Origin of the sequence: Providencia sp. PROV156 (genome assembly GCF_028480905.1) — a bacterium.
In the GTDB taxonomy this organism is placed as follows: Bacteria; Pseudomonadota; Gammaproteobacteria; order Enterobacterales; family Enterobacteriaceae; genus Providencia; species Providencia hangzhouensis.
This window is the reverse complement of record NZ_JAMPPE010000004.1, coordinates 1-57671: the sequence shown is the minus strand read 5'-3', so window position 1 is coordinate 57671 and position 57671 is coordinate 1. Positions and strand designations below refer to the sequence as shown.

The window sequence follows — 57671 nt, the reverse complement described above, 5'->3', positions numbered from 1 at the left end:
AAACTAATGTTATTTATTCATAAGTTTGCTGTATGGAGTTGATCATAGTTCGTTTAGCGGTATCTAAATGATGTCTAAGTTCATTCATCGCGACAATATCATTACGGCTAATTAACGCACTTAAAATGGTCATGTGTTCTTCAATTGCCAGTACATTTCTTTCTTTTAAATCTGATTCATCCCATTGATATTGAAAATGAAATATCACAGTGATGATTTCAAGAGATTGATTAAAAAATGGGTTGTTGGCACCCGATAAAATAAGGCTATGTAGTTCATAATCTAGTTGAGAAAAGTCGCGGTAATTGATAGTAACGGTTTCACGCAGTGTTCTATGTTTGAGTAATAGCTCTTTCGCTAAAATCCAACGATGGTCATCTGGTGGTAAATTTAAAAAATGAGTCAATGCATTGGTTTCTAGTAACTCCCTAAACTCAAAAAGTTTTTCTGCGTATTCACGTGAAAACTTCATCATATGCCAATTTCCTCGGTGGGTGTTTTTAATTAACCCATAACGGGAAAACTCCACTAAGAACTCCCGAACAACACTAGAACTTACATGACTTTTTTTTGCTAATTGTAATTCAGTAAAAGTATCTCCGGGCATCAATTCTTTGCGTTTAATCATTTGATAAAACGCTTTTTCGAATAAGACGATTTGTTGATCAGGGAGACTTGATTCAACAGGAAAGAAATCAGTTTTATTGGGATAGCGAATGACATGATATTCATTCCCTTGTTTTTCAATGATTTTCTTTTCTAATAAATATTCGAGGGTATGTCTCACGGTGGTTCGACTGATATTAAACATCTCTGCTAAAGAAGATTGTGAGGGGAAGGGGGATGTTAATAAATTTTTATGTATGGCATCTAAGAATTCATTAATTGACCCATAGCGTATATTTTTACTCCTCACCATTTAAATACTCCTTGAATCTGATTTTTATTCTTTAAAGACCGATTTAAAACCGATTTAAAAACATTTAATCACAAAATTCGGTTGTTAATTATCTAGTCTATGTTTTTTAAATTAAAAAAGACAGATAAATTGATGGAGGGAAATATGAAACAATTGATTTGCCAAGAACCTAAACAATTAGTCTATCAACAAGTTGTTGAACCTACAGTTCAAACTGGGCACGTAAAAATAAAAATTCATGCGGTTGGTATATGTGGAACTGATATTCATGCATGGGGAGGAAACCAGCCATTTTTTCAATATCCACGCGTATTAGGACATGAAATTTCTGGAACTATTTGTGAGGTTGCATCAGATATCACGCAGTGGAAAGTCGGGCAACGTGTTGCAGTGATGCCTTATGTCGCATGTTACGAATGTGGTGCGTGCAAGGAAGGAAAAACAAATTGTTGCGAAAAAATTTCAGTTATTGGCGTCCACGAAGACGGGGGTTTTTGTGAATATTTAAATGTCCCAGAGAAAAATGTATTAGCGATTGCAGATACAGTCACAGATATTGATGGCGCCTTGATCGAACCATTTTCAATCAGTGCTCATGCCGTCAGGCGTGCGCAGGTTAAAGCGCAAGATACTGTTTTAGTCGTAGGGGCTGGGCCGATAGGGCTTGGCGTTGCTGCAATTGCCAAAGCGGATGGTGCTAACGTATTAGTGGCTGATACCAGTGAGGCACGTCGCCAACATGTTGAAAAGGTCTTAGGCTTAAAAACGTGTGACCCAGCGGCTGAAAATTACTTATCAAGCATTGAAGGCCATTTTTCAGGCATGCTTGCTGAGAAAGTCATTGATGCTACGGGGAATCAACACGCAATGAACACCGCGGTGAATTTAATTCGTCATGGTGGTTTAATTGTATTTGTTGGCCTATTTAAAGGTAATTTATCGTTTCCAGACCCCGATTTCCATAAAAAAGAGACAACAATGATGGGGAGTCGTAATGCAACGCCTGAAGACTTCAATAAAGTTGCAAGATTAATGGCTGAAGGTAAGTTATCTAGTGGGATGATGCTAACACACCAATTTGACTTTGATACCATTGGTGATGTTTATGAAAGTGATGTTATTAATAATCGTGAATTAATTAAAGGTGTTATTTTGTTTTAAACAACAATTTATTTTTAAGTAACAATAAAAACCCACAATAAGAGTGGGTTTTTGTTTGGCGCTAATTTATTTCTAGTCTGAATGAATTAGCGTTTTAATGCTTCCGATAATTCATCTTTCATGACGGACAGTATGTCTCTAACAACACGTGGGCTACCAGCGACTAAGTTACCCGATGCAATATAATTATGGCCGCCAATAAAGTCAGTCATGATACCGCCGGCTTCACGCATGATTAGCTCGCCGCCTAAGAAATCCCATGGTTTTAAGCCGATTTCAAAGAATGCATCAACACGACCAGAGGCAACATAACACAGGTCTAATGCCGCAGAACCCGTACGACGGAAATCAGCGCATTTGTCGAACATTGCGGTCATGATATTCATATATACCGCAGCGTGCTGTTTTTGTTTGAAAGGAAAACCTGTCGCAACGATAGCGCCATCAAGGTCACGTTTTTCATCAATGCGAATACGATAACCGTTAAGCTGAGCGCCTTGTCCACGTACTGCGCTAAATAATTCATTACGCATTGGGTCGTAGACAACAGCAACTTCTGTACGGCCTTTAACGCGTACAGCGATAGAAACAGAAAAATGAGGGAGGCGTTTTGTGAAGTTGGTGGTGCCATCCAGTGGATCGATTACCCATTGAATATCATCATCTTTACCAATTAATTCACCGCTTTCTTCAGTGATAATAGTGTGGTCTGGATATGACTTGCGGATGATTTCAATTATCAGTTGCTCAGATTCTTGGTCAACGTTAGTAACGAAATCGTTAGTGCCTTTCTGAGTGACTTTAATATTGCTAGGCATTTCATAGTTTTTAGCTATGTGATTACCGGCCTTACGTGCTGCACGTATGGCGATGTTAAGCATCGGATGCATGGGCTTTTTCCACTGGAATGTTAAAGAACGAAAAACTTGAGTGCCGAAGTATATAGATGTTCGTCACAATAAGCAATTTTGTGTTAAGCTATTGCGATAATTTTTTTATGAAACGTATAAACCATGTTAGATAATATCCGTATTGTTCTTGTTGAGACCTCACACACTGGTAATATGGGCTCAACGGCCCGTGCAATGAAAACCATGGGGCTTTCTAATCTCTATCTTGTTAACCCTCTTGTTGAACCAGACTCACACTCTATTGCGCTTTCTGCAGGAGCAAGTGATGTTATTGGTAATGCGACAATCGTTAAAACTCTCGATGAAGCTTTAGAAGGCTGTAAACTAGTGATCGGCACTAGTGCGCGTTCTCGTACTTTATCTTGGCCGATGGTTGAGCCACGTGAATGTGGCGTTAAATCTGTTGAGCAATCCAAAGAATCGCCAGTTGCGATTGTTTTTGGTCGTGAGCGAGTAGGATTGACCAACGAAGAATTACAAAAATGTCAGTATCATTTATATATCCCAACGAATCCTGAATACGGTTCTTTGAATTTAGCGATGGCGGTTCAGTTGGTGAGTTATGAGATACGTATGGCGTATCTTTCAATGAATGAAAAAAATACGGTAATTTCCGCAGATGATGAGGTAGAATACCCGCCGTCAGAAGATGTTGAGCGTTTTTATGTCCATCTTGAAAGCGTGTTGAATGAATCCGGTTTTATCCGTAAAGCCCACCCAGGCTTAATTATGAATAAATTACGCCGTTTATTCACTCGAGCGCATATCGAAACCCAAGAGTTACATATCCTGCGGGGTATCTTAACGTCAATGGAAAAATGGGCGAAAAAGTGAGGCGAAATCCGTGGTAAAAGTAGGTGAATAATACTTGAGTAAATTAGTCAGGTAAATAGTTGACTAAATTACTCAGGAATGTCACAATCTGACCATAATTTACCACGGAGTAATATGTTATGAGACTCACTTCCAAAGGGCGTTACGCAGTAACTGCGATGTTAGATGTCGCATTACACTCTCAGTCAGGTCCAGTGCCTTTAGCTGACATTTCTGAACGTCAGGGAATTTCCCTCTCTTATCTTGAGCAACTTTTCTCTCGTTTACGCAAAAACGAGTTGGTTTCGAGTGTGCGCGGTCCAGGCGGCGGTTATTTGCTTGGTAGAGACGCAGACCAAATCTTTGTTGCTGAAGTAATCGCTGCGGTAGATGAATCTGTTGATGCCACCCGTTGCCAGGGTAATAAAGAAGGTTGCCAAAATGGCGATCGCTGCTTAACTCACGCACTATGGCGCGATTTAAGCGATAGAATTACAAGTTTCCTTAGCAGCATTAGCCTTGATGAGCTGGTTAAAAACCAAGAAGTCATGGTTGTTGCTGATAGACAAGATAACGAACAGCGTAAAACCATGCCAAATGGGATTACACCTGAATCGATTATCAATGTACGTGCTTAAAAATATTAAAAAAATTGCAGTCGGTACATCTTGGTGAGTTGTTAGACGAAGAGCTAATTTCCGCTATTTGTATCTTTAAAAATTAAAGGCAAGTTACCTTGTCCTTTGGAGTAAGTGAGCAATGAAATTACCAATTTATCTTGATTATTCAGCAACAACACCGGTTGACCCGCGTGTGGCTGAAAAAATGATGCAATGTTTAACAATGGATGGGAACTTTGGTAACCCAGCGTCCCGTTCTCATCGTTTCGGCTGGCAAGCGGAAGAAGCGGTAGATATTGCTCGCAATCAAATCGCCGAATTAGTGGGCGCTGACCCGCGTGAAATCGTGTTTACTTCAGGCGCAACTGAGTCTGATAACTTAGCGATTAAAGGCGCTGCTAATTTCTATAAAAAGAAAGGCAACCACATTATTACCTGTAAAACGGAACACAAAGCCGTTTTAGATACCTGCCGCCAATTAGAGCGTGAAGGTTTTGAAGTGACTTACCTGTCACCGCAAAGCAACGGTTTAATTGCTATGCAAGACCTACAAGACGCTATCCGTGAAGACACTATTTTAATTTCTATTATGCATGTTAATAATGAAATTGGTGTAGTGCAGGATATCGAAGCTATTGGTGAATTATGCCGTAGCAAAGGGATTATTTTCCACGTCGATGCAACTCAAAGCGTGGGCAAGTTGCCCATCGACCTGAATGCGTTAAAAGTTGATTTAATGTCGTTCTCTGCGCACAAACTCTATGGCCCAATGGGCATTGGTGCACTGTATGTCCGACGTAAACCACGTGTTCGCCTTGAAGCGCAGCAGCACGGTGGTGGTCATGAGCGCGGTATGCGTTCTGGGACATTACCTGTACACCAAATCGTTGGTATGGGCGAAGCTTACCGTATTGCCAAAGAAGAAATGGCTGCGGAATCTGAGCGTTTACGCGGTTTACGGTTACGTTTGTGGAACGGTATTAAAGATATCGAAGAAGTTTACCTCAATGGTGATTTAGAACACGGTGCGCCGCACATTCTGAACGTCAGCTTCAACTATGTTGAAGGTGAATCACTGATGATGTCATTAAAAGATTTGGCTGTATCTTCAGGTTCTGCATGTACTTCTGCAAGCCTAGAACCTTCTTATGTACTGCGCGCTTTAGGGATGAATGATGAGCTGGCACATAGCTCAATCCGTTTCTCTTTAGGTCGTTTCACGACAGAAGAAGAAATTGACTATGCAATCAAAATGATTCATGGCGCAATTGGCCACTTACGCGAGCTGTCTCCTTTATGGGAAATGTTTAAAGACGGCGTAGATCTTAACAGCATCGAATGGTCTCACCATTAATCAGACGGTTTCAGGAGTTTAAAAATGGCTTACAGTGAAAAAGTTATCGATCATTATGAAAACCCACGCAACGTTGGTTCGTTTGACAACAGCGACCCAAGCGTCGGTAGCGGTATGGTAGGCGCACCTGCCTGTGGTGACGTCATGAAATTACAGATTAAAGTAAATGATGACGGCATTATTGAAGATGCACGTTTTAAAACTTATGGTTGCGGTTCAGCAATTGCTTCAAGTTCACTCGTGACTGAGTGGATGAAAGGCAAAAGTTTGGACGAAGCAGAGTCAATCAAAAATACAGCCATTGCAGAAGAGTTAGAATTACCACCAGTGAAAATTCACTGTTCAATTCTAGCGGAAGACGCAATCAAAGCTGCTATTGCTGATTACAAAAGCAAACGCCAAAGCAAATAAGTTTTTAATCAGTCTATAGGGCAAGCCATATTAATAAATAACAACAAGTTATCGTCCTATAACTGGAACAATACTCATGCCTTCTAGGCTAAACATCGCTGAGTTTCTTAGCTTAGAAATAGGGTGGGTATAAAATAATTTGAAGGCGGATGCGACTCATGAGTAGCATCTGCCTTGTTTGTTTCTAAAGTGAGGTTTGCAATGTCTATTTCTCTTACAGAAAGTGCTGCGCAGCGTATTCAATCCTTTCTGCAAAATCGTGGAAAAGGCGAGGGCTTGCGTTTAGGTGTAAGAACTTCAGGTTGTTCAGGAATGGCTTATGTTCTTGAATTCGCTGATATAATCAATGAAGAAGACACGGTTTTTGAAGATAAAGGCGTGAAGGTCATCGTCGATGGCAAGAGCATTGTTTATCTTGATGGTACTGAGCTGGATTTCGTTAAAGAAGGCTTAAACGAAGGGTTTAAATTTAATAACCCTAACGTCAATAGTGAATGCGGATGCGGTGAAAGTTTTCACGTATAATGCGTTCAATTAAGCCTAATTTTCGGCCAATCTCACTAATATTAACTTGTTAGTGGCATTGGTAACCGGTTCGAGAAACTGAGCACTTATGGATTACTTTACTCTTTTTGGGTTGACCCCAACTTATGCCATCGATAGCGAACAACTGACGTTACGTTTTCAAGACTTACAGCGTCAATACCATCCTGACCGGTTTGCAACCTGTTCTGAACAGGAAAAAATGCAAGCACTGCAAAAAGCAGCAACCATTAATGCTGCCTATCAAGCCCTTCGTCACCCGCTAAAACGCGCGGAATATATGCTTTCATTACATGGTTTTGATATTAATAACGAACAACATACCATGCATGATACGGCATTTTTAATGGAGCAGCTTGAGCTACGTGAAGAGTTAGACAATATTGAAAACAGTGATGATGCACTTGATTTATTGGCTAAATTTATGCAAAACGTCAAACAAATGCAGCAAGCACGAAGCGCACTGATGGTGACAGAGCTAGATGCCATGCAGTGGGAAAAAGCCGCTGATACCGTACGTAAACTACGTTTTCTCGATAAGCTTCAGCAGCAAGCTGAGCAACTCGAAGAACGGTTACTAGATGAATTTTAAGAGAAAACGATTATGGCGTTACTACAAATCAGCGAACCCGGTATGACAGCAGCTCCGCATCAACGCAAATTGGCTGCTGGCATTGATTTAGGTACCACCCACTCTTTGATTGCGACAGTGCGCAGTGGTGAAGCTGCGGCTTTGCCTGACAATCAAGGGCGTTTTTTATTACCATCGATTGTTAATTATCAGCCTGAAAGCAAACTAGTGGGATGGGATGCGAAGCAACTTGCAGAGCAAGACCCAGTCAATACCATTATTTCAGTGAAACGCATGATGGGGCGTTCATTGGCCGATATTCAAAAACGCTACCCTGACTTACCTTATCAACTAAGTGCCAGTGAAAATGGTTTGCCATTTATTCAAACTGCGGCTGGCCAAGTCGACCCAATCCAAGTGTCTTCTGACATTCTAAGAACATTAGCAAAACGTGCAGAAGAAACCTTAGGTGGTGAAATGGATGGCGTAGTGATTACGGTGCCAGCTTATTTTGATGATGCACAACGCCAAGGTACAAAAGATGCGGCGCGCCTTGCAGGCTTACATGTATTACGTTTACTGAATGAACCGACTGCCGCTGCGATTGCTTACGGGTTGGACTCTGGGCAAGAAGGCGTGATTGCTGTTTATGACCTTGGTGGTGGTACTTTTGATGTTTCTATTTTGCGTTTAAGCCGCGGTGTATTCGAGGTGTTGGCAACGGGCGGCGATACTGCACTTGGGGGCGATGATTTCGACCAAGTACTGGCACAGTGGATTGCTGAGCAAGCAGGCGTTTCATTACAAGGCGATCATCATTTAAATCGTCAACTATTAAATGTGGCAACAGAAACGAAAGTTGCGCTCAGTGACGCAGATGCCGTGGCTATTCAGCTTGCCAATTGGCAAGGGGAAATTCGTCGTGAGCAGTTTGAAACGTTAATTGAAACTTACGTGAAACGTACACTGATGGCTTGTCGTCGTGCATTGAAAGATGCAGGTGTTGAGGCACAAGAGGTGCTGAACGTTGTTATGGTTGGTGGTTCGACTCGCGTACCCTTAGTACGTCAAAAAGTTGGGGAGTTTTTTGGTAAATCACCACTGACATCCATCGACCCAGATAAAGTGGTGGCAATTGGCGCCGCAATTCAAGCCGATATCTTAGTAGGGAACAAGCCCGACAGCGAAATGTTGTTATTGGACGTGATCCCGTTATCCCTTGGTCTAGAGACCATGGGGGGATTGGTTGAAAAAGTGATCCCGCGCAATACGACGATTCCAGTTGCTCGAGCGCAAGAATTTACCACATTTAAAGACGGCCAAACGGCAATGAGTGTGCATGTGGTGCAAGGTGAACGTGAAATGGTGGCAGATTGCCGCTCGTTAGCGCGCTTTACCTTACGTGATATTCCAGCAATGGCAGCCGGTGGGGCTCATATTCGCGTCACTTTCCAAGTCGATGCTGATGGGCTGTTGAGTGTCAGTGCTATGGAAAAATCCACTGGTGTAGAAGCCTCGATTCAAGTTAAGCCATCGTATGGGTTAACGGATAACGAAATTTCAAACATGATTAAAGATTCAATGACTAACGCGCAAGATGACTTAAATGCGCGCCGCTTAGCGGAGCAAAAAGTTGAAGCTGCAAGAGTGCTTGAAAGTTTAACGAGCGCATTAGCCCAAGATGGCAATTTACTGACGCCAGAAGAAGAGTCAGAAATTGATAATGCGGTCAATGAGTTAATTAAAGCGGTTGAGGGTACAGACCCAATCGTAATTGAAAATGCCATTAAACAACTGGATAAGCAATCGCAGGAGTTTGCAGCGCGTCGTATGGATACGTCCATTCGCCAAGCGTTGTCAGGCCATTCTGTGGATGAGATATAATTATGCCTAAAATAGTTTTTTTACCTCATAGTGATTTATGTCCAGACGGTGCTGTCGTTGAAGCACAAGAAGGCGAGTCTATTTTAAATGTTGCATTACGCAGCGGTATTGAGCTTGAGCACGCCTGTGAAAAATCCTGTGCTTGTACAACCTGTCATTGCATCGTTCGCGAAGGTTTTGATTCACTAGAAGAAAGTAGTGAACTCGAAGATGACATGTTAGACAAAGCATGGGGGTTAGAACCAGAAAGTCGTTTAAGTTGCCAGGCATTGGTGGCGGATGAGGATTTAGTGGTGGAGATACCACGTTATACTATCAATCACGCCCGCGAACACTAATGCTCGTTATATTTCGCGTTGTAGGGGTGTTGGCTTCTTTCGAGTACTTGGGTCACATACTTTTGTATGCTCCCCAAGATACTCTCAATTGCCGCCTACCTACAACACGAACTATTTAGAGCATTGAATAGTTTGTTATATTTCGCGTTGTAGGGGTGTTGGCTTCTTTCGCTAACCCTAGTCACATACTTTTGTATGCTTTCCAAGCTACTCTCAATCGCTGCCTAGCTACAACGTGAATTATTTAAAAAATCAAAATACATGTTATGCTTCACGCTGTAGCGTTGTTGGCTTCTTTCGCTAACCCTAGTCACATACTTTTGTATGCTCTCCAAAATACTCTCATTTGCCGTCTAGCTACAATGTGAATTATTTAAAAAATAACAGTAAATCGTCCTTAATATTTATTCATATATGTAATAAGAGTGATTTTTTGTATTTTAATATTTTCCTTATTATTTTCTTTTGTTTTTTTTTTTTGAAAGTGAAATGCAACTCTTAATATTTTATTTAATTTTAATAAATTAATTATTTATATATTATGAAATTTTTTTGTTTTATTTACTTGCTGATTTAAAGTTAGTAATTAAATTATCACTTTGTGCGCTTTATTTTTTATGTTATAGATAATATCGATATTGAGTAGTTACCTTTGGATTAAAATACAATGATTCAATGTTTATATAAATGCTAATTAAATAAAGTTGGAGATAAAAAGGAATTTTATCATGAAATGGAAATATCGATTTGGCGCAGTGGCTGGTAATACACTTGAATATTATGATATTGCTGTTTTTGCGGCAATATCGAGTTATCTCAGCGCAGAATTAGAGCGGCTAGGCTATAACCAAGCGACAGAGATGGTATGGGGTATATTTGCATTGCGTTTTATTATTCGGCCTGTTGGCGCTTATATTATAGGGAGGTATGCCGACAGTGTTGGTAAAAAGTCCGCATTGGTTTTAACAAGTTTTATAACAGGGACAGCTACACTATGCATGGCATTATTACCTATTAATTTATTAGGGAATTACACTCCTATTGCCATTTTAATTTTGCAAATGGCACTATCATTTAGTTTTGCAGGAGAATATCCATCATTAATTACTTACCTTTTTAATAATTCTAAGAATAATGAAAGCTCAAGGTTATCAGCCATAATCAATGGCAGTACAGCATTCGGTATTATTATTTCACTTACAGTTGTATTTGCTTTGGAATTTTTTTTAGAACCAGAGATGATGCAAAGTATTGGATGGCGAGTTCCCCTGTTTTTAGGAGTGCTTAATATTGCTATTAGCTTTTGGTTTAGAATGAAATTGCCTAATAATTCAAGTGAAAAAATAAAATCAGTACCTATTAGTTATATGGATATGTTTTTTGTTTTTTTATTAACCATACCTGGAAATGTGCTCTTCTTTGTGCAGCATGTTTCAACAGCTATGTTTCTTGAAAAAATGCAAATGATAGAAGATAGGACTGTATGGGCACTGTTATTGTCAATTTTACTTCTATCTTTTATGTTAATTTGTGGCTGGCTTACCGACAAATATAATATTTTGGAAAAGGTATATAACCTCGGTGTGATAGGAATGGTGTTTTTATCAATTCCTATATTTTTATTAATTAGCAGTCAATCTATAATATTAACTATTATTTCTCAATTAATTATCAATATATATGCAGCAATGATTCTAGCAACGACCCCCTTTATGTTGTTTAAAGCGGCAAAAGGAAAGGTTGTTACACTTGCGTTAGGTTTTAACTTTACAGCAATGCTTTTTGGTGGTGTCTCACCTTTGATTACAACTTATCTTGTTAATATTAATATAGCCTATGTGGGCTTATTTCTAACATTGTGTGGTGTACTTCGATTTTTAATTTATAAAAAACCATCTAAAGATTTTGAAATAGAGACAAAAACGGGAAGTTAAACTTTATTAAGGAATTGATATGAATGCTGAAAGCCAAGTTTTTGAAGATGTATGTAGTAATTTTAAAAATGAATTTATAAATATTTTTGATTGGCATGATGTTGATGTTACCTATTTCTGTGTTGATTTAAAAAATAAAACAATGCATATAGCATCTAATAATTATGAATGGCAATTAATAAGTCTAAACAGTGGGTTGGATCTTTTGGTGGAAGAAAGATTAAAATCGAGCATCCAATATTGGAATAATTACCCAGAAGTTTTCATGAAGATTCTAGCTAAATCGAAAAAAAGTAAATTTAAAGTTGATTTTTGTAATAGATATGGGAGTACATTTGAAATTACTACTGTAAATTCAAATAAGCAGCTCACATTATCTGAAATGTTATCTATTTATAAGCATCGTCCCATGATTTCTGAGTATGCCCACCAGCTTTGGAAAAAAAATCCTGATGTTACTTTACCGATGAGAGCGAATATTCCTATAAAGACGCAATTATTAGGGCAAACAAAGAATGTTGCACCGGAACTATTAAATCCTCAAAAATATATGCGTTTTGGCCATATTCGTTTTACACGAAAAGAGATGATAACCATACGCCTACTGCTTTCGCACTGTAAGGTAAAAGAAATCAGTTATATTCAAGGTTGTTCAGAAGCCAGTGAAAATAGACGAATTCAAAATATCAAAGAAAAGTTGGGTTTCCCTTATGCTTCATCAAGCGGTTTGTTTACAGCATTAAAAGAGCAAGGTATTACATTGGCTTGTTTGGAAACACTTATCGATTTACCTCTCACAAACAGTATAATGAAGAATAACTGAAAAAGATCCGTTGGTATGATTCAAAGGGCTATAATTCGAAAAATAGTTGTTCATATAATGAGAGAAAATGATGAGTTTAAAATGGTCAAATAGCCGTGAAATCGGTGAAGCACTGTATGACGCATTTCCAGATGTTGATCCAAAAACGGTGCGCTTTACCGATATGCACCAGTGGATTTGCGATTTAGAAGAATTTGATGATGATCCGCAAAAATCGAACGAGAAAATCCTAGAAGCGATTTTGTTAGTTTGGCTGGATGAATTCGAATAAGTAGGGTTTTCCCCTAAAAACCGAGTGACTGTCAGAAATAGTGCTCGGTTTTTTATTTTATATCAGCACTATAATGATATCCCTATTGGTATTTATCAGTTAAGGTAATGCCATCTGCCGACAGAATAAATGGGCTTTTACTGTCTGCAAAAATAGACAAAGTGAGAAAAACGATGATAAAACAAATTATGCCAGTAATGATTTCTTGTGAGCCTGCTGCACCTTGTTGGGGCGAAGGCGCATTGTTAAGCTCTAGCGATAAAGGGATGACAATCCACCTGAAACATGCAGGTAAATTATGTGCAGTACAAAGCGCTGGCCGTAAATTAGATGGCCAAGGGATCCGTAATGTTGCTTTGGCTGGCGAAGGCTGGGATTTAGAAAAAAGCTGGGCATTTTGGCAAGGTTTTCGTGCGCCAAAAGGGGCTAGAACGATTGAATGGCCAGTGTTGCCAGAAGCGGATCGTAAAGAGTTAGAAAACCGCATTCGTACCATTGATTGGGTACGTGATGTGATTAACGCACCGGCAGAAGAGTTAGGCCCAGAACAACTCGCACAACGCGCCATTGATTTACTCTGCACTGTCGGCGCACAAGACATTAGCTACCGTATTATTAAAGGTGATGATTTATTAGAACAAGGTTATACCGGTATTCATACGGTTGGTCGTGGTTCAAGTCGTCCACCTGTATTTTTGGCGTTGGATTACAACCCAGGAGCCAACCCAAATGCCCCTGTATTTGCTGCGTTAGTGGGTAAAGGAATTACCTTCGATTCAGGCGGTTATAGTATCAAACCATCATCCTCAATGAATTCAATGAAAGCCGATATGGGCGGTGCAGCAACATTAGCAGGTTCATTGGCATTGGCGATTTCACGTGGCTTACAAAAACGTGTGAAAATGTTCCTGTGCATTGCTGACAATATGGTTAGCGGCAATGCATTCAAATTGGGTGATATTATTCGTTACCGCAATGGTAAATCCGTTGAAATAATGAATACAGATGCTGAGGGTCGTTTAGTCCTAGCCGATGGCCTGATTGATGCGAGCAAAGAAAAACCAACGTTAATTATTGATGCAGCAACCTTGACGGGCGCAGCGAAAACTGCCGTGGGTAATGACTACCATTCTGTATTGAGTTTCGATGACAAGTTAGTTGCTGATTTAATGAGCGCTTCAGACGCTGAATTTGAACTGTTCTGGCGTTTACCACTGGCAGAGTTCCATCGCCAACAATTACCGTCTGGTTTTGCGGATTTGAACAATATTGCGGCACCATCGCACACAGCAGGCGCAAGCACCGCTGCGGCATTTTTATCGCATTTTGTCGAAAATTATCGTCAAAATTGGGTGCATATTGACTGCTCAGCGACTTACCGTAAATCTGCAGTTAGCTTATGGGCAGAAGGCGCAACGGGTACAGGTGTAAGAACATTAGCTAACTTATTAATCAGTAAATCAAAGTAGCGAATGTTTGATTGATAACAGGCACGGGAAGGTGACTTTTCGTGCCTATTTTTTTACCTTGACGTATTTGCGAGTATAATAAGCGATTATTTTTAATAGCAGGGGATTGGCAATGTCGCAGCAATCGAATAATAACAGTTCCAACCAAGAAACTGAGATCCAATTTACTGAATTAACAGTGCCGAAAGGCTCATCACTTAAATTAAGTGTGTTAGAAGATCAGCCACAAGCCATTGTTGACGCGCTTACTGAATTTTTTAAACAACACAAAGTGGTCAGACGCGGTTTCATGGTCTCCGCAACAGAGAGCGATTCTGCTAAAGAAGCGCCTATCTTAATGATAGCGTTGGAGTTTACCACAGGAGCAGAAAATATTGATTCAATTATCCATGGGGCTGGGACGCTTGCTTGTGAGTTTTTAGCTGATGACGAGTCTATTGATTTTTGTGTGGTGAATGAAAATGAACAAGGTGTTAGCCATTTTATTACTCAACACGTTCAGCCTTTTTACCAGCGTCGTCTTGGTAGCTTCTTGCGGGACACAATCCCAGTAAAAAACACCTAATAATTCCATGTATAGAGTGAGGGAAATATTTTTTCTCACTCATAAAATGCATATTGCTCATTTATTAAATATATATTCTGCTTACTATTTAAAAAATATTATTTCATTTCTCTGTTTTTCTCTCCCATCATTTTTTCCGTTTTGTCTGATAGGTGTTCTAATCACATTCTGTTAAATTGTTTCGATAATTGAAATAATATCAGCAGTATTTATCTGTGTGTGTTTTTAAACATTTCTAAGTATGTAGAGGGTTTTAATCTCCTGTTAAAACCTTAAAAAACAGAATCAATTTTAACTAATTAAAGGGCGGGCGGTAATGAAACAACAATCAAGTTGGGCTTCATTGGCGGGTCTCAAAACCAAAAAGCGTTATTTAGCACTTGCGTTGGCATCGGTAGTGGCATTGGCTGGTTGTGATAATACAGATGAAACAACCAAAAATGAGCCAAATGTTTCAACCACAGCGCCAGAAAATCAAACCAAAACAGCGCCAGTTGCAGAACAGAAAAAAGCAGCACCGAAACTTTCCACTGAAGAAATGATAAAAAAATATGCAGGGAAAGATTTAACTATTCTGGATGCGTCTGAATTACAGCTTGATGGTGCGAGTGCCATGGTGGTGACATTCTCGGTTCCACTACAAGCAAACCAAGACTTTGGCCAGTACATTAACCTCATTGATGTTAAAGCGGGTAAGTTAGATGGCGCTTGGGAACTGTCTGATAACCAAATGGAACTCCGTTTTCGCCATCTTCCGCCATCTAAAGAGTTAAACTTAACCATTAACCCGGGTATTAAAGCGGTTAATGAGCGTACGACGACCGAAAATTTTGAGAAAAAATTGACCACTGCACAAATCATCCCAACCGTTGGTTTTGCAAGTAAAGGCTCTTTATTACCTAGCAAGGTTGCTCAAGGCTTACCTGTGATTGCCTTGAACGTTGATAAGGTCGACGTCAATTTCTTCCGTGTGGATGAAAAGCAATTACCACAATTTTTAGCACAGTGGCAGTATCGTAGTAATTATGAGTATTGGTATTCCGAAGAGTTTCTCGACAAAGTGGAGTTGGCTTATACCGGCCGCTTTGACTTAAATCCAGATAAAAATACCCGCCAAACCATTTTACTGCCGTTGAAAGATGTCAAAGAGTTACAGCAAGATGGCGTGTATTTGGCCATCATGCAAAAAGCAGGCAGCTATAGTTATCAATTCCCTGCAACTGTCTTCACATTGAGTGATATTGGTGTATCACTACACAGTTACCAAGACCGTGTCGATGTTTTCACTCAATCCTTAGCGAAAGGCTCTGCAATTAAAGGCGTTGAGCTGCGTATTTTGGATGAAAAAGGCCAGTTAGTAACAAAAGGTACGACAGATGGCGATGGTCATGCTCAGCTAGATAAATTAGCGGGTGGAAAATTATTGCTGGCAACCCATGAAGGGCAAACCAGTATGATTGACCTCACTCAGCCAGCGCTTGATTTATCCGAATTCGATATTTCAGGGCCAGAAGGCTACGCAAAACAATTTTTCACCTTCGGTCCTCGCGATTTGTATCGCCCAGGTGAATTATTGCTAGTAAATGGTCTATTGCGTGATGGCGATGGTAACCCAGTCAAAACTCAGCCAGTTAAAGTTGATGTATTAAAAACTGATGGGCAAGTGGTTCGTAGTTTTGTTTGGCAACCAGAAGAAAACCAAAATGGCTTATATCAATATCAATTTGAAATTCCTAAAAATGCAGAAACAGGCGGTTGGTCGCTTCGCTTTGATTTAGGTGATGGTTCACCACTGCGTTACTACAAATTTAATGTTGAAGATTTTATGCCAGAACGTATGGCTCTGGAAATTGAGGGCAGCGATGTCCCTCGTTTAACAAGTCAATCTGTCGATTTTGATATTCAAGGTCGTTATTTATACGGTGCGCCAGCGGCTGATAACCAGCTACAAGGGCAAATTGTCTTAAAAGCAGCTCGGGAAGCGGTCGCAAAATTACCTGGTTTTGAATTTGGTGCTGTCAATGAAGAAGGTTTACCACGTAAGTTGGACGAGTTTGACTTGACGCTGGACAGTAACGGTGAAACCGTGATTTCAATTCCAAATAGCAATTGGAGTTCAACACGTTCACCTATTTCGGCTGTTTTACAAGCAAGTTTGCTTGAGGCTGGCGGACGTCCTGTGACGCGCCGTGCCGAGCAAGCCATTTGGCCTGCGGAAAAACTGGTCGGTATTCGCCCATTATTTGCGAAAAAAGAAATTTATGATTACCGCACTGACCGTTATGTAAAACGTCACAATGTGGATGAAAATTCACTCGCAGAATTTGAATTAGTCATGGCTGATGCCGCAGGTAATAAACTGGCAGCAGAAAACTTAACCGTGCGTTTAGTGTATGAGCGTCGTGATTATTACTGGAGTTGGTCTGAAAGTGGTGGTTGGTCTTCAAATTATGACCAAAAAGACCTCGTTATGGCGAATGAAAATATTGCTATTGCTAAAGACGGAACGGCGAAAGTGTCTTTCCCTGTGGATTGGGGGGCATTCCGCCTAGAAGTTGTTAACCCAGAAAATCAGCTAGTGTCGAGCGTCCAGTTTTGGGCAGGGTATTCATGGCAAGATAACACAGGGGGAAGTGGCTCAGTTCGTCCTGACCAAGTGAAACTCAGCTTGAATAAGCCTGCGTACTTGCCGGGTGAAAAAGCTAAAGTTCGCATTGAATCTCCTAAAGCCGGTAAAGGGTATATATTGCTCGAATCGAGCAACGGTCCATTGTGGTGGGAAGAAATTGATGTGCCAGAAAAAGGCTTAGACGTTGAAATCCCAGTCAATAAAGAGTGGGCTCGTCATGACTTGTACGTCTCAGCAGTTGTGGTGCGCCCAGGAGACGATTCTAAAGAAGCAACGGTAAAACGTGCGGTGGGTGTGTTGCATTTACCAATCGCAGATGAAAACCGTAAGATTGCTTTAGCACTCTCCGCGCCAGATAAAATGCGTCCAAACCAAGACTTAACGGTAAAAATTAAAGCGACAGCACAAGATGGCAAACCGTTACCTGAAAAAGTGAATGTGTTGTTATCTGCGGTTGACACTGGTGTATTGAATATCACGGATTTCAAAACCCCAGACCCGTATGATGCCTTTTTTGGCCGTAAGCGTTATAGCGTTGACCAATATGACGTTTATGGTCATTTAATTGAAGGACAAGGTAAGGTTGCTAACTTGCGCTTTGGTGGTGACAGCGAGGATGCAGCATTAGAGCGTGGTGGTATGAAGCCACTCACTGAAGTGCAAATTATTGCGGAGCAAGCCAAACCTGTCACATTAAATAAAGACGGCGAGGGTGAAATTAGCCTCGCTATCCCTGATTTTAACGGGGAATTACGTGTGATGGCCCAAGCATGGAATGAAAAAGAGTTCGGCCATGCGGATAGCAAAGTGATTGTCGCGGCACCATTAGTGACACAAATGTCGATGCCACGTTTTATGGCTGGTGGTGATAAGTCTTACTTTGCGCTTGATTTGACCAATATGACGGATAATACACAAAATGTGACCGTCAATTTCAAGGCATCAGGAATGGTGAAACTTGATGGTGTCAGCAGCCGTGAGTTGGAGTTACCAAAAGGCAAACGTACCACGATTAATCTACCTGTCAGAGCAGACTACGGCTTCGGTGAAGGTGAAGTGTCAATGACCATTAATGGTGTGAAAATTCAAGGCGAAGCCAATAAAGATTACAGTAATAGTTGGAAAGTCGGGGTTCGTCCGGCACAACCAGCAGAAACTGTTTCTTTTGCAACTGCTATTGAGCCAGGCACCTCATGGGCGTTGCCGACTAACCAAATTGCCGGGTTACAACCCGATACCCTAGAAGGGCAAGTGCTATTAACTAGCCGTCCACCGTTAGATATTTCTCGTTATATTAGAGAGCTATTTGCTTACCCATATGGTTGCTTGGAGCAAACTATCAGCGGGTTATATCCATCATTATTCTCAACTCAAGCTGAGCTGAATAAGATAGGGATTAAAACGCAAACAGATGCGGATCGTCATAAAGCGATTGAAATTGGTATTCCGCATTTGTTAAGTATGCAACGTAATGATGGCGGTTTCTCGTTATGGGATAGAAACGGCCGCGAAGAGTATTGGTTAACTGCATATGCGGCGGATTTCTTGAATAAAGCGAATCAGCGTGGGTTTACGGTTCCGCAAGACGCTATCAGTAACGCAAACACGCGCTTATTGAGCTATTTACAAGATGGTAGCCAAATCAATTATCCTTATACGGAAAATCAGGCAGGTGCGCGTTTCGCAACTCAAGCTTATGCAGGCTTAGTGTTGGCGTCACAGCAAAAAGCACCTTTAGGCGCATTACGTCAACTTTATAACCAAAGAGATCATGCAGCGAGTGGTTTACCGCTCGTTCAGCTTGGTGTTGCGTTGAACTTGATGGGGGATAAATCACGTGGTGAGAGCGCGGTGATTGACGGACTGAAAAAACAACGTAACCGCTACAGCTATGTAGGGGATTACGGTTCGGTGATCCGTGATGACGCGATGATTGTTGCGCTATTAAATGAATATAATTTAATGCCAAAATCCCGTGACCAAAAACTGCAAACTTTATCTAATAACTTGACTTCTCAACGTTATTTCTCAACACAAGAGAGCAATGCGTTGTATTTAGCGGGTCGTTTCTACTTAAATGAAAGTGAAGCGCCGTGGAAAGCAACGATCAATGGCCAAGAACCTCCGATGGTTTCAGATAAACCCGTGAGTGAGTTCTTGAGTAAAGCACAATTAGAAACAGGTTATAGCATCGAAAACACGGGAACCAATACGCTATACACACGCCTAAACGTGGTGGGTTATCCACAACATTCGCCGAAGCCAAGTTCGAATGTGCTGGGTATCACTCGTAGTTACTATGATATGAAAGGTAACCGCATTTCGTTAGATAGGCTAAGAAGCGGTGAAATGGTGGTGGTTAAATTGGAAGTTCAAGCATCCCAAAGCGTACCAGATGCGCTAGTGGTTGACTTACTACCAGCGGGCTTAGAACTGGAAAACCAAAATTTAGCGAACAGTAGCGCTAATTTGAGTGAGTCTGCGCCGAACCTGCAAGAACTGATTGATGACATGCAGCAATCACAAATTCGCCATATGGAATACCGTGATGACCGTTTTGTGGCTGCCGTTGAAGTTCAGCAGTATCGCCCAACTACCTTAGTCTACTTAGCACGTGCAGTGACACCGGGTGTGTATAGCATTCCAGTACCACAAGTTGAATCAATGTATGTCCCTGATTGGCGCGCGACGGGCTATTCTGATGGCCAATTAGAAATCGTTCGTTAATCACCGCTAAACTGAGCCCTTATATATTGATATATAAAGTATAAGGGCTCTTTTAATTTATTTTCGGTACTCCCATCAATGAAAAAATGGTTACGCCGCACAGGCATTGCACTGGTTCTGTTGGTCATTATTTTGCCACTGGCTTTTCTAGCGGCTGATAAAATATGGCCGTTGCCGATTAAGCAAATTGAAATGGCCCGAACTGTGGTTGCGGCGGATGGCACACCATTGTGGCGCTTTGCAGACAAAGAAGGTATTTGGCGCTTTCCGGTTACACTCGATGAGGTTTCTCCTGATTTTATTGAAGCGTTATTAACGTATGAAGACCGCCATTTTTATCGCCATCCGGGGGTAAACCCGTTTTCGCTAGTTAGGGCCGCGGGGCAGTTTGTGAGTTCAGGGCGTATTGTGTCGGGCGGTAGTACCATTTCGATGCAAGTTGCACGGTTAATTGATCCCCATGAAAGAACATTGGGCGGTAAGCTGAAACAGCTTTGGCGTACGGCTCAGCTTGAGTATCACTACTCAAAAGATGAAATTTTAGAAATGTATTTAAACCGCGCTCCGTATGGTGGAACCATTGAAGGTATAGGAGCCGCTAGCTGGGTATATTTGAATAAGTCACCAGCAAAATTGACGGCGAGTGAAGCAGCTCTCTTTGCTGTTCTACCTCAAGCTCCTAGCCGTTTAAGGCCAGACCGTTATCCACAAAGGGCACAAGCCGCTCGTGATAAGGTGTTAGACAGGTTAGAGGAATACCAAGTTTGGAGCCCTGAAAAAGTTGCCGATATTAAACAAGAACAAATTTGGCTAGCACCGCGGAAGAATCCGCATTCTGCTCCTTTGCTTGCAAGGCGTGTGACTAAAAATACGCAAGACCCCATCATTGAAACCACTATCGACGCCAGTTTGCAAAGGCAACTGGAAGACATGGCAATGAATTGGAAAAACCAACTACCAAAACAAACTTCACTGGGGATTTTGGTGGTTGATCATACGGATATGGCAGTAAAAGCTTATATTGGCTCAATTGATTTCCAAGATGATAGCCGTTTTGGTCATGTGGACATGATTAGCGCTTGGCGCTCTCCAGGCTCAACGTTAAAACCTTTTTTATATGCATTAGCGATGGATGACGGGCTCATCCATGCGGAGTCGTTATTACAAGATGTACCGAGGCGCTTTAATGATTACCGTCCGGGGAACTTTGACAGTGGTTTTAATGGGCCAGTGAGTGTTAGTGATGCACTCGTTCGTTCATTAAATTTACCCGTAGTTCAGTTATTAGATGTGTATGGTAGTAAACGATTTACGGCTCAACTGCGTAATGTTGGGACTGAGCTGCGCTTTCCGTTAGGGAGTGAACCAAACTTGTCGCTGATTTTAGGCGGCACAGCCACACGGATGGAAGATTTGGTTTCCGCTTACAGCGCATTTGCGAGAAAAGGTTATGTGTCGCCGCTACGTTTTAAACCAACCGATAAAATTCGCGATAGAGCGCTGATGTCACCGGGAGCCGCGTGGATAGTGCGCCGTATTATGGGCGGGGAAGCACGCCCTGTTCCTGAGGCTAATTTATCAGGGCAACTTAATTTAGCATGGAAAACGGGAACCAGTTATGGTTATCGAGATGCGTGGGCGATTGGTGTTAATCCGCGTTATACCATCGGTGTTTGGGTCGGACGACCGGATGCAACGCCTGTTGCAGGGCAGCTAGGCTTTGCCACTGCTATCCCGATTATGAATCAAATCAATGGAATGTTACTGAGCAAAATTTACCTATCTCATGAACCGTTACCGAAAGATGTGAAGCCTGCCAGTGTTAGCCAAGCAGTGATTTGCTGGCCGGGAGGAACGGCATTACTGAAAGATGATAATAATTGCCGCCAAAGGCGCCTAAGTTGGATCTTGGATAATACGATCCCACCCACTTTAATGGCACGAGACCAAGAGTCACTCTTAGGGTTAAGACAAAAAATCTGGGTAAATAACAAAGGGCTACAAGTGGCGGCAGATTGCCCGAATGCACAGGAAAAAGAGGTACATTTATGGCCGATTACGGTGGAGTCATGGTTACCGAGTAGTGAAAAACGGGAAAACCAGTTACCTAAAGCAGATTTAGCTTGTCCTCCATTGAAGTTAGAAACGCCGCCATTATTGATTTCCGGTATACGTGATGGTGAAGTATTACAGCGCTTGCCAGGAAAAACCAGTTTAGATTTGCGTTTAGTCACACAGGGTGGGCAGGGGCAGAAATGGTGGTTCTTAAATGGAGAACAGGTGAACACAACAGAGCAAAATGGTTCTATTTTGCTGACACTCGATAAAAGTGGAAACTACCAAATTTCAGTATTGGATTTAAGCGGCCAAGTGACGGCAATGAGTTTTAGAGTGAAGTAATAGATGAAAAACGTGACTTACCCGAAAAAATAGTGTTTTTTGCTATAAAAAGTTTAACAAAATGTTGTTGTGACTGTAGGAAATTGTAATCAGAGCCCCTATAATCATCGCCTTATTTTTCTTTTTCCTAGACATGGTTGCTTTTGAAGTTTAAAAGCCTAACAATAGAATTAGAAATAATATAAAAAACTACAACATGCCTATTTTAAGTTCTTGCATCCTAAGTTACAGGGAAGAATAAAGAATAAAGGCCTAATGAATCGCTAAGAGGTTATTTATGACTGTTCAACGTACATTTTCTATTATTAAACCAAACGCTGTGAAGAAAAACGTTATTGGTGCAATTTACAACCGTTTTGAAAGCGCGGGTTTCACAATCATCGCTGCTAAAATGATGCATTTAACTCGTGAGCAAGCTGAAGGCTTCTACGCTGAACACAAAGGCCGTCCTTTCTTTGAAGGTCTGGTTGAATTCATGACTTCAGGCCCTATCATGCTGCAAGTGTTAGAAGGTGAAAATGCAATCCAACGTCATCGTGACCTGATGGGCGCAACTAACCCAGATAACGCGTTAGCAGGTACTTTACGTGCAGACTACGCAGACAGCTTCACTGAAAACGCAACTCACGGTTCAGACTCTGAAGAATCTGCTGCTCGTGAAATCGCGTATTTCTTCACTGCTGATGAAATCTGCCCACGCTAAGACTTCTTTAACTAATGCATTAGCATTATTGTTATAAAGTTTGTACAATGCGACGCCCTGCTATGATTAGCGGGGCGATTATATTTTTAAGACTGCAAAAATTACGTCGTGCTATACTCATTACTAGCACTGCCGAAAGTGTAACAACGAGGCAATACACCATGTCTGATATGACGACAGATGCACAATGTGCAACTTCTTCTGCTATTTCTGTCACGCCAGAAAAAACGAATCAAAAAACCAATTTACTTGATTTAAACCGCAAGCAAATGCGTGAGTTCTTTGCCCAAATGGGTGAAAAACCGTTCCGCGCGGATCAGGTCATGAAATGGATCTATCATTATTGCTATGATGATTTTGACCAAATGACCGATATTAATAAAGTTCTTAGAGCAAAACTAAAAGAAGTCGCGGAAATCCGTGCACCGGAAGTCGCTGACGAACAGCGCTCATCAGATGGTACCATTAAGTGGGCTATCAAAGTGGGTGACCAACTGGTTGAAACTGTATATATCCCAGAAGCAGATCGTGCAACATTGTGTGTCTCTTCACAGGTTGGTTGTGCGCTGGAGTGTAAATTCTGTTCCACGGCGCAACAAGGCTTCAACCGTAACTTACGTGTTTCGGAAATCATTGGTCAGGTTTGGCGAGCTGCAAAAATTATTGGTTCACTGAAATCCAGTGGACGCCGTCCAATTACCAACGTTGTAATGATGGGAATGGGCGAACCATTACTGAATTTGAATAATGTCGTCCCTGCGATGGAAATTATGTTAGATGACTTCGGTTTTGGTTTATCTAAGCGCCGTGTCACGATTTCCACTTCCGGTGTTGTACCTGCACTGGACAAATTAGGGGATATGATTGATGTCGCGTTAGCGATTTCATTGCATGCGCCAACAGATGATATCCGCGATGATATCGTTCCAATTAATAAAAAATACAATATTGAAACCTTCCTCAACAGTGTGAATCGTTATTTAACGAAATCGAATGCCAATGCAGGACGAGTAACCGTTGAGTATGTGATGTTAGATCACGTGAACGATAGTGTTGAACAAGCTCATCAATTAGCGGAATGTTTAAAAAACACACCGAGCAAAATCAACTTAATTCCATGGAACCCGTTCCCTGGAGCGCCATACGGTAGAAGTTCGAATAGTCGTATTGACCGCTTTTGTAAAGTATTGATGGGATATGGTTTTACTACGATAGTACGCAAAACACGCGGTGATGATATAGATGCAGCTTGTGGGCAACTTGCTGGCGATGTGATCGACAGAACAAAACGAACGTTGAAAAAACGCTTAGCAGGGGAACCTATCAAGGTAAAAACAGTCTGATTTATAAATATGTTTGAATCAGTGAATTAAGTTATGGTTTAGGGCGTTTTAGAGTTAGGCAAAACGCCTTTGTTCACCTACAATAGTAGAAGCAATAAGAAAAATTTAATTGTTGTTTCAACATGATGATAAATTATTGACGAGTAAAGCTGCTCAATGCTTGCTTTATATATTTTTAACTTGGAAATAGTGTTGCCAGCAAATGACTATCGAAAATAATACCGAACAGACTACGACGACAGTAGGACAATTATTGACGCAAGCACGTGAGCGCATGGGGCTAACCCAAGATGTTGTTGCAGAACGATTATGCCTTAAAATCAGTACGGTAAAAGAGATAGAACAAGATATTGCTCCCGCTGGTGTAGAACCGACGTTTTTACGTGGTTATATTCGCCTTTATGCACGCATGGTAGGTATACCAGAAAGCGAATTAAAAACGTATATGAAAACGGAAGAGCCCGTCACATTAGCCAAAGTTTCTCCTATGCAAAGCTATTCTTTAGGGAAAAAGCGTAAAAAGCGCGAAGGTTGGTTAATGAAACTGACTTGGTTGATTGTGATCGTCCTCATTGCAATGGTTGGTGTATGGTGGTGGCAAGATCATAACGCACAAAAAGATGAATTAGTTTCAATGGCAAATCAAAATGATTTGATTTTGTCTCAGCAAGATAACAGCACAACCCCCGTTGAATTGCCGGCTTCAACAGAGATAGTCTCAACGGATACAGCGCCTGTTACACAGGAAAATACACTTGAATTACAAGGCCAAGAGCCTGTATTAACGGCTGACTCTGTTACAGAGCCAGTTAGAACGATTCCATTACCGAATGCACCACAATCTTCAGTTGCATTAGATAGAACACAAAATACAGAAACGACTGAACCTGTTGCAGTGAGTAGCCAAGCTCTGGTCTTTAATTTTACTGGGCAGTGTTGGTTAGAAATTCGTGATGCGAATAATAAAATTTTATTCAGTGGTACCAAAAATAATGGGGATAAGCTGGAACTTGATGGTCCGCAACCTTATCGTCTGAACATTGGTGCGCCGGCGAATGTGACGGTACAGTTCCAAGGTAACGCTGTTGATTTAAGCCGTTTTATTAAAGCGAAACGTCCAGCAAAATTGAAGTTACCTGAAGCCTAAAAACAAATAGGCAAAAAGAAGCAAACTATATCCGAAAACATCTTTTTTGATAGGCTATGGTTTGCTTTCTTGTGTATAGTTGAGCGTATAAAAATAATCGTTAAAACTATACCACGGTAACAAAGAGTACTATAGGCACAAAAAGTACCACGGTAACAAAGAGCACATGGACGTTCGGAGAATTAAACCAAAATGCATAATGAATCACCGATAAAAAGACGTAAATCCACCCGTATTAATGTAGGTAGCGTACCCGTAGGCGATGGTGCTCCTATCGCTGTCCAGTCAATGACCAATACTCGTACAACTGATGTCGAAGCCACAGTTCGCCAAATAAAATCCCTTGAGCGCGTGGGTGTTGATATCGTGCGTGTTTCTGTTCCTACCATGGATGCTGCTGAAGCATTTAAATTGATTAAACAGCAAGTTAGCGTTCCACTGGTGGCTGATATCCATTTTGACTATCGTATTGCATTAAAAGTCGCAGAGTACGGTGTTGATTGCTTGCGTATTAACCCAGGTAATATTGGTAGTGAAGAAAGAATTCGCCAAGTTGTTGATTGCGCACGCCATTACAATATTCCTATTCGTATTGGGGTCAATGGCGGTTCCCTTGAAAAAGACATTCAAGAGAAGTACGGAGAACCAACACCTGAAGCCTTAGTTGAGTCGGCAATGCGCCATGTGGACATCTTAGATAGGCTGAATTTCGACCAATTCAAAGTCAGTGTAAAAGCTTCTGATGTATTTTTAGCTGTCGGCTCTTACCGTTTATTAGCGAATAAAATTGATCAACCTCTGCATTTAGGTATTACAGAGGCGGGTGGCGCACGTGCAGGCTCCGTAAAATCGGCGATTGGCTTAGGAATGTTACTGTCTGAAGGTATCGGTGATACTCTGCGTATTTCTTTGGCTGCAGACCCTGTTGAAGAAGTTAAAGTCGGTTTTGATATTTTAAAATCACTGCGTATTCGTTCGCGTGGCATTAATTTTATTGCTTGTCCAACCTGCTCACGGCAAGAATTTGATGTGATAGGCACGGTGAATGAGTTAGAACAGCGCTTAGAAGATATCATTACGCCAATGGATGTGTCGATTATTGGTTGTGTGGTCAATGGCCCCGGTGAAGCGGAAGTTTCGACGCTAGGTGTTGCAGGCGCAAAAACCAAGAGTGGTTTCTATGAAGACGGTAAACGTCAAAAAGAGCGCTTTGATAATGACAACATCATCGACCAATTAGAGGCTAAAATTCGAGCAAAAGCAGCGATGATGGATGAAAGCAAGCGGATTGAGGTCAACTTAAAAGATTAATTTTGTGTATTCTAATGCCAAGCGACTCATAGAGTCGTTTGGCGTATTTAGAACAAACGCTATATCAATTATCCGCATTTTTTTCTAAAATCGGTCGCTCACCGTACAAATTAACAGATAAATCCCGATTAGTATCAGTAATTGGTGTTTGTTGATTGAACCAGATGATATTTCGCTCTTATAATCAAACTAATGTAATTCTGAAAATAGAGAAATAAAGTGGGAAAAAATATCCAAGCCATTCGCGGCATGAATGATTACTTGCCAGCTGACACGCGTGTATGGCAGAAAATCGAGGCAACATTAAAAAATATTTTACAGGGTTATGGTTTTAGTGAAATTCGTACCCCGATTGTAGAGCAGACCCCGCTATTTCGCAGAGCGATAGGTGAAGTGACGGATGTCGTTGAAAAAGAAATGTACACTTTCAATGACCGTAATGATGAAAGTCTGACATTACGCCCTGAAAATACCGCAGGTTGTGTACGTGCAGGTATTGAGCATGGTTTGCTGTACAATCAGGAACAGCGTTTGTGGTATTTAGGCCCAATGTTCCGTTATGAGCGCCCACAAAAAGGTCGTTATCGTCAATTTCACCAGTTAGGGGCTGAAGTTTTTGGTCTTGCAGGCCCTGATATCGATGCTGAAGTTATTTTAATGACAGCGCGCTGGTGGAAAGCGTTAGGAATTAGTGAGCATGTAACATTAGAGCTGAACTCGATTGGTTCATTAGAAGCGCGTGCTAATTACCGTGAGGCTTTAGTTGCTTTCTTAGAACAGCATAAAGATAAGCTGGATGAAGACTGCAAACGCCGGATGTACACAAATCCTTTACGTGTTTTGGACTCCAAAAATCAAGAGATTCAAGCTTTATTGAATGATGCACCTGAACTGTTTGATTACCTTGATGTCGAATCACGTGAGCACTTTGATGGCTTATGCAAATTGTTAGAAGCTGCTGGGGTTCAATACCGCGTAAATCAACGTTTAGTTCGTGGTCTTGACTACTATAACCGCACTGTTTTTGAGTGGGTAACCACGGCGCTGGGTTCACAAGGCACTGTTTGTGCGGGTGGCCGTTATGATGGCCTAGTTGAACAATTAGGCGGTCGTGCAACACCTGCGGTTGGTTTTGCCATGGGTATGGAACGCATGGTGTTATTAGTCCAAGAAGTGAACCCTGAATTTACAGCGGATGCTTCAGTCGCTGACGTTTATCTCGCTTCTTTTGGCGAAAATAGCCAACAAGCAGCGATATTAGTGGCTGAAAAAGTCCGTGATGCACTACCAACACTACGGTTAATGACTAACCACGGTGGTGGTAACTTCAAGAAACAGTTAGCAAGAGCGGACAAACAAGGCGCTAAAATTGCACTGATCTTGGGGGAAGATGAAATTAAAAATAACCAAGTCACCGTGAAAGACTTACGTACTGGCGTACAAGAAACTATTTCGCAGCAACTTATGGCGTCACGCATCGCCGAATTATTAGGTTAAGGAGAGACAAGTGGAAGTCTATACAAACGAAAATGATCAAGTCGATGCGATTAAACGCTTTTTTGCGAATAATGGCGTGGCATTAGTTATTGGTCTCGTCATTGGCGTTGGTGGTGTATTTGGTTGGAACTACTGGCAGTCCCATAAAACCAATGTACTGCAAGAAAGTGCACAAAAATTTGAAACAGTAAACGCCCAATTACGTTCGGGTTCAGATCAGGCTATTGCTGCGGCGCAAAAATTCGCGGCTGAAACTGACGACGTATACAGTGCGATGATGGGTTTAGAGCTTGCGCAAATTGCAGTGGATAAAGGTGATTTAGCTAACGCACAAACTGCATTGACCAATGCATTAGCCAAAGCAAAAACTGTGGATATGCAAGATTTAATTAACTTGCGTTTAGCACGAGTACAATTGGCTCAAGGTAATGCTGATGGCGCGATAGCGTCAGTGGCAAATATTAAAAGTAAGTCATGGCAAGCAACGGCACAGGATGTCCGTGGCGATGCCTTACTCCACAAGGGTGATAAAGTAGGCGCAAAAGCCGCTTACACTCAGGGGTTAGAAAGTGAAGGCTCTCAATCTATTAGAGGTATTTTGACTCTGAAGTTGAACAACGTATCTAATTCATAAGAAGAAAGGAAACGACAAACATGCAGTTGCGCAAAACACTTTTAGTTGGCCTAGTCGCTTCAGCTTTACTTGCCGGTTGTTCCAGCGAAACTGATTCTATTATTATGGCGCCACTTCCACAGGTTGAAAATCAATTCACCCCATCAATTGTTTGGGATAAATCTGTTGGAAATGGTGTTGAACAATTTTATTCTGAATTATCACCGGTTTGGGATGGCTCAGCCGTTTATGCAGCAGACCGCAAAGGTTTAGTTAAAGCCTTTGAACTCGACAGTGGTAAAGAACTATGGTCGGTAGATTTATCTAAACGAACGGGTTTTCTTTCTGCTAATTTATCTGCATTATTATCCGGTGGTTTAACCGTTGATGGCGACAAAATCTTTGTGGGTACTGAGCGTGGAACAGTTATCGCTCTTAACAAAGAAGATGGTCAAGTCGCTTGGGATGTCGAAGTTGCAGGTGAAGCCCTTTCTAAACCTGTAGTGAGTAATGACCTTGTTGTTATTCATACCAGTAATGGTCAACTGCAAGCTTTAGACGTCAATAGCGGGGAAATCAAGTGGACTGTTAACATGGATACCCCATCGTTGTCATTACGTGGTGAATCTGCTCCAGCAGTTGCCTTTGGTGCTGCGATTGTGGGTGGGGATAACGGTCGTGTCAGTGCAGTGCTATTGTCTCAAGGCCAATTAATTTGGCAGCAACGCATTTCGCAAGTGACAAGTTCGACAGAAATCGGCCGCTTAAACGATGTCGATATGACACCAATTATTGATGACGGCAAAGTGTATGCGATTGCTTATAATGGCACATTGGCAGCACTGGATATGCGTTCAGGTCAAATCCTATGGAAACGTGAACTGGGCTCAATCAATGATATGGTAATGTCAGGTGAAAACCTGTACCTCGTTGACCAAAGTGACCGCGTATTGTCTGTTCGTAAAAGCGATGGTGTGACGCTGTGGACACAGGAAGACTTACTAAACCGCGGGTTATCTGCACCAGAAATGTATAATGGCTATCTTGTTGTCGGTGACAAAGAAGGTTATCTGCATTGGTTAGACATGAGTACGGGTGGGTTTGTTGCACAAAATAAATTAAACAGCTCTGGTATTCACAGTCGCCCAGTGGTTGCAAGTGATAAGCTAATGGTTCAGACAAAAAACGGAACAGTTTACCTGTTAACACGTTAATTTTCTGACAAACCGCCAATTTATCGATAAAATCAACGGTTCCTGAACACAGGAGCCGTTTCGTTTTTTGTTTTCTGAGTTAAAGCCTCAGAATTCCTTTAGTTAATAAAAGTTGTGAGGCATCTAAGAATGATACCCGTCGTAGCGCTGGTAGGGCGTCCAAACGTAGGAAAATCCACGTTATTTAACCGTTTAACCCGTACCCGTGACGCATTAGTAGCGGACTTTCCCGGTCTGACTCGTGATCGCAAATATGGTCGTGCAGAAGTTGAAGGTCACGAATTCATTATTATCGACACGGGTGGTATCGATGGGACTGAGGAAGGTGTAGAAACGCACATGGCCGCACAGTCCTTGCAAGCAATTGAAGAGGCAGATATTGTTCTGTTTATGGTCGATGCAAGAGCAGGGCTAATGCCTGCGGATGAAGGCATTGCCAAACATCTTCGTAGCCGCAAGAAAAAAACTTATTTAGTGGCAAACAAAACAGATGGTATTGAGGTCACAACAGCAATCGGGGATTTTTACTCTCTTGGTTTAGGGGAAATTCATCCTATCGCTGCATCACATGGCCGCGGTGTCACTCAGTTAATAGAACAATCGTTAAAACCTTTTGTTGCTGAAGATGAAGAAGAAGTCGAGCTGACCGAAGAAGAAGAAAATGCGGCATATTGGGCAGAGTTAGAAGCTCAAGGTGAGCTTGATGAAGACGAAGAAGATGACTTCGATCCAACAACATTACCGATTAAATTAGCCATCGTTGGTCGTCCGAATGTCGGTAAATCGACATTAACCAACCGTATATTGGGTGAAGAAAGGGTTGTTGTGTTTGATATGCCAGGCACAACCCGTGACAGCATTTATATTCCAATGGAACGCGATGAGCGTGAATATATTCTAATTGACACGGCTGGTGTGCGTAAACGCGGTAAAGTTACTGAAACAGTCGAAAAATTCTCTGTAATTAAAACATTACAAGCGATTGAAGATGCGAACGTCGTATTATTAGTTATCGATGCACGCGAAGGTATCTCAGACCAAGATTTATCTTTACTTGGTTTTATCCTCAATGCAGGTCGTTCATTAGTTATTGCGGTTAATAAATGGGATGGTATGAAGCCCGAGGACCGCGAGCATGTGAAGGATATGCTTGAACTGCGTCTTGGTTTTGTTGATTTCGCACGAATTCACTTTATTTCTGCATTGCATGGCAGTGGCGTGGGTAACCTATTTGAATCAGTGCAAGAAGCTTATGAATCTGCAACTCGTCGAGTGGGAACGGCATTATTAACGCGCATCATGAAGATGGCAGAAGATGAGCACCAACCGCCGCTTATTCGTGGTCGTCGTGTTAAAATGAAATATGCCCATGCTGGGGGGCATAACCCACCGATTGTTGTGATCCATGGTAACCAAGTCTCTGATTTACCAGACAGCTACAAACGTTATTTGATGAATTACTTCCGTCGTTCATTACAAGTGATGGGAACGCCAATTCGAATTCTGTTTAAAGAGGGTGAAAACCCATATGCAGATAAGAAAAATAAGCTAACGCCAACTCAGTTACGTAAGCGTAAGCGTTTAATGCAGCATTTGAAAAAACGTTAGTTAATAAGGCACTAATGTAGGTTTAGTTGACCGTATTAAATGCATAAAGCCGTAACAAAACCATTATGTTACGGCTTTTTAATATTATTTAGATTGATACTTTAAGAATAAATATCGCCCTTACGTTATCAAAATATATCATGACGGACAGGGGGAAGAATTAAAGATTGAGGGAAATTATGGACACTCGTTCTTCTACACGTTTAAACAAATATATTAGTGAAAGTGGTATTTGCTCAAGACGTGAAGCTGACCGTTATATTGAGCAGGGTAATGTATTTATTAATGGTAAGCGTGCAGGAATAGGCGACCAAGTTTTTTCTGGTGATGTGGTAAAAGTTAATGGGCAATTAATTGAGCCGCGTAATGAAGAAGATTTAGTGTTAATCGCTCTGAATAAGCCAGTCGGTATTGTCAGTACGACAGAGAGTGGTGAAAAAGATAATATTGTTGATTATGTTAATCACAGTACCCGAATTTTCCCAATTGGCCGTTTAGATAAAGACTCTCAAGGGTTGATTTTCCTCACAAACCATGGGGATTTGGTGAATAAAATTTTACGGGCAGGGAATTCCCATGAAAAAGAATATTTAGTTACTGTCAATAAACCCGTTACAGATGAATTTATCCGTGGAATGGGTGCTGGAGTACCGATTCTTGGCACAATGACTAAAAAATGTAAGGTTAAGAAAGAAGCTCCATTTGTTTTTAGAATTACTCTTGTGCAAGGGTTAAACCGTCAAATTCGTCGCATGTGTGAACACTTTGGTTTTGAAGTCACTAAACTTGAACGCGTTCGCATCATGAATGTTAGGCTGACGGGTATTCCTGTCGGGGAGTGGCGAGACTTAACAGATGACGAATTGATTGAGTTATTTGATATGATGGAAAAATCTGAGTCAGATATTAAACCGAAAAAAGCACAGAAATCGGTTTCTGCTAATAAAGGTAATACAAAGCAAGCATCGCCAAGTAAACCCAAAGTAAAAACAGAAAACCCGACACGTAAAAAGTTTACACAACCAGGTAGAAAAAAGAAAAAACGTTAACGTGCAGGTTTAATGAATAAGGCTGAATAAAAGAGTTGATTAATGCTCTTTAGTATCGGCCTTTGTATTTTACAGAAAAATTAATTTCAAATGGTTTAATGCTATCTAGCGATATATTTTATTACAGGTTTACTATCAACCCAACACCTAACCAACTCTGTTGTGTTTTTTGCGCAATATTATCATCAAACAGTTTCTTAGCCGCACGGATCGTAGCATCAGCAAATTCGATAAATGTCGCTTTCTTTGTCACTCTATTGTCAGACACTGCTTCCAGCCAAATTTTACCGGCGATATCCCACGTATAGCCACCAAGGCTCTTAGCTAATAAGTAAAAGGCTCTATTTGGAATGCCTGAATTAATATGTACGCCGCCATTATCAACAAAAATAGGTAAATCTTGATATTGAGACATATGGCCAACTTGTGGATCTCTGACCTCATCAGAAAGATAATAAGCGTCGCCTGGATTTATCATCGAACGTAGGGCAGGTGCATTTATTTGGTCAATAAATAAATTTTCTCCAAGTAGCCAATTAGAGGTATTGGCTGTTTCATTATTTAAATATTGTTTGACCATAATCCCAAGTACATCTGCGACAGACTCATTAAGAGCACCAGACTGGAAAGAATATCTAAAATTAGCTTTTGAACTAATAAAACCATGAGCAAGTTCGTGAGCAATTATATCAATGTCGTTATAGAATGGGCCAAAAACGATTCCATCCCCGTCACCAAAGAAAATAGCTTGAGAATTCCAAAATGCGTTAGCGTAGTTTGTTCCATAATGAATAACCGCATTAATATCAGCAGAACAGCCAAAAATTTGGTCAATATTTAATTTTTCCTTGAAAAAGGTACGAATAACACCAATTGAATTAAATACTTGCCCAGCGGGTTTTGATGGTGCTTGAGTGTCTTCTTCGCACATAATTACCGCATAGTCATCATGTGGCATATGACTATCTGGAGAAAGCCCTGAACGCTCACAAATTGGCAGGTCAGAATGCCAGTGATGTTTATGTGGAATAGGGCGCTGAGCATCACGAATAAAACGGTTATAGCGCTTTCCTGTCGTATCTATAGGGCAAGATGAAAGATTATTGCGATGAAATAATGCATCTTCATGTGAATAGGTTCGGCTCATAATATCATTGATATGAGTGAGCGTTGATTTTAAGTCAGTATGACCTGCTTTAGTCACTAAATTGGCTAATAAGCAAGGTGAGAGTAAAGAACGGCCTAAAATTTGATTCATATTATAACTCCATTCAGTTGGGTGAAATGGAATCATAATCTGTTGTGATAATTTTGTAACTAGTTGATATATAAGCTTTAAAATCAATTGCTGTTATTTTATATTAGAAAGGTAGAACGGTTATCTTTCTACCTTAATTTATAAACTAATGTTATTAATTATGGCGAAACCCACTCTTTATTTAGGATTAAAAATTCAGTATAGAGAGCAGCTTCTTGGCTATTAGGTTCAGGATGATAGTCGTATTCCCAGCGGACAAGTGGTGGCATTGACATTAAAATTGATTCTGTTCGGCCTCCACTTTGTAAGCCAAATAATGTACCTCTGTCCCATACCAAATTGAATTCGACATAACGACCACGACGATATAATTGGAATTGACGCTCTCGTTCACCCCATGAATGATCTTTGCGTTTTTCAACAATCGGCACATAGGCATCTAAAAAGCCATTACCAACGGCTTGAGTGAAGTTAAAACAGGATTCAAAACCCCCTTGGTTAAGGTCATCATAAAATAGCCCACCGACACCACGAGGTTCATTTCTATGCTTCAGGAAAAAGTATTCATCACACCAATTTTTATATTTAGGATAAACATCAGTACCATAAGGGCGGCATAAATCACGAGCAACAGTGTGCCAGTGGATGACATCTTCATGAAAGCCATAAAAAGGGGTTAAATCAAAACCGCCACCAAACCACCAAACAGGCTCGCAACCTTCTTTTTCAGCAATAAAGAAACGGACATTAGCATGGGTTGTCGGAATGTAAGGATTCAGAGGGTGAATGACGAGAGAGACGCCCATTGCTTGGTAGCTGCGACCTGCAAGTTCAGGGCGATGGGCTGAAGCAGATGCAGGTAATTTTTCTCCTTTAATATGAGAGAAATTAACCCCAGCTTGTTCAAATAATGCCCCTTTGGTTAATACTCGGCTACGACCCCCACCACCTTCAGAGCGTTCCCATGTTTGTTCTAGAAAAGTTTCCTTACCATCTAGCTCAGTGATTTTTTGACAAATAGCCTCTTGCAAGCTTTGCAAATAGGTTTTTACACGTTCAATATCTGGGTAATTCATTGTTTTATAATAGAACCATAGGTAAAAAATAATGGTTAAAGTATACCCTTTTGCTCGAAGAAAGGCATATTGAATATTGATTGTGTGGCAAAAGCAGAGATAATGGCAGAAAGATTAGTTTAAGCAGGCAAATGAGATGGAAATACGAGTCTTTCGACAAAGTGATTATGAAGACGTCCTGACATTATGGGAGCGTTGTTCTCTTAATGAATTTTCAGGGGATCCTGAACTCGATATTGAACGCAAATTACAGTGTGGAGCAGACTTATTTCTAGTGGCTGAAGTTGCCGGGGAAGTCGTTGGTACTATTATGGGGGGGTATGATGGTATTCGTGGTACTGCTGTTTACCTTGCCGTTCACCCTGAATACCGTGGCCGTGGTATTGCGAATGCATTAGTAAGTAGACTAGAAAAAAAACTGATCGCCAGAGGTTGCGGAAGAATCGAGCTGTTAGTGAGTGAAGAATCTGATGCTGCTATCTGTATGTTTGAAAAAATGTTGTATGAAGAAGAACAACCTGAACGTTTAATTTATTCGAAAAAATTAACGCACGAAACGGATTTTTAAGTTAATTGACTATTTATTTAACTATTCATGGGAATGTTTTGATAAATAGATTGTCACAATATGCATTATGCGACTCATAAAAGAGGATGATATGTCCCAACATGCAAAGTTGAATAGAAATAATGGATTATCGCCGTTGTTGAAGGCTTCTCTACTCTGTGGAACAGTTCTGTTATCAGGGTGTGCGGGTGTGAAATTCTTTTCGCCATCGACTTGGTTTAGCGGCCCACTGGTGGTTTCTAGCTCAGGACTTGGTCAAGTGACTAGTTTTACACCAATGCAAGCGGATATCATTAAGAAACAACTTGATGACCGCTATACATTACGCAGCGGTATGCAAATGGAAAATGGGGATGTGGTCACAATTTTCCAAGGAATGGATGATAATGAAGTAAAATTAGAAATAGTTGGCCCAGAGCACGGCTATGTATCACGAATTATAGTGAGTGACCCCGATATTGCAACTGAATGGGGGCCGACAGTGGGTACTGAATTTAGTGAAATTTATCAAAAAGCATTCGGTATTTGCGGTCTAGGCGAGCGAGTCAATGACGTTCCAACCATTGAATGTAATTCACCGCAATCAAGTAAAGTGGTTTACCGTTTTACAGGTAAGTGGCAAGGGCCAGAAGATTTAATGCCTTCAGATGATGACCTGAAAACATGGAAAATCTCGCAAATTATTTGGCATAAATAATCTCATTTCGTTAATAATATCGCCAGAACTATCTATACTGGCGATATCTTTCCATTAGTATTTCTTTTTCCTTGTTTTCAAAGAAATTTACCCTTTCTTAAATTTTCTTTCTTATAATAGACCGGAAACCTATATTCCCTTGCGTTAAAACAAGGTGAACATCATAGCGATAAGATAAGATAAGATATTAAAATCGCTTATATAAAAAATAGGTTATATAACATATTCATTTTACGAGGTTTACCGTATGTCTCATTCTCAAAGTGGTATTTTGAAAGAACATAGCCGTTTTGGTATTTTTATTGAAGCGCAAGTGCAAGAGGGATCTCTGGATGAAGTTAAGTCTGGATGTAAAAGCTTTGTCGAGGCTTTAACCAAATTACAAGCGCAATATCCAGATGATCGCCTTGGTGCAGTTATCGCGTTTGGCTCTGATATCTGGAAACAGCTCGGTAAGGCAAATACTGCTCCTGAATTGAAACCATTTCGCACTCTGGGTAAAGGGCTTGCTCCCGCCACTCAACGGGATATGTTTATTCATATTCAATCACTGCGCCACGATATTAATTTTTCTTTAGCACAAGCTGCTTTAAAAGCATTTGGTAAATCTATCTCTGTGGTTGAAGAAATTCATGGCTTCCGTTGGGTAGATGACAGAGATTTAAGTGGTTTTATTGATGGAACAGAGAACCCGCAGGGGGAAGAAATTTCAGAGGTTACATTAATTGAAGACGGTGAAGATAAAGGCGGAAGCTATGTTTTAGTCCAACGCTATGAACACGATTTACGAAAATGGGATCGTTTTTCGGAACATGAACAAGAAAAAATGATTGGCCGTACGAAAAAAGATAGCGTTGAATTAGATGAAGATGCGCGCAATGTCACCTCTCATGTCTCACGCGTGGTGATAGAAGAAGAGGGTGAAGAGCTTTCAGTTATGCGTCACAGCTTGCCATATGGTACAGCAAGCGGCAAACATGGCTTATTCTTTATCGCTTATTGTGCAAGGTTACACAATATTGAACAGCAGTTACTCAGCATGTTTGGTGAAAAAGATGGCAAATACGATGATTTGCTGCGTATGACGAAAGCCGTTTCGGGGAGTTATTACTATGCTCCGTCGATTGAGATATTGACGTCTCTTTGAACAATAAGTTGCCGCAGGGATGCGGCGATTGATAATTATTTATGTAATCTATTATTTTCAATGTATTAATCGGTTTTTTTTAATTCTTTACGAGCTGCAGCAGCAATAAAACCACTACGGCTACCATATTCAGGATTAACCTTCACTAAAGCATCAATACGATGTAATAAACGATGCGGCAAGGTGATATTAATACGCTCAGTACGGCCATCGTATTTATCCATATCGACATCCACAAATAACCATATCCCATGCGCATATTCAGGTTGTATTGGGTTCAATAGCGTTTGCTGAGATTTCGATAATGGGATCTCAAAGCCTTTTTCACTCAATAATTCAAAATGAGCATCAATTGCTGATTTTGCTTCTGCGTAAGCCTCTTCTATATTGCTGCCCGCGAATGTACATCCTTCAATATCAGGAAACCAGCCACTTGCGCTGCCATCATTATCAATTTCAATAAAGGCGGTATAAAGCATTAGGTTATCTCCATTAAAGATAGCGCTCATGCGTGAACGCTTTTCTTATTTAATGTGTTAGTTTCGCAGCCTTCAAAATGTGATTTAGTGTGCCTATCTTTAAATCTTTTTGTGGATGCGGAACAGTAATTACAATTGAAAAATGTGGGTGGGAAAACTGATGGTGACTTCCTTTTATTCTTTCAAGTTTCCAACCGTTTTTTTGCAGTATGTTTATCAGTTCCGAACTTTGCACGATCCCTCCATTTCGTTAACTGATATACACATAATACACACTCTGAAGAGTGCTTACAATATTTAAAGTGTGTGTTATGTGTATAAAAAAGAGAGAGGGGGAAAATGTTTAAGGTGTCTTTGCTTCGCTAAACTTAAAAATGAAACGCATTCATATCACTAACTAATTAAAAAATCAGTTAATTTTCCTGCTTATGACGTTCATTTCTTTGTTATTCTAATTTGATATATAAAAAGGTGATTGATAGCTACACAGTTATAACCAAAACATATACAGTGGTTCCAATGTCAGTCATTTGGGTTTAGTTACGAATAGGTGTGGAATGAAAAAATCATTTTTGAAAAAAACAGCACTAGCGAGTTTGGCAACGGTATCATTACTCGGAAGCTCACCATTAGTTGCAGCTGAACTGCTTAATAGCTCTTATGATATTGCCCGTGAATTATTTGTGGCGTTGAACCCTTCATTTGAAAAACAATGGAATGAAGCCCACCCTGACGACAAACTCACAATTAAACAATCACACGCCGGCTCATCAAAGCAAGCTCTGGCTATTTTACAAGGGCTGAAAGCGGATGTGGTGACCTATAACCAAGTCACGGACGTGCAAATTTTGCATGACAAAGGGAATTTGATCCCTGCAGACTGGCAAGCTCGCTTACCAAATAATAGCTCGCCTTATTATTCAACAATGGCGTTTTTAGTTCGTAAAGGAAACCCTAAAGGGATTAAAACGTGGGATGATTTAGTCCGTGAAGATGTTAAATTAATCTTCCCGAACCCAAAAACTTCAGGAAATGGCCGTTATACCTACCTTGCGGCATGGGGCGCTTTTAATCAAGAAAATAAAGATGATAAAGCAAAAACCCGTGAGCAAATGAAACAGTTTCTGAAAAATGTAGAAGTATTTGATACCGGTGGGCGTGGCGCGACGACGTCATTTATTGAACGGGGGCTCGGTGACGTCCTTATTAGTTTTGAATCAGAAGTGAATAATATTCGCTCTCAGTATGGTGAATCAGACTACGAAGTTATTGTACCGCCGGTGGATATCTTAGCGGAGTTTCCCGTCGCTTGGGTCGATAAAAATGTACAAAAAAATGGTACTGAAGATGTCGCTAAAGCTTACTTAAATTATCTCTATAGCCCACAGGCCCAAGAAATCATCACTCAGTACAATTACCGAGTGAATGACAAAGCGGTGATGAGTGCGAATAAGGATAAATTCCCAGAAACTCAGTTGTTTACTGTTGAATCACAATTTGAGAGCTGGCCAAAAGTAATGGACGTTCATTTTGCCACCGGTGGGGAATTTGACCAATTAATGGCTGAAGGGCGCCGTTAATGAATCGTTCAGGAAAGCGTTTTTTGCCAGGCTTTGGGCTAACGCTAGGTAGCAGCCTTTTTTATACCTGCTTGATTTTGCTATTACCCATGAGCGCTTTGGTGATCCAATTATCGGAAATGACATGGCAGCAATATTGGGCTGTCATTAGTTACCCGCAAGTGGTTGCCGCGTACAAAGTGACGTTACTGTCTGCATTAGTCGCAAGTTTGTTTAATGCGGTGTTTGGCATGTTATTAGCGTGGATTTTAACGCGTTATCGCTTTCCTGGGCGTTTGTTTTTAGATGGTTTAGTAGATTTACCCTTTGCATTACCTACTGCGGTAGCGGGGCTGACATTGGCAACCCTGTTTGCAACCTCGGGCTGGTATGGGCAATATCTGCACCAGTTTGACATTAAAGTTGTTAATACTTGGCTGGGAATTGCGGTTGCGATGGCTTTTACCAGTATTCCGTTTGTTGTGCGTACGGTTCAACCTGTGTTGGAAGAGCTAGGCCCTGAATACGAAGAAGCTGCTCAAACCCTAGGTGCGAGCCGTTGGCAAACTTTTCGTCGAGTGATACTGCCAGAGCTTTCACCGGCCTTATTAGCCGGAACGGTTTTGTCCTTTACACGGAGTTTAGGCGAGTTTGGTGCCATTATATTTATTGCGGGTAATATTGCGTGGCAAACCGAAGTTGTCTCATTAATGATTTTTAGTCAGCTACAGCAATTTGATTACCCGGCAGCCAGTGCTGTGGCCTCAGTTATTTTAGCGGTTTCATTGTTACTTCTATTTAGTGTTAATTTAGTACAAAGCCGCTTTGGTAAACGGTTGGGGGGCAAGTAATGGCGCAAATTACACCAATTCACACTACTAGCCGTACCCAAATTAACTGGGGGAAATGGCTACTAATTGCGATAGGTTTATTGTTTTCGTTTTTACTATTAGTGATTCCAATTGTTTGGATATTTATTACTGCATTTCAAAAAGGGTTAGATGCCGTTTTACTGAATTTGGCAGACCCAGATATGCTACACGCTATTGGTTTAACAGTATTAATTGCTTTAATTACCGTTCCTGTAAATTTAGTTTTTGGCACTATGATGGCGTGGTTAGTGACACGATTTCAATTTCCTGGTCGCCAATTATTACTCACCTTGGTAGATATCCCGTTTGCGGTTTCACCTGTTGTTGCGGGTTTGCTGTACTTACTTTTTTATGGCTCGAACAGCTGGTTTGGTGGGTGGCTTGAAGGTTTTGATATCCAGCTAATGTTTTCATGGCCAGGTATGGCATTAGTGACCATTTTTGTAACGTGTCCATTTGTCGTACGTGAGTTAGTGCCCTTGATGTTAAGCCAAGGTAGCCAAGAAGATGAAGCCGCGGTGTTGCTGGGAGCGTCAGGATGGAAGATGTTTTGGCGTGTGACATTGCCCAATATCCGCTGGGCATTATTGTATGGCGTGGTTTTAACTAACGCCCGTGCAATCGGTGAATTTGGTGCGGTTTCGGTGGTTTCAGGAGCTATTCGTGGTGAAACATACACCTTACCGTTGCAAGTTGAATTATTGCATCAGGATTATAATACAGTAGGGGCGTTTACGGCCGCAGGGATCTTAGCACTGCTGGCAATTATCACCTTAATACTTAAAAGCGCATTGCAGTGGCATTTAAGTCGCCAGCAATCTGAATCAGGAGTCCATTAATCATGAGTATTGAAATTGAAAAAATCGGTAAGTTATTTGGTAAAACCCAAGTACTCAGCGATATTTCACTGGATATTGCATCGGGTGAAATGGTTGCCTTATTAGGGCCTTCCGGTTCAGGAAAAACAACCTTATTGCGGATTATTGCTGGGCTTGAACAACAAAGTCAGGGGTTATTGCGCTTTCATGGTCACGATGTTAGTAAAATCCATGCGAAAGATAGGCATGTTGGCTTTGTATTTCAACACTATGCACTATTTCGCCACATGACAGTGTTTGATAATGTGGCATTTGGTTTAACGGTTTTACCCAGAAAGCAGCGCCCATCAGCTCAGGCTATTAAAGATAAAGTAACAAAATTGCTGGAAATGGTTCAACTCGCCCATCTGGCTTCACGTTACCCCGCGCAACTTTCAGGGGGGCAAAAACAGCGTGTGGCACTGGCAAGGGCTTTAGCCGTTGATCCACAAATTTTATTATTAGATGAACCTTTTGGTGCGCTTGACGCACAAGTGCGTATTGAATTACGCCGTTGGTTACGTCAATTACATGATGAATTAAAATTTACCAGTGTTTTTGTGACTCACGACCAAGAAGAAGCCATGGAAGTTGCAGACAGAGTGGTGGTGATGAGCCAAGGTCATATTGAGCAAGTTGGCACACCGAGCGATATTTGGCAGCGCCCAGAAACCCGTTTTGTGCTTGAATTTATGGGGGAAGTGAACCAAATTTCTGCCCACATCAAAGGTTCAACATTAAATATAGATGGCTATGAATTCCCCCTTAACCATACCAGTGTTCAACAAGGTGAAGTCGACGTATTTTTACGTCCTTGGGATATCTCATTACAAGCTGAAGTGGATGAACAGCACCGTTTACCTGTTAGAATTACGGAATCGGGGCCAAGAGGGCATTTTTGGCAATTAACCGTTCAACCATTAGGTTGGGGGAAAGAGCCTTTGTCAGTGATTTGGCAGTCCGAAAAAACGATACCAACGCGAGGTGAACGTTACTTTTTAGGTAGCCAGCAGGCAAAGATCTATCAAGGAGATCAGGCGTTAATTTTCCCACAACTTGCTGAAAGTGCATGAATATAAAACTCAATAACTTATAACACTAATAAATATATTATTGGTGTTATCTTTTCTATTACTTTCTAGGTATATGACCGATGATTAGACTTTATATTAAAAATATTTAGTCTATTTCCCCTTATGATTAAATCCACCATAACCGATTGATATAAAAGATTTATTTATCATATTTTTATATGAAATATAACTGGTAATTCTATAAACTTATTGTAATATAATATATCAATTAGCTATATCAGAAATAGTAATTAAGATAATCTATTTTTCTAATATTAATGTGAAGAGATTTCAATTTTCACATATCAATATTGGGGTAATATCTTATCTCTATTATTTCTTATTTATATATAAAAATTATAAGGATGGTAAAGTGTCGGCTCTGGAACAATTTATCGGTAATACCCCATTAGTAAAGCTTCAGCGTTTAACACAAGGGATTGAAGCTGAAATTTGGGTGAAGCTTGAAGGTAATAACCCCGCAGGTTCAGTGAAAGATCGCGCGGCATTTTCAATGATTAATGAAGCGCAATTACGGGGTGAAATTAAGCCAGGTGATACGCTAATTGAAGCAACTAGTGGAAATACAGGTATCGCGCTCGCGATGATAGCCGCAGTAAAAGGCTACAAACTGAAATTACTCATGCCAGATAACATGAGCAAAGAGCGGCAAGCTTCAATGCAAGCCTATGGTGCAGAACTCATTTTAGTGAGTACGGCTGTTGGTATGGAAGGTGCCCGCGATTTGGCTAAGGAAATGGAACAAAGAGGTGAGGGGAAAGTTTTAGACCAATTTAACAACCCTGATAACCCATTAGCTCATTTTAAAACAACAGGCCCTGAAATATGGCAGCAAACCAATGGCCGCATTACCCATTTTGTATCGAGTATGGGAACCACGGGGACCATTACCGGGGTAAGCCGCTATTTAAAATCCCAGTCAGATGATGTCCATATTGTTGGGTTACAACCTGCGGAAAAAAGCCAAATTCCGGGTATTAGGCGTTGGTCACCAGGTTACTTACCCGGTATTTTTGATGGCTCATTAGTTGATAGTGTACTGGATATAAACCAGCAAGAAGCTGAAGAGACTATGAGAGCTTTAGCTAAAGTTGAAGGTATCTTTTGTGGAGTGAGCTCGGGTGGGGCGGTTGCTGGTGCGTTAAAAGTGGCGAAAGCTAACCCGGGAGCGGTCATTGTGGCAGTAATTTGTGACCGAGGAGACCGTTATTTATCAACAGGTGTATTTAATGAGTGAGATAATTTAATGACAAATCTGTGCTCAATAAAAAATCCCTACAAATGAAAAACCATCAGGCAAGGCCTGATGGTTTTAACTAAATATTGGCAGTTAAGTTATTTCTTAATACGCATGATGACAGTTTCACCGACTGTCACTGAGCCTGTCAGTTTGTTTAGTTCTTTGATTTCGTCCATATTAGAAATGACAACTGGCGTTAGAACAGATTTTGCTTTCTCTTCTAACAGCGCTAAATCAAACTCGATGATTAAGTCGCCTTTCTTCACAGTTTGGCCTTCTTCAGCGATGCGTTTAAAGCCTTCACCTTTAAGTTCAACGGTATCAATACCGAAGTGAACAAATAGTTCTATACCATCATCTGATTCAATAGAAAACGCATGGTTAGTTTCAAATATTTTACCAATTGTACCGTCTACAGGGGCAACGATTTTGTTACCTGCGGGTTTAATCGCAATACCATCACCAACAATTTTTTCTGCGAACACAACGTCTGGAACATCTTCAATATTGACAATCTCACCCGATAAAGGTGCGATAATTTCAATACTGCCACTGCTACTTTTGTCTTCCGAAACGAGTGATTTCAGTTTGTCAAACAGACCCATGGACCTTCTCCTAATCGTTTTATATGGGACCGAACTAATGTGCTGTTCTTAGCATAACGTTTTTTCTTGGATAAAGGTATCTACAAGTTTCATCAATTCATCCGCTGTGGGTTGAGCAAGTGCTTGTTCAGCCAAAGCTTGGGTATCAGTAAAGCTCGCATTGCGAATTAACTTTTTGATACGCGGAATTGAAATCGCGCTCATACTAAATTCATCCAGCCCCATGCCAAGTAGCAATAAGGTTGCACGCTCATCTCCAGCTAACTCCCCACACATCCCAGTCCATTTACCTTCAGCGTGTGATGCATCGATCACTTGCTTAATTAAGTTTAGGACAGCAGGTGACATCGGGTTGTAAAGATGAGAAATCAGTTCATTACCACGGTCGACCGCTAAAGTGTATTGAGTGAGATCGTTCGTCCCAATACTAAAGAAATCAACTTCTTTTGCCAAGTGGCGAGCAATAACAGCTGCGGCTGGTGTTTCAACCATCACACCGACTTCAATTGACTCGTCAAAAGCTTTACCTTCTTCACGTAACTGAGCTTTAAGCATTTCTAGCTCTGCTTTTAGTTCACGAACTTCTTCAACGGAAATAACCATTGGGAACATAATACGCAGTTTACCAAATTTAGAGGCTCTTAAAATAGCTCTTAATTGTGAGTGTAAGATTTCTTTGCGATCAAGACAAATACGAATTGCACGCCAGCCGAGAAATGGGTTCTCTTCTTTTGGTAAATTCATATATGGCAGGTCTTTATCACCGCCGATATCCATTGTACGGACAATAACGGCTTGGCTGCCCATTGCTTCTGCAACGGCTTTATAAGCTTGAAACTGTTCTTCTTCGGTAGGAAGAGAGTCTCTATCCATGAATAAAAACTCAGTACGATAGAGCCCAACGCCTTCTGCGCCATTGCGCTCTGCACCAGCGACATCACGTACAGTACCGATATTCGCACAAACTTCAACTTGATGACCATCAAGGGTGATGGCAGGCAAATCTTTTAATTTTGCGAGCTCTTCTTTTTCTTGTAGATATTCATCACGGAAAGCTTTCAGTTTGTCGATTTCGGCTTCAGATGGGTTCAAGTGGATGGTGTTGTTGACACCATCTAATACAATGAAATCGCCATTTTTAATTTTGCTGGTGGCATCACTAGTTCCAACAATGGCAGGTAACTCAAGAGAACGCGCCATAATTGAGGTATGTGATGTACGGCCACCTAAATCAGTAATAAACCCTAATACTTTATCTAAATTTAGCTGTGCGGTTTCTGAAGGGGTTAAATCCGCAGCCACTAAAATAACTTCTTCGCTGATTGCACTTAAATCAACGATAGGAATATTTAAGATGTTTTTTAATAGACGTTTGCCAATATCACGCACGTCAGCGGCGCGTTCTTTAAGATATTCATCATCAAGGGATTCAAGCGCTTGAGCTTGATCTTCAATAACGGAATACGCAGCGGCATCTGCCGTTTTTTTATCGCCTTTGATTAAAGAGACAATTTCTTGTTCCAGCTCTTCATCTTCTAGCAGCATGATATGACCTTCAAAAATCTCAGCTTTTTCGGCTCCAAGATTTTTTTCGGCTTTCTCTTTAATCAAATTGAGTTGTTCGGCTGATTTGTTACGACCCTCAATAAAGCGAGCAATTTCTTTATCAACCTGATCGTCAGCAATTTTTTTTGTGCTAACAACGATAGGATCTTCTTTGAGGATTAAAGCCTGACCAAAAGCAAAACCCGGGGATACTAAAATTCCTGAAATCATAATATTACCTTACTGCTGCTAGTGCTGGGAGTTCTGATGTTGCAGAGACGACAATGAATATAGCCGATTATACAAATGTCCCCGAATGACATCACTCAGGGACATTGAATGAAATCAGTAAATGCTATTTTCGTGCGAAATTATTCTAATTCGCCCATCAGTTTAACTAAATGTTCAACGGCTTCTTTTTCGTCTTCGCCTTCAGCAGAAATTGTCACAACTGTGCCTTGCGTTAGGCCTAAGGTTTGTAATTTAAACAAACTTTTTGCGCTAGCGGATTTGCCGCCAGAAATTAAAGAAATGTCGGAAGAGAATGCTTTTGCTTCTTTTACGAATTGAGCTGCAGGACGAGTATGTAGACCATTTGGTGCCGTAATAGTAACTTCTTGCTGAAACATAGTATTTCCTCAATAACTTTCGTTTTTTTAATTACCCAGCCAATTGTAGATGAAATAGACTAGGTTTGCGTATAAGTTAGATTATTAACTTGAAAAAAGGTTTCCTACTTTGTGCGGTATCAACCCTTTTTCTGTTTTTCTTGCGAACTCGATACTTTTTTCTCATTGGCAAATTATTTTACTTGCCCTAGAGGTTGGCTAAAAAGTGATTAATTTCGAGGTGCAAAATAATTACTATGTTTAATACTAAACCCCGAATTATAAATCATCTCCATCCGTGCTAAAGTTTGATCTATGCCACAAAAAAAGCACCATTTAGGTGCTTTTTTAACGATATTGTAACGAAGTTATGCTACTCAGCCGAGATGTCAGCAAACAGGGCTGTAGACAAATAACGCTCACCTGAAGAAGGTAAAATAACGACGATATTTTTACCTTTATAGGCAGGGTCTGCGGCAATTTTAGTGGCAGCAGCAATAGCAGCGCCTGATGAGATACCCGCAAGGATACCTTCTTTTTCCATCAGCTCACGAGCCGTTTTGATGGCTTCGTCATCGCTGATTTGAATGACCTTATCGAGTAATTTTAAATCTAAGTTACCCGGAATAAAACCAGCGCCGATCCCTTGTATTTTGTGAGGGCCCGGTTTAATTTCTTCGCCCGCTAAAGCTTGGGTAATAACAGGGGATGTTTCTGGTTCAACAGCCACGATAGTCACATCTTTGCCTTTGGTGTTTTTCAGGTATTTTGCAATCCCTGTAATCGTCCCGCCCGTACCAACACCTGCGACTACAACATCGACATTGCCGTCAGTATCTTCCCAAATTTCAGGCCCAGTGGTTTTTTCATGGATTTCAGGGTTTGCTGGGTTATTAAACTGTTGAAGTAATAAGTATTTTTTAGGGTTGCTATTCACTATTTCTTCAGCTTTAGCTATTGCACCTTTCATGCCTTTTGCCCCCTCAGTTAAAACGAGGTTGGCACCTAATGCTTTGAGTAGTTTACGGCGCTCAATACTCATGGTTTCAGGCATGGTTAACGTCAATTTATAACCTCTCGCCGCAGCGACATAGGCTAAAGCGATACCCGTATTTCCACTAGTTGGTTCAACTAATTCTTTGTCTTTGTTTAGGATACCTTTTTTCTCTGCATCCCAAATCATGTTAGCACCAATACGGCACTTAACACTGAAGCTTGGGTTGCGAGATTCCACTTTTGCTAAAATATTGCCATTACCAAAATGTTTTAGGCGAACAAGTGGGGTGTGGCCAATAGTCAACGAGTTATCATCATAAATTTTGCTCATGGGATATCCTTAAAAATCGGTTAGCCAGTAATGTAATCGGTATTAATTAAAAATAATGAGATGGATTCAACATACGTTAAGAACAAATTAATGCAAATATGATTTGAGCATAAGCTTATAACGAAATGTTATTTTAGATCTAATAGTTCTAAGGAATAATTATAGTGTAACAATAATAAGTAAATAAAAGAGCGCAGGCGATAAACCTGCGCAATGATTTAATAGATTAGTAGCGTGCGTAACGCTCACGATACCTGTCAACCCACATCAATGTTGCACCACAAACTGCAACAGGCATGATCACTAAGTTGACAAAAGGCACCATCATTAACAAGCTAATGACGCCACCAAATTGAACGTTTCTCATCCGCTCTTTGGCAAGCGCCTGCTTCATTTCGTTAAAGCCAACACGGTGGTTATCAAACGGGTAATCGCAATATTGGATTGACATCATCCAAGCACCAAATAAAAACCACAGTACGGGGGCGACTGTTTGGCCAATACCGGGTATGAAAAATAGGATTAATAACCCAATAGCGCGAGGTAAGTAGTAACCGATTCGGACAAACTCGCGCTTTATCATACGAGGAACATCTTTTAATAACTCAGCAACACCAGTATCCGGTGATGGTTTACCCGTTAACTCGGCTTCGAGTTTTTCTGATAACCAACCGTTAAAAGGTGCAGCGATAATATTAGCAACCGTACTAAAAAAATAGGTAAACACGAGCAAAATAGAGATAACAGCGATTGGCCAAATAACATAATCGAGCCATTGTAGCCAGTCAGGAACGTAACTCATCACTTGGGCTATCCAGCCGCCAAGCTTTGTATATAACCACCAAAATGCGCCGCCTAAGAATAAAATATTGGCTAATAGGGGCAAAATAACAAAACGTTTAATACCGGGCCGAGTGATTAATCTCCAGCCTTGTGTAAAATAATAAAAACCAGAATGGTCTTTTTGTGTCGAAAATGTCGATTGGGTCATACTTCTTGTTCTCTCCTTTTCGGTTGACCATGTATCATATAGATATGAAATTAGGCTGACTAGCCATTATTCGCTTAAAAAAGCAGCAAATGAAAGCGGAATATTCTCTTTCTTGTAAGAAAATCGTTCTGGGGGTTGCACTTAGAGCAATTGAGAAATAATCTTAAGGAAGTTTCCGCCGTGTTGGCATTATCATTCATCAACTAGAGATAGCAGCGATGCAGGATTTGCGTCTGATATTAGTGGTCGTAGGTGCGATAGCGATTGTCGCTTTATTACTGCATGGTTTATGGACCAGCCGTAAAGAGCGCTCAAAGTTATTTCGCGACAGACCCGTAAAACGTAGAAAAAACGATATGCAGGAGAATTCATCAGAATATGATGATTCTGCATTATTTACTGAAAATCAACCGACTCAGCAGGCGCCTGTTCATCCCGCTGCGACTGAGCCTGTATATCCGGTAAAAAATGAGTCTCCAGTTGAGCCTAATATACAGCCAAAAGCATCGGTTGAACCTGACATTATTATGAACAAGGAGCCTGAGGCTAAATCGCCGGTTCATAATGAGCCTACGATGCATCAACGTACTGAACCCGTTCATGTACCCGAACAACTCACCATTAATATGAGTGAGGAAGTGATTGTTGAGCCAGCCATTGAAACTGTCGCTGAACCACATATTGATTCAACCAAATTGAGAGAAGAGCCTCAGCCGAGCACCTATGAACAAGAGACGCAGCATATTGAGAAGAAAGCTGAGCCGCAGGAAGATTCTGCTACAACAAGTAGCAAGGAGACAGTCCTGGTACTTCACGTAGCCGCTTTGCAAGGGCAGGAACTTCAAGGTGAATTATTACTGCAAAGTATTTTACAAGCCGGTTTCCAATTCGGGGAAATGAAAATATTCCATCGCCATGTGAACCCGTCTGGTACGGGGCCTGTTTTGTTTAGCTTAGCCAACATGGTGAAGCCTGGCTCATTCGACCCAGAGACAATGGCTGATTTTACCACCCCAGGGGTTTCCATGTTTATGATGGTCCCGTCTTACGGTGATGCAGGGCAAAACTTCAAATTGATGTTGCAAGCTGCTCAACGTATCGCATCAGATGCGGGAGGGGTTGTTCTTGATGACGAACGCAAAATGCTGACACCTCAAAAAATAGAGGTGTATCATGCTCGAATTAGAAACACATTAAGTTAAATAAACGTTGAACAAAACCCCCATTAATTGGGGGTTTTTTATCTGTATGAGTGAATCATGACTACCAAACAAGAAATAGACGAATTAAAAAAACAGTTACGTCATCATGAATATCAATACCATGTATTAGATGCCCCCGAAATTCCAGACGTAGAATATGACAAGTTAATGCAACGTCTAAAAGAGATAGAGGCACAGCATCCTGAACTTGTCACAAGTGATTCACCGACTCAACGTGTTGGTGCCGCACCATTGGCTGCGTTTGATACCGTACGCCATGAAATACCTATGTTATCCCTAGATAATGTTTTTGATGAAGAAAGTTACCTTGCGTTTGATAAGCGGGTAAGAGATCGTTTGAAAAATCATCAAGAACTGACTTTTTGTTGTGAGCTCAAGCTCGATGGGTTAGCGGTAAGTTTGTTGTATGAAAATGGTGAATTAGTACAAGCGGCGACTCGTGGTGATGGGACCGTAGGTGAGAATATTACCGCGAATGTACGAACCATACGCGCTATCCCATTGCGTTTAAGGGGAAGCAATATTCCTGATCGCGTTGAGATCCGTGGCGAAGTCTTCATGCCCCAAAAAGGTTTTGAAGCACTCAATGAGCAGGCACGTAAAACGGATGGCAAAGTCTTTGCAAACCCGCGTAATGCGGCTGCGGGTTCGTTACGTCAATTAGACCCACGTATTACCGCCAAAAGGCCACTCACTTTTTATTGTTATGGTGTTGGGCTTGTGGAAGGTGGCTCGTTACCGGACACACATTATGACCGTTTGATGCAATTTAAAGCATGGGGTTTACCGGTTAGTGATTATGTTCAATTACGTGTTGGTCATCAGGCCGTATTAGATTTTTACCATGAAATTGAGCAAGTTCGACCTGATCTTGGCTTTGATATCGATGGGGTAGTCATTAAAGTTAACTCAATCGCGATTCAAGAAGAATTAGGTTTTGTTTCTCGAGCACCTCGCTGGGCGACAGCGTTTAAATTCCCAGCTCAAGAACAAGTCACATTATTAAAAGATGTTGAATTTCAAGTTGGGCGTACAGGTGCTATCACGCCTGTGGCGCGTTTAGAACCCGTGCAAGTCGCAGGTGTGGTGGTCAGTAATGCGACGTTACACAATGCAGATGAAATTGAACGCCTTGGCGTGCATATCGGTGATACGGTCATTATTCGTCGAGCAGGGGATGTTATTCCACAAATCGTCAGTGTTGTGGTTGACAAGCGACCAACAGATAGCCGTGAAATTGTCTTCCCGACCCATTGCCCTGTATGCGGTTCTGATATCGAACGAGTTGAAGGTGAAGCGGTGGCACGCTGTACTGGTGGGCTTATTTGTGGGGCACAACGCAAAGAAGCACTGAAACATTTTGTCTCACGCCGAGCAATGGATGTGGATGGCATGGGCGATAAAATTATCGACCAGTTAGTCGAAAAAGAGTATGTCAAAACGCCGGCAGATTTATATCAATTAAGTGCGGGTATCTTAACAGGCTTGGATAGAATGGGGCCGAAGTCGGCACAGAATCTGGTTGATGCACTCAATAAGTCTAAGCAAACAACATTGGCTCGCTTTATTTATGCCCTTGGAATTCGTGAGGTTGGCGAAGCAACGGCGGCAAACTTAGCAGCGCATTACACCACACTTGAGGCTGTGATGGCGGCGGATGAAGAGTCACTAAAAACCGTTCAAGATATTGGTCATGTAGTTGCGAAACATGTGGTCAATTTTTTCCGTGAACCTCATAACCAAGCGGTGATTGAAGATTTACTGACGAAGGCAAATATTCATTGGCCTGAAGTAAAAGTCGTTAATAGTGCAGAAATCGATAGCCCATTTGCAGGTAAAACAGTGGTGCTAACAGGGTCAATGAGTGTATTGACGCGTGATGAAGCCAAAGACAAGTTAGTGGCTTTAGGTGCAAAAGTCTCAGGAAGCGTCTCGAAGAAAACAGATTTGGTCATTGCAGGTGAGGCCGCTGGTTCTAAATTAGCCAAAGCAAATGAACTTGGCATACGCGTTATTGATGAAAATGAATTGGTTCGTTTGCTGAATATTTAATAGTGAACTATATTCAATTTAACTTAGTTGCCTACGATCTCTGTAGGCAACAATTTTATACGCAGGTTGTTGTAAGTCTTAACTTAAATTCTCAGTAAAATTTCTGTGCAAAAAAAGCGAATGCTAGGAATTGTTATAGTTGAAACGTGATCCCCTTCTTCTTTTTGCAAAATACACCTAGTAAGCTTTCATATTAATGTGACCTCTGTCTCATTTAAATGTTGTCTATTACATAGAATATGCACATAGACTGATTCTTAAATTTGTTGGAGTCGCATATGACCTCGATCCTGCATTTCGTTTTATCTTTAGTAGTAATTGCCGCTCTTGCCATTTTAGCCAGTAGTAACCGTAGAGGGATCCGTCCTCGCTATGTTGTTCAACTACTGGTTATTCAAATTGCATTAGCTTATTTGTTCTTAAAATCGAATATTGGCGAATCTTTTGTTCTTGGTGTGGCAGGGGTATTTACTCACTTGCTAGGCTATGCAGCAGAAGGGACTAAATTTATTTTTGGTGGCATGATTGAAGGGAACTTAGCATTCTTCTTCTTACAAGTGTTATGCCCAATCATCTTTATTTCTGCGTTGATCGGGATCTTACAGCACGTCAAAATTCTCCCTATCGTGATCCGTATCATCGGTACCGTGTTATCGAAAGTGAATGGTATGGGTAAGTTAGAGTCTTTTAACGCAGTCAGTTCATTGTTATTGGGTCAGTCAGAAAACTTTATTGCGTATAAAGACCAATTGAACCGGATGTCAGACCGCAGAATGTACACCATGGCGGCAACTGCCATGTCAACGGTATCTATGTCTATCGTTGGGGCATACATGACCATGTTAGAGCCGCGTTTTGTGGTCGCTGCATTGGTTCTAAATATGTTTGGTACTTTCGTCGTACTATCACTGATTAACCCGTATCCACCTGAAGGTGAAGAAGATATTCAAATGAGCAACCTGCACGAAGGGCAAAGCTTCTTTGAAATGTTAGGTGAATATATTCTTGCAGGGTTTAAAGTAGCGATTATCGTTTCAGCGATGTTGATTGGTTTTATTGCCCTCATTGCGATGATTAACGGTATTTTCTCAGCTGTATTCGGTATCGACTTCCAAACCATGTTAGGTTACGTATTCTATCCATTTGCATGGATGCTCGGCATTCCTGCCGATGAAGCCTTACAGGTTGGCGGAATTATGGCAGTGAAAATGGTAACGAATGAATTCGTTGCGATGGATGGCTTACAAGCGATTGCTGGTGGGTTATCTGAGCGTTCTGTTGGTATCTTATCCGTATTCTTAGTTTCTTTCGCTAACTTCTCATCCATCGGTATTATTGCAGGTGCGATTAAAGGCTTAGATGAGAAACAAGGTAATACCGTGGCTCGTTTCGGTTTAAAATTACTGTATGGTTCAACCTTAGTTAGCTTCTTATCCGCAGCGGTTGTTGGGTTAGTTTTGTAATCCACTAAAACATGTTAGATTAAGAAACGGCGTTCAAATGAGCGCCGTTTTTTATGCTTTGATACGAAAGAGAAATAACAATGGAAAAACAAGATCTCATTGATATGGCCAATACGTATATGCCATTTGGTAAATATAAAGGCTGTATATTAATTGATTTACCTGAAGAATATTTATTATGGTTCTATAAGAAAGGAGAGTTCCCTGCTGGACGTTTAGGGCAGTTAATGGAGATGACCCTAGGAATAAAAATAGAAGGCTTAGAAGGGCTGGTAAAGCCTTTAAAACGGGGTTAATCGTGGCCTAGTGCGTGAGTAATTTTCTGACTTAAAGTAATAAATAGTTTTTGTTCTTGGGGCGTTAATGCTGCTTTGACCTTAGCTGCATTTTCAGCACGTCCTGTGGCTGCACGCTGCAAAAAATGATGCCCTTTGTCGGTTAAACGGGTGATCAGTTCCCGTCTATCTTCTTCAGATTGATATTGCTCGACAAATTCATAAGATTTCAGAACTCGAAGAAATTTCGATAAATTTTGGCGAGAGAGGCCAAGTGATTGGCTTAACTGGCTTGGTGTTAAATCCCCTTTTAATCTCAATATCTCTAGCACATCATATTGACCCCAAGTTATTTGCTCTGGGGTAAAGCTAACTCTGCGCGCAACTAGCGTACATTGCAGCAGGGAAAGCGCATCTTCAAGAGAATTTGGCATCATGAAAACTCCGTAACATTCAATCTATTGAGTATATATTGATTTTAATAATAAGACGACCAGTTGATTAACTTTGGTTAATTAATTATAGTTAACTAAAGTTAATCATAATTGAGGTGAGCTATGGGGAAGTTTAATCAGCGAGTGGCATTGGTTACAGGGGCATCGACAGGTGTCGGTTTTACTATTGCACAAAAGCTGTATTCACTTGGCGCGATAACGGTAATTACGGGGCGCAATGAGGTCGCTTTACAACAAGCCGCTAGAGAGATAGACCCAACAGGACAACGTGTCTATGCTATAAAAATGAATGTCGCAAATGCACAAGACTTTAAAACAACAGTCGAAAAAATTGAGCAACAATACGGTGTTTTGCACTATTTGGTGAATAATGCGGGGATCACTGGACCTCATGGCGTCAATATTGAGGATTATCCTTTAGAGGCTTGGCATGAGGTGATTGAAACCGATATAACAGGGACATTTCACGGTATGAAGTATAGTATTCCTGCGATTTTGCGTAGTGGTGGGGGAGCTATCGTAAATTTATCAGCTTGCAATGGGGTAACAGGAATAGCGGGTATAGCACCTTACACTGCAGCAAAGCATGCGGTACTGGGATTAACACGTTCCGCTGCCTTAGAGAACGCTCAAAAAGGTATCCGTATCAATGCTGTTGGCCCTGGCTATATAGAAACACCGAATATTAGTGCATTACCACAGGAAACGCAGCAATGGATGGCTTCTACTCACCCAATGGGCAGAATGGCTACTCGGCTAGAAATTGCTAATGTGGTGGCCTTTTTGTTATCAGAAGAAAGTAGCTTTATAACCGGTGCATTTATTCCTATTGATGGTGGTTATACCGCTCAGTAATTCATAATCTAAAAGATATTATTGATTTAAAATGGAAGAGGTGAATAGTGACTTTTAGTATTTAAGTGATTGGTGGAGCTAAGCGGGATCGAACCGCTGACCTCTTGCATGCCATGCAAGCGCTCTCCCAGCTGAGCTATAGCCCCAAACAAAATCTTTTGGACGGGATGCATCATATTCAAGCTAAGTTAGAGTGTCAATAAAATAATAGGGTTTTAGGTTTAATTGCTGAAATATAGAACATTTTGCAATCAGTTGAGTGGAGAAGGGAGGATGAATCAGAGAATTGGCCCCCAATAAATTGAGGGCCAATAATATTAAATTATTGAGCAGAAGCTTCACGTTCAGCGATAAACGCTAAGGCTTTCTCAATACGAGTGATAGAGCGAGCTTGACCGATAGCGTGAACGGTCACATCAAGGCCTGGAGACTGGCCAGCGCCTGTCACAGCAACACGTAAAGGCATACCCACTTTACCCATACCCACTTCTAATTCAGCGGCAGTTGCTTCGATGGCTTGGTGAACATTTTCAGCCGTCCAATCAGTTATCGCAGCTAATTTATCTTTTACGACTTCTAAAGGCTGACGAGCAACAGGTCGCAAGTGTTTTTTCGCCGCATCAGCGTCAAATTCTTCGAAATCTTGGTAGAAATAGTGGCAAGATTCCGCCATTTCTTTTAATGTTTTACAACGTTCACCAAGTAATTTGATTAGATCAACTAATTGAGGTCCTGTGCTGGTATCAATATTCTGTTGTTCAATATGCCATGCAAGATAGGTTGCAACTTCTTCTGCTGGTAATGAATTAATATAGTGGTGGTTTAACCATTGCAGTTTTTCAGTATTAAACGCGCTTGCTGACTTGCTGATAGCGTCAAGGCTGAAATATTCTTTCATTTCGTCAACAGTGAAAATCTCTTGGTCGCCATGAGACCAACCTAAACGCACAAGGTAGTTAAGAAGTGCTTGCGGCAAATAACCGTCATCACGATATTGCATAACACTAACCGCACCATGACGTTTTGATAGTTTTTTACCGTCATCACCTAGGATCATCGAAACGTGAGCATACACAGGCACTGGTGCCCCTAATGCTTTTAGAATGTTGATTTGGCGAGGCGTGTTGTTGATATGGTCTTCACCACGGATAACGTGGGTAATTTCCATATCCCAGTCATCGATAACCACACAGAAGTTGTAAGTTGGTGAACCATCAGTACGACGAATAATTAAATCGTCCAGCTCTTGGTTACTAAATTCAATTGGCCCACGAATTTTGTCGTCAAAAATAACGGAACCTTCTTGTGGGTTACGGAAACGAACAACGTGCGGCTCATCAGGTGTATGGTTGTGTGCATGGTCACGGCAGCAGCCATCATAACGAGGCTTTTCATTATTTGCCATTTGCTCTTCACGTAACGCCTCTAAGCGCTCTTTCGAACAATAACAACGATAAGCGGTACCCGCATCTAACATTTGGTCAATGACATCATTATAACGGTCAAAGCGTTTAGTTTGATAGTAAGGACCTTCATCCCAATTTAAATTCAACCAGTTCATACCGTCCATAATGGCGTCGATAGCTTCCTGAGTTGAGCGTTCTAAGTCAGTATCTTCAATACGCAGGACAAATTCGCCCTGATTGTGGCGACTAAATAACCAGGAATACAGAGCGGTACGTGCACCACCAACGTGTAAATAGCCAGTTGGGCTTGGTGCAAAACGGGTTTTGATTTTACTCATCGAGATTGCCTTAATTGCAAAACATGTTTTTGAAGCGCTTATCTGTTTACTGTTTAGAAGACTAAAAACAGGCACAATTAACTTGATGGCGAGTTTGATGTTCTAAGCAGTGAAATGTCTAAGCATTGCTAAAATGTATATCTATTCTATCATCCTACAATGATTCCTCAATCAAGTTATCAGGATAGAAGACAAGAAATTAGTTTGTTTCGCCAAATTTGACATAAATAAATGCGCTTTAAAAATAGTTTCTGTTTTTTTCTTAAAAGAATAAAGAGAAAATGATAGGTAATTGATTAAAAAGGCAGCTTTTCTGGTGAATATTGAAACATCTTGATTATTTTTGCAACGAACGAAAAAAATCTATTGAAAAAGCGTTGACTCAGAACTCAGTATCCCTATAATGCACCTCCATCGACGACGGGGCGATTAGCTCAGTTGGTAGAGCACCTCCCTTACAAGGAGGGGGTCAGTGGTTCGAGCCCGCTATCGCCCACCACCGTTGACGATGAAAAATAAATAATTGGGCGATTAGCTCAGTTGGTAGAGCACCTCCCTTACAAGGAGGGGGTCAGTGGTTCGAGCCCGCTATCGCCCACCAATTATTTATTATAATGTAGTATAAGTCATGAAGTGGGCGATTAGCTCAGTTGGTAGAGCACCTCCCTTACAAGGAGGGGGTCAGTGGTTCGAGCCCGCTATCGCCCACCACTTCATCAGTTACTTGCATTGAAACACAATTTAGATGGGTCGTTAGCTCAGTCGGTAGAGCAGTTGACTTTTAATCAATTGGTCGCAGGTTCGAATCCTGCACGACCCACCATCTAAGCAGTAAAAAATCAGATCTTCCAAG

51 protein-coding genes and 5 tRNA genes are annotated in these 57671 nt (G+C 41.1%); 42 read left to right on the top strand and 14 right to left on the bottom strand.

Going from position 1 to position 57671, the window contains the following annotated elements; all coding sequences use genetic code 11:
• Positions 1-13: 13 nt before the first annotated feature.
• Positions 14-919, bottom strand: a complete 906-nt coding sequence (locus PSF31_RS03860; RefSeq protein WP_004264921.1) for a GntR family transcriptional regulator — start codon at positions 917-919, stop codon at positions 14-16.
• Between the two features lie 144 nt (positions 920-1063).
• Here PSF31_RS03860 and PSF31_RS03855 point away from each other — a divergent pair, with 144 nt between their 5' ends.
• On the top strand, positions 1064-2080 hold the full coding sequence (locus tag PSF31_RS03855) for a zinc-binding alcohol dehydrogenase family protein (protein WP_164561149.1): 1017 nt from the start codon (positions 1064-1066) through the stop codon (positions 2078-2080).
• Positions 2081-2166: 86 nt separating this feature from the next.
• On the opposite strand, the gene suhB is transcribed toward PSF31_RS03855, so the two are convergent.
• Positions 2167-2970 (bottom strand): inositol-1-monophosphatase, encoded by an 804-nt coding sequence (suhB, locus tag PSF31_RS03850; RefSeq protein WP_004264919.1) that lies wholly within the window; start codon positions 2968-2970, stop codon positions 2167-2169.
• A gap of 123 nt (positions 2971-3093) precedes the next feature.
• Here suhB and trmJ point away from each other — a divergent pair, with 123 nt between their 5' ends.
• The 24 genes from trmJ to rluF all read left to right on the top strand — a co-directional run bounded on the left by trmJ (position 3094) and on the right by rluF (position 32828).
• Entirely contained in the window at positions 3094-3825 is a 732-nt protein-coding gene (trmJ, locus tag PSF31_RS03845; RefSeq protein ID WP_004264918.1) for a tRNA (cytosine(32)/uridine(32)-2'-O)-methyltransferase TrmJ, read from the top strand.
• A gap of 119 nt (positions 3826-3944) precedes the next feature.
• Positions 3945-4442 carry a Fe-S cluster assembly transcriptional regulator IscR gene (iscR, locus tag PSF31_RS03840; protein ID WP_004264917.1) on the top strand — a complete coding sequence of 166 codons (498 nt, stop codon included), beginning with the start codon at positions 3945-3947 and terminating at the stop codon, positions 4440-4442.
• A 121-nt stretch (positions 4443-4563) separates the two neighbouring features.
• On the top strand, positions 4564-5778 hold the full coding sequence (locus PSF31_RS03835; protein ID WP_004264915.1) for an IscS subfamily cysteine desulfurase: 1215 nt from the start codon (positions 4564-4566) through the stop codon (positions 5776-5778).
• A gap of 24 nt (positions 5779-5802) precedes the next feature.
• Positions 5803-6189: a Fe-S cluster assembly scaffold IscU gene (gene iscU, locus PSF31_RS03830; RefSeq protein ID WP_004264914.1), complete on the top strand. Its 387-nt coding sequence runs from the start codon at positions 5803-5805 to the stop codon at positions 6187-6189.
• A 201-nt stretch (positions 6190-6390) separates the two neighbouring features.
• On the top strand, positions 6391-6714 hold the full coding sequence (gene iscA, locus PSF31_RS03825; RefSeq protein WP_004264913.1) for an iron-sulfur cluster assembly protein IscA: 324 nt from the start codon (positions 6391-6393) through the stop codon (positions 6712-6714).
• An 88-nt stretch (positions 6715-6802) separates the two neighbouring features.
• Positions 6803-7324 carry a co-chaperone HscB gene (gene hscB, locus PSF31_RS03820; protein ID WP_094961711.1) on the top strand — a complete coding sequence of 174 codons (522 nt, stop codon included), beginning with the start codon at positions 6803-6805 and terminating at the stop codon, positions 7322-7324.
• A gap of 12 nt (positions 7325-7336) precedes the next feature.
• On the top strand, positions 7337-9187 hold the full coding sequence (hscA, locus tag PSF31_RS03815) for a Fe-S protein assembly chaperone HscA (protein WP_096863446.1): 1851 nt from the start codon (positions 7337-7339) through the stop codon (positions 9185-9187).
• Between the two features lie 2 nt (positions 9188-9189).
• A complete protein-coding gene (gene fdx, locus PSF31_RS03810; protein ID WP_004264910.1) occupies positions 9190-9525 on the top strand; it encodes an ISC system 2Fe-2S type ferredoxin in 336 nt (111 codons plus the stop codon).
• Positions 9526-10253: 728 nt separating this feature from the next.
• Positions 10254-11459: an MFS transporter gene (locus PSF31_RS03805; RefSeq protein ID WP_164561148.1), complete on the top strand. Its 1206-nt coding sequence runs from the start codon at positions 10254-10256 to the stop codon at positions 11457-11459.
• 19 nt (positions 11460-11478) lie between these two features.
• Positions 11479-12282 carry a hypothetical protein gene (locus PSF31_RS03800; RefSeq protein WP_164561147.1) on the top strand — a complete coding sequence of 268 codons (804 nt, stop codon included), beginning with the start codon at positions 11479-11481 and terminating at the stop codon, positions 12280-12282.
• Between the two features lie 70 nt (positions 12283-12352).
• Positions 12353-12553: a Fe-S cluster assembly protein IscX gene (iscX, locus tag PSF31_RS03795; RefSeq protein ID WP_004912658.1), complete on the top strand. Its 201-nt coding sequence runs from the start codon at positions 12353-12355 to the stop codon at positions 12551-12553.
• 173 nt (positions 12554-12726) lie between these two features.
• On the top strand, positions 12727-14022 hold the full coding sequence (gene pepB, locus PSF31_RS03790; RefSeq protein ID WP_096863471.1) for an aminopeptidase PepB: 1296 nt from the start codon (positions 12727-12729) through the stop codon (positions 14020-14022).
• A gap of 112 nt (positions 14023-14134) precedes the next feature.
• Entirely contained in the window at positions 14135-14587 is a 453-nt protein-coding gene (locus PSF31_RS03785) for an enhanced serine sensitivity protein SseB C-terminal domain-containing protein (RefSeq protein WP_004264902.1), read from the top strand.
• A 316-nt stretch (positions 14588-14903) separates the two neighbouring features.
• Entirely contained in the window at positions 14904-19943 is a 5040-nt protein-coding gene (locus PSF31_RS03780) for an alpha-2-macroglobulin family protein (protein ID WP_096863447.1), read from the top strand.
• A gap of 78 nt (positions 19944-20021) precedes the next feature.
• Positions 20022-22343 carry a peptidoglycan glycosyltransferase PbpC gene (gene pbpC / locus PSF31_RS03775; RefSeq protein ID WP_096863448.1) on the top strand — a complete coding sequence of 774 codons (2322 nt, stop codon included), beginning with the start codon at positions 20022-20024 and terminating at the stop codon, positions 22341-22343.
• 277 nt (positions 22344-22620) lie between these two features.
• A complete protein-coding gene (ndk, locus tag PSF31_RS03770; protein WP_004264899.1) occupies positions 22621-23046 on the top strand; it encodes a nucleoside-diphosphate kinase in 426 nt (141 codons plus the stop codon).
• 161 nt (positions 23047-23207) lie between these two features.
• Complete coding sequence (locus PSF31_RS03765) at positions 23208-24389, top strand: bifunctional tRNA (adenosine(37)-C2)-methyltransferase TrmG/ribosomal RNA large subunit methyltransferase RlmN (RefSeq protein WP_004912645.1); 1182 nt, start codon at positions 23208-23210, stop codon at positions 24387-24389.
• Positions 24390-24591: 202 nt separating this feature from the next.
• Positions 24592-25536: a cytoskeleton protein RodZ gene (gene rodZ, locus PSF31_RS03760; RefSeq protein WP_096863449.1), complete on the top strand. Its 945-nt coding sequence runs from the start codon at positions 24592-24594 to the stop codon at positions 25534-25536.
• Positions 25537-25728: 192 nt separating this feature from the next.
• Positions 25729-26847, top strand: a complete 1119-nt coding sequence (gene ispG, locus PSF31_RS03755) for a flavodoxin-dependent (E)-4-hydroxy-3-methylbut-2-enyl-diphosphate synthase (RefSeq protein WP_004264895.1) — start codon at positions 25729-25731, stop codon at positions 26845-26847.
• Positions 26848-27066: 219 nt separating this feature from the next.
• Entirely contained in the window at positions 27067-28344 is a 1278-nt protein-coding gene (gene hisS, locus PSF31_RS03750; protein WP_004264894.1) for a histidine--tRNA ligase, read from the top strand.
• A gap of 10 nt (positions 28345-28354) precedes the next feature.
• Positions 28355-28978, top strand: a complete 624-nt coding sequence (locus PSF31_RS03745) for a YfgM family protein (RefSeq protein WP_096863450.1) — start codon at positions 28355-28357, stop codon at positions 28976-28978.
• Positions 28979-28998: 20 nt separating this feature from the next.
• The gene (bamB, locus tag PSF31_RS03740; protein WP_094961718.1) at positions 28999-30171 is read left to right on the top strand and encodes an outer membrane protein assembly factor BamB; all 1173 of its coding nucleotides are present in this window, start codon (positions 28999-29001) and stop codon (positions 30169-30171) included.
• A gap of 129 nt (positions 30172-30300) precedes the next feature.
• The gene (gene der, locus PSF31_RS03735; RefSeq protein WP_096863451.1) at positions 30301-31779 is read left to right on the top strand and encodes a ribosome biogenesis GTPase Der; all 1479 of its coding nucleotides are present in this window, start codon (positions 30301-30303) and stop codon (positions 31777-31779) included.
• A 179-nt stretch (positions 31780-31958) separates the two neighbouring features.
• Positions 31959-32828 carry a 23S rRNA pseudouridine(2604) synthase RluF gene (gene rluF, locus PSF31_RS03730; RefSeq protein ID WP_004264890.1) on the top strand — a complete coding sequence of 290 codons (870 nt, stop codon included), beginning with the start codon at positions 31959-31961 and terminating at the stop codon, positions 32826-32828.
• Between the two features lie 121 nt (positions 32829-32949).
• On the opposite strand, the gene PSF31_RS03725 is transcribed toward rluF, so the two are convergent.
• Both PSF31_RS03725 and hemF read right to left on the bottom strand, forming a co-directional pair.
• Positions 32950-34086 (bottom strand): M4 family metallopeptidase, encoded by a 1137-nt coding sequence (locus tag PSF31_RS03725; RefSeq protein ID WP_036958991.1) that lies wholly within the window; start codon positions 34084-34086, stop codon positions 32950-32952.
• 158 nt (positions 34087-34244) lie between these two features.
• The gene (hemF, locus tag PSF31_RS03720) at positions 34245-35162 is read right to left on the bottom strand and encodes an oxygen-dependent coproporphyrinogen oxidase (protein ID WP_004264888.1); all 918 of its coding nucleotides are present in this window, start codon (positions 35160-35162) and stop codon (positions 34245-34247) included.
• A gap of 136 nt (positions 35163-35298) precedes the next feature.
• On the opposite strand from hemF, the gene PSF31_RS03715 reads away from it, so the two are divergent.
• The 3 genes from PSF31_RS03715 to PSF31_RS03705 all read left to right on the top strand — a co-directional run bounded on the left by PSF31_RS03715 (position 35299) and on the right by PSF31_RS03705 (position 37574).
• Positions 35299-35730 (top strand): GNAT family acetyltransferase, encoded by a 432-nt coding sequence (locus tag PSF31_RS03715; RefSeq protein ID WP_004264887.1) that lies wholly within the window; start codon positions 35299-35301, stop codon positions 35728-35730.
• 91 nt (positions 35731-35821) lie between these two features.
• On the top strand, positions 35822-36427 hold the full coding sequence (locus PSF31_RS03710) for an RpoE-regulated lipoprotein (RefSeq protein WP_050763802.1): 606 nt from the start codon (positions 35822-35824) through the stop codon (positions 36425-36427).
• 247 nt (positions 36428-36674) lie between these two features.
• Entirely contained in the window at positions 36675-37574 is a 900-nt protein-coding gene (locus tag PSF31_RS03705; RefSeq protein WP_096863452.1) for a Dyp-type peroxidase, read from the top strand.
• 65 nt (positions 37575-37639) lie between these two features.
• Here the strand turns inward: PSF31_RS03705 and PSF31_RS03700 are convergent, their stop codons facing one another.
• Positions 37640-38053: a type II toxin-antitoxin system HicB family antitoxin gene (locus tag PSF31_RS03700; protein WP_094961723.1), complete on the bottom strand. Its 414-nt coding sequence runs from the start codon at positions 38051-38053 to the stop codon at positions 37640-37642.
• Between the two features lie 49 nt (positions 38054-38102).
• Positions 38103-38288, bottom strand: a complete 186-nt coding sequence (locus PSF31_RS03695; protein WP_096863453.1) for a type II toxin-antitoxin system HicA family toxin — start codon at positions 38286-38288, stop codon at positions 38103-38105.
• Positions 38289-38610: 322 nt separating this feature from the next.
• Here PSF31_RS03695 and PSF31_RS03690 point away from each other — a divergent pair, with 322 nt between their 5' ends.
• The 5 genes from PSF31_RS03690 to cysM all read left to right on the top strand — a co-directional run bounded on the left by PSF31_RS03690 (position 38611) and on the right by cysM (position 43672).
• The gene (locus tag PSF31_RS03690) at positions 38611-39633 is read left to right on the top strand and encodes a sulfate ABC transporter substrate-binding protein (RefSeq protein WP_094961725.1); all 1023 of its coding nucleotides are present in this window, start codon (positions 38611-38613) and stop codon (positions 39631-39633) included.
• A complete protein-coding gene (gene cysT / locus PSF31_RS03685; protein ID WP_004264883.1) occupies positions 39633-40463 on the top strand; it encodes a sulfate/thiosulfate ABC transporter permease CysT in 831 nt (276 codons plus the stop codon). The genes PSF31_RS03690 and cysT overlap by 1 nt, the downstream gene beginning before the upstream one ends.
• Positions 40463-41323 (top strand): sulfate/thiosulfate ABC transporter permease CysW, encoded by an 861-nt coding sequence (cysW, locus tag PSF31_RS03680; RefSeq protein WP_004264881.1) that lies wholly within the window; start codon positions 40463-40465, stop codon positions 41321-41323. Before cysT ends, cysW begins: the two co-directional genes overlap by 1 nt.
• 2 nt (positions 41324-41325) lie before the next feature.
• Complete coding sequence (gene cysA, locus PSF31_RS03675) at positions 41326-42414, top strand: sulfate/thiosulfate ABC transporter ATP-binding protein CysA (protein ID WP_094961726.1); 1089 nt, start codon at positions 41326-41328, stop codon at positions 42412-42414.
• 373 nt (positions 42415-42787) lie between these two features.
• Positions 42788-43672: a cysteine synthase CysM gene (cysM, locus tag PSF31_RS03670; RefSeq protein ID WP_036958988.1), complete on the top strand. Its 885-nt coding sequence runs from the start codon at positions 42788-42790 to the stop codon at positions 43670-43672.
• 98 nt (positions 43673-43770) lie between these two features.
• On the opposite strand, the gene crr is transcribed toward cysM, so the two are convergent.
• From crr to cysZ, 5 genes are all read right to left on the bottom strand, one after another.
• Entirely contained in the window at positions 43771-44280 is a 510-nt protein-coding gene (gene crr, locus PSF31_RS03665) for a PTS glucose transporter subunit IIA (RefSeq protein WP_004264878.1), read from the bottom strand.
• 48 nt (positions 44281-44328) lie between these two features.
• The gene (ptsI, locus tag PSF31_RS03660) at positions 44329-46056 is read right to left on the bottom strand and encodes a phosphoenolpyruvate-protein phosphotransferase PtsI (protein WP_004264877.1); all 1728 of its coding nucleotides are present in this window, start codon (positions 46054-46056) and stop codon (positions 44329-44331) included.
• A 140-nt stretch (positions 46057-46196) separates the two neighbouring features.
• A complete protein-coding gene (ptsH, locus tag PSF31_RS03655; RefSeq protein WP_004264876.1) occupies positions 46197-46454 on the bottom strand; it encodes a phosphocarrier protein Hpr in 258 nt (85 codons plus the stop codon).
• Positions 46455-46806: 352 nt separating this feature from the next.
• On the bottom strand, positions 46807-47760 hold the full coding sequence (gene cysK / locus PSF31_RS03650) for a cysteine synthase A (protein ID WP_004264875.1): 954 nt from the start codon (positions 47758-47760) through the stop codon (positions 46807-46809).
• A 226-nt stretch (positions 47761-47986) separates the two neighbouring features.
• Positions 47987-48751, bottom strand: coding sequence for a sulfate transporter CysZ (cysZ, locus tag PSF31_RS03645; RefSeq protein WP_004264874.1), 765 nt, complete (start codon positions 48749-48751; stop codon positions 47987-47989).
• Between the two features lie 218 nt (positions 48752-48969).
• Between cysZ and zipA the strand changes: the two genes are divergently transcribed.
• The 4 genes from zipA (at position 48970) to PSF31_RS03625 (ending at position 53785) form a co-directional block, all read left to right on the top strand.
• On the top strand, positions 48970-49953 hold the full coding sequence (gene zipA, locus PSF31_RS03640; protein WP_096863455.1) for a cell division protein ZipA: 984 nt from the start codon (positions 48970-48972) through the stop codon (positions 49951-49953).
• Positions 49954-50010: 57 nt separating this feature from the next.
• Complete coding sequence (gene ligA, locus PSF31_RS03635) at positions 50011-52026, top strand: NAD-dependent DNA ligase LigA (RefSeq protein ID WP_096863456.1); 2016 nt, start codon at positions 50011-50013, stop codon at positions 52024-52026.
• Positions 52027-52304: 278 nt separating this feature from the next.
• On the top strand, positions 52305-53489 hold the full coding sequence (locus tag PSF31_RS03630) for a NupC/NupG family nucleoside CNT transporter (RefSeq protein ID WP_004264869.1): 1185 nt from the start codon (positions 52305-52307) through the stop codon (positions 53487-53489).
• Between the two features lie 80 nt (positions 53490-53569).
• Positions 53570-53785 (top strand): DUF3820 family protein, encoded by a 216-nt coding sequence (locus PSF31_RS03625; RefSeq protein ID WP_094961728.1) that lies wholly within the window; start codon positions 53570-53572, stop codon positions 53783-53785.
• Here the strand turns inward: PSF31_RS03625 and PSF31_RS03620 are convergent.
• Entirely contained in the window at positions 53782-54201 is a 420-nt protein-coding gene (locus PSF31_RS03620) for a MarR family winged helix-turn-helix transcriptional regulator (RefSeq protein ID WP_004264867.1), read from the bottom strand. The genes PSF31_RS03625 and PSF31_RS03620 overlap by 4 nt on opposite strands.
• A gap of 120 nt (positions 54202-54321) precedes the next feature.
• Here PSF31_RS03620 and PSF31_RS03615 point away from each other — a divergent pair, with 120 nt between their 5' ends.
• Entirely contained in the window at positions 54322-55074 is a 753-nt protein-coding gene (locus PSF31_RS03615) for an SDR family NAD(P)-dependent oxidoreductase (RefSeq protein ID WP_004264866.1), read from the top strand.
• Positions 55075-55144: 70 nt separating this feature from the next.
• On the opposite strand, the gene PSF31_RS03610 is transcribed toward PSF31_RS03615, so the two are convergent.
• Together PSF31_RS03610 and gltX are read right to left on the bottom strand one after the other, a co-directional pair.
• A tRNA-Ala gene (locus PSF31_RS03610) sits at positions 55145-55220 on the bottom strand.
• 176 nt (positions 55221-55396) lie between these two features.
• Positions 55397-56818: a glutamate--tRNA ligase gene (gltX, locus tag PSF31_RS03605; RefSeq protein WP_096863457.1), complete on the bottom strand. Its 1422-nt coding sequence runs from the start codon at positions 56816-56818 to the stop codon at positions 55397-55399.
• Between the two features lie 423 nt (positions 56819-57241).
• Between gltX and PSF31_RS03600 the strand changes: the two genes are divergently transcribed.
• The 4 genes from PSF31_RS03600 to PSF31_RS03585 all read left to right on the top strand — a co-directional run bounded on the left by PSF31_RS03600 (position 57242) and on the right by PSF31_RS03585 (position 57641).
• Positions 57242-57317: transfer RNA gene (locus PSF31_RS03600), tRNA-Val, on the top strand.
• Positions 57318-57343: 26 nt separating this feature from the next.
• Positions 57344-57419: transfer RNA gene (locus tag PSF31_RS03595), tRNA-Val, on the top strand.
• 34 nt (positions 57420-57453) lie between these two features.
• A tRNA-Val gene (locus PSF31_RS03590) sits at positions 57454-57529 on the top strand.
• A 36-nt stretch (positions 57530-57565) separates the two neighbouring features.
• A tRNA-Lys gene (locus PSF31_RS03585) sits at positions 57566-57641 on the top strand.
• Positions 57642-57671 lie beyond the last annotated feature (30 nt).

Coding starts and splice junctions, on each gene's coding strand:
- PSF31_RS03860 (WP_004264921.1), bottom strand. CDS start 919: ATGGTGAGGAGTAAAAATATACGCTATGGGTCAATTAATGAATTCTTA.
- PSF31_RS03855 (WP_164561149.1), top strand. CDS start 1,064: ATGAAACAATTGATTTGCCAAGAACCTAAACAATTAGTCTATCAACAA.
- suhB (WP_004264919.1), bottom strand. CDS start 2,970: ATGCATCCGATGCTTAACATCGCCATACGTGCAGCACGTAAGGCCGGT.
- trmJ (WP_004264918.1), top strand. CDS start 3,094: ATGTTAGATAATATCCGTATTGTTCTTGTTGAGACCTCACACACTGGT.
- iscR (WP_004264917.1), top strand. CDS start 3,945: ATGAGACTCACTTCCAAAGGGCGTTACGCAGTAACTGCGATGTTAGAT.
- PSF31_RS03835 (WP_004264915.1), top strand. CDS start 4,564: ATGAAATTACCAATTTATCTTGATTATTCAGCAACAACACCGGTTGAC.
- iscU (WP_004264914.1), top strand. CDS start 5,803: ATGGCTTACAGTGAAAAAGTTATCGATCATTATGAAAACCCACGCAAC.
- iscA (WP_004264913.1), top strand. CDS start 6,391: ATGTCTATTTCTCTTACAGAAAGTGCTGCGCAGCGTATTCAATCCTTT.
- hscB (WP_094961711.1), top strand. CDS start 6,803: ATGGATTACTTTACTCTTTTTGGGTTGACCCCAACTTATGCCATCGAT.
- hscA (WP_096863446.1), top strand. CDS start 7,337: ATGGCGTTACTACAAATCAGCGAACCCGGTATGACAGCAGCTCCGCAT.
- fdx (WP_004264910.1), top strand. CDS start 9,190: ATGCCTAAAATAGTTTTTTTACCTCATAGTGATTTATGTCCAGACGGT.
- PSF31_RS03805 (WP_164561148.1), top strand. CDS start 10,254: ATGAAATGGAAATATCGATTTGGCGCAGTGGCTGGTAATACACTTGAA.
- PSF31_RS03800 (WP_164561147.1), top strand. CDS start 11,479: ATGAATGCTGAAAGCCAAGTTTTTGAAGATGTATGTAGTAATTTTAAA.
- iscX (WP_004912658.1), top strand. CDS start 12,353: ATGAGTTTAAAATGGTCAAATAGCCGTGAAATCGGTGAAGCACTGTAT.
- pepB (WP_096863471.1), top strand. CDS start 12,727: ATGATAAAACAAATTATGCCAGTAATGATTTCTTGTGAGCCTGCTGCA.
- PSF31_RS03785 (WP_004264902.1), top strand. CDS start 14,135: ATGTCGCAGCAATCGAATAATAACAGTTCCAACCAAGAAACTGAGATC.
- PSF31_RS03780 (WP_096863447.1), top strand. CDS start 14,904: ATGAAACAACAATCAAGTTGGGCTTCATTGGCGGGTCTCAAAACCAAA.
- pbpC (WP_096863448.1), top strand. CDS start 20,022: ATGAAAAAATGGTTACGCCGCACAGGCATTGCACTGGTTCTGTTGGTC.
- ndk (WP_004264899.1), top strand. CDS start 22,621: ATGACTGTTCAACGTACATTTTCTATTATTAAACCAAACGCTGTGAAG.
- PSF31_RS03765 (WP_004912645.1), top strand. CDS start 23,208: ATGTCTGATATGACGACAGATGCACAATGTGCAACTTCTTCTGCTATT.
- rodZ (WP_096863449.1), top strand. CDS start 24,592: ATGACTATCGAAAATAATACCGAACAGACTACGACGACAGTAGGACAA.
- ispG (WP_004264895.1), top strand. CDS start 25,729: ATGCATAATGAATCACCGATAAAAAGACGTAAATCCACCCGTATTAAT.
- bamB (WP_094961718.1), top strand. CDS start 28,999: ATGCAGTTGCGCAAAACACTTTTAGTTGGCCTAGTCGCTTCAGCTTTA.
- der (WP_096863451.1), top strand. CDS start 30,301: ATGATACCCGTCGTAGCGCTGGTAGGGCGTCCAAACGTAGGAAAATCC.
- rluF (WP_004264890.1), top strand. CDS start 31,959: ATGGACACTCGTTCTTCTACACGTTTAAACAAATATATTAGTGAAAGT.
- PSF31_RS03725 (WP_036958991.1), bottom strand. CDS start 34,086: ATGAATCAAATTTTAGGCCGTTCTTTACTCTCACCTTGCTTATTAGCC.
- hemF (WP_004264888.1), bottom strand. CDS start 35,162: ATGAATTACCCAGATATTGAACGTGTAAAAACCTATTTGCAAAGCTTG.
- PSF31_RS03715 (WP_004264887.1), top strand. CDS start 35,299: ATGGAAATACGAGTCTTTCGACAAAGTGATTATGAAGACGTCCTGACA.
- PSF31_RS03710 (WP_050763802.1), top strand. CDS start 35,822: ATGTCCCAACATGCAAAGTTGAATAGAAATAATGGATTATCGCCGTTG.
- PSF31_RS03705 (WP_096863452.1), top strand. CDS start 36,675: ATGTCTCATTCTCAAAGTGGTATTTTGAAAGAACATAGCCGTTTTGGT.
- PSF31_RS03700 (WP_094961723.1), bottom strand. CDS start 38,053: ATGCTTTATACCGCCTTTATTGAAATTGATAATGATGGCAGCGCAAGT.
- PSF31_RS03690 (WP_094961725.1), top strand. CDS start 38,611: ATGAAAAAATCATTTTTGAAAAAAACAGCACTAGCGAGTTTGGCAACG.
- cysT (WP_004264883.1), top strand. CDS start 39,633: ATGAATCGTTCAGGAAAGCGTTTTTTGCCAGGCTTTGGGCTAACGCTA.
- cysW (WP_004264881.1), top strand. CDS start 40,463: ATGGCGCAAATTACACCAATTCACACTACTAGCCGTACCCAAATTAAC.
- cysA (WP_094961726.1), top strand. CDS start 41,326: ATGAGTATTGAAATTGAAAAAATCGGTAAGTTATTTGGTAAAACCCAA.
- crr (WP_004264878.1), bottom strand. CDS start 44,280: ATGGGTCTGTTTGACAAACTGAAATCACTCGTTTCGGAAGACAAAAGT.
- ptsI (WP_004264877.1), bottom strand. CDS start 46,056: ATGATTTCAGGAATTTTAGTATCCCCGGGTTTTGCTTTTGGTCAGGCT.
- ptsH (WP_004264876.1), bottom strand. CDS start 46,454: ATGTTTCAGCAAGAAGTTACTATTACGGCACCAAATGGTCTACATACT.
- cysK (WP_004264875.1), bottom strand. CDS start 47,760: ATGAGCAAAATTTATGATGATAACTCGTTGACTATTGGCCACACCCCA.
- cysZ (WP_004264874.1), bottom strand. CDS start 48,751: ATGACCCAATCGACATTTTCGACACAAAAAGACCATTCTGGTTTTTAT.
- zipA (WP_096863455.1), top strand. CDS start 48,970: ATGCAGGATTTGCGTCTGATATTAGTGGTCGTAGGTGCGATAGCGATT.
- ligA (WP_096863456.1), top strand. CDS start 50,011: ATGACTACCAAACAAGAAATAGACGAATTAAAAAAACAGTTACGTCAT.
- PSF31_RS03630 (WP_004264869.1), top strand. CDS start 52,305: ATGACCTCGATCCTGCATTTCGTTTTATCTTTAGTAGTAATTGCCGCT.
- PSF31_RS03625 (WP_094961728.1), top strand. CDS start 53,570: ATGGAAAAACAAGATCTCATTGATATGGCCAATACGTATATGCCATTT.
- PSF31_RS03620 (WP_004264867.1), bottom strand. CDS start 54,201: ATGATGCCAAATTCTCTTGAAGATGCGCTTTCCCTGCTGCAATGTACG.
- PSF31_RS03615 (WP_004264866.1), top strand. CDS start 54,322: ATGGGGAAGTTTAATCAGCGAGTGGCATTGGTTACAGGGGCATCGACA.
- gltX (WP_096863457.1), bottom strand. CDS start 56,818: ATGAGTAAAATCAAAACCCGTTTTGCACCAAGCCCAACTGGCTATTTA.